The organism is Fibrobacter sp. UWB4 (genome assembly GCF_002210345.1).
Lineage (GTDB): Bacteria > Fibrobacterota > Fibrobacteria > Fibrobacterales > Fibrobacteraceae > Fibrobacter.
In genome coordinates this window covers 1-57,671 of sequence record NZ_MWQI01000003.1, presented here as the reverse complement: position 1 = coordinate 57,671, position 57,671 = coordinate 1, and the positions used below count along the sequence as shown (strand labels likewise).

Annotated in this window: 50 protein-coding genes (1 of these 50 running past the window's edge); 16 read left to right on the top strand and 34 right to left on the bottom strand. The window is 47.7% G+C overall.

The window, feature by feature from the left end:
* The 14 genes from B7990_RS07005 to B7990_RS06940 all read left to right on the top strand — a co-directional run.
* On the top strand, positions 1-2,115 hold the 3' portion of the coding sequence (locus B7990_RS07005; RefSeq protein WP_088640300.1) for a TIGR02171 family protein. It extends 564 nt beyond the left edge of the window; 2,115 of the gene's 2,679 nt are visible here — the last part of the coding sequence; its start codon lies off the left edge, out of view; the stop codon is at positions 2,113-2,115.
* Between the two features lie 60 nt (positions 2,116-2,175).
* Positions 2,176-3,354, top strand: a complete 1,179-nt coding sequence (locus B7990_RS07000; protein ID WP_088640299.1) for a CotH kinase family protein — start codon at positions 2,176-2,178, stop codon at positions 3,352-3,354.
* A gap of 49 nt (positions 3,355-3,403) precedes the next feature.
* Complete coding sequence (locus B7990_RS06995; protein WP_176407253.1) at positions 3,404-4,132, top strand: IspD/TarI family cytidylyltransferase; 729 nt, start codon at positions 3,404-3,406, stop codon at positions 4,130-4,132.
* A gap of 98 nt (positions 4,133-4,230) precedes the next feature.
* A complete protein-coding gene (locus tag B7990_RS06990) occupies positions 4,231-5,673 on the top strand; it encodes a lipopolysaccharide biosynthesis protein (protein WP_088640297.1) in 1,443 nt (480 codons plus the stop codon).
* 6 nt (positions 5,674-5,679) lie between these two features.
* A complete protein-coding gene (locus B7990_RS06985; protein ID WP_088640296.1) occupies positions 5,680-6,792 on the top strand; it encodes a DegT/DnrJ/EryC1/StrS aminotransferase family protein in 1,113 nt (370 codons plus the stop codon).
* A gap of 14 nt (positions 6,793-6,806) precedes the next feature.
* Positions 6,807-8,072, top strand: coding sequence for an acetyl-CoA carboxylase biotin carboxylase subunit family protein (locus tag B7990_RS06980; protein ID WP_088640295.1), 1,266 nt, complete (start codon positions 6,807-6,809; stop codon positions 8,070-8,072).
* Between the two features lie 5 nt (positions 8,073-8,077).
* Positions 8,078-8,848 (top strand): SDR family NAD(P)-dependent oxidoreductase, encoded by a 771-nt coding sequence (locus B7990_RS06975; RefSeq protein ID WP_088640294.1) that lies wholly within the window; start codon positions 8,078-8,080, stop codon positions 8,846-8,848.
* A gap of 4 nt (positions 8,849-8,852) precedes the next feature.
* Complete coding sequence (locus tag B7990_RS06970) at positions 8,853-9,995, top strand: glycosyltransferase family 2 protein (protein ID WP_088640293.1); 1,143 nt, start codon at positions 8,853-8,855, stop codon at positions 9,993-9,995.
* A gap of 132 nt (positions 9,996-10,127) precedes the next feature.
* Positions 10,128-11,186 carry a histidinol-phosphate transaminase gene (locus B7990_RS06965; RefSeq protein ID WP_088640292.1) on the top strand — a complete coding sequence of 353 codons (1,059 nt, stop codon included), beginning with the start codon at positions 10,128-10,130 and terminating at the stop codon, positions 11,184-11,186.
* Between the two features lie 10 nt (positions 11,187-11,196).
* Entirely contained in the window at positions 11,197-11,913 is a 717-nt protein-coding gene (locus B7990_RS06960; protein ID WP_088640291.1) for a 2-C-methyl-D-erythritol 4-phosphate cytidylyltransferase, read from the top strand.
* A gap of 14 nt (positions 11,914-11,927) precedes the next feature.
* Positions 11,928-12,362: a ribose 5-phosphate isomerase B gene (rpiB, locus tag B7990_RS06955; protein ID WP_088640290.1), complete on the top strand. Its 435-nt coding sequence runs from the start codon at positions 11,928-11,930 to the stop codon at positions 12,360-12,362.
* A gap of 3 nt (positions 12,363-12,365) precedes the next feature.
* On the top strand, positions 12,366-13,181 hold the full coding sequence (locus B7990_RS06950; RefSeq protein ID WP_088640289.1) for an SMP-30/gluconolactonase/LRE family protein: 816 nt from the start codon (positions 12,366-12,368) through the stop codon (positions 13,179-13,181).
* A 36-nt stretch (positions 13,182-13,217) separates the two neighbouring features.
* Positions 13,218-14,141: a phosphorylcholine transferase LicD gene (locus B7990_RS06945; RefSeq protein ID WP_088640288.1), complete on the top strand. Its 924-nt coding sequence runs from the start codon at positions 13,218-13,220 to the stop codon at positions 14,139-14,141.
* Between the two features lie 19 nt (positions 14,142-14,160).
* Positions 14,161-15,933 (top strand): glycosyltransferase family 2 protein, encoded by a 1,773-nt coding sequence (locus tag B7990_RS06940; protein ID WP_088640287.1) that lies wholly within the window; start codon positions 14,161-14,163, stop codon positions 15,931-15,933.
* A 39-nt stretch (positions 15,934-15,972) separates the two neighbouring features.
* Here B7990_RS06940 and B7990_RS06935 read toward each other — a convergent pair whose 3' ends face one another.
* The 18 genes from B7990_RS06935 to B7990_RS06850 form a co-directional block, all read right to left on the bottom strand.
* On the bottom strand, positions 15,973-16,800 hold the full coding sequence (locus tag B7990_RS06935) for a glycosyltransferase family 2 protein (RefSeq protein ID WP_088640286.1): 828 nt from the start codon (positions 16,798-16,800) through the stop codon (positions 15,973-15,975).
* Positions 16,797-17,996 carry a CDP-glycerol glycerophosphotransferase family protein gene (locus B7990_RS06930; protein WP_088640285.1) on the bottom strand — a complete coding sequence of 400 codons (1,200 nt, stop codon included), beginning with the start codon at positions 17,994-17,996 and terminating at the stop codon, positions 16,797-16,799. The genes B7990_RS06935 and B7990_RS06930 overlap by 4 nt, the downstream gene beginning before the upstream one ends.
* An 11-nt stretch (positions 17,997-18,007) precedes the next feature.
* Positions 18,008-18,829, bottom strand: coding sequence for a glycosyltransferase family 32 protein (locus B7990_RS06925; protein ID WP_088640284.1), 822 nt, complete (start codon positions 18,827-18,829; stop codon positions 18,008-18,010).
* Positions 18,830-19,747 carry a glycosyltransferase gene (locus tag B7990_RS06920; RefSeq protein ID WP_088640283.1) on the bottom strand — a complete coding sequence of 306 codons (918 nt, stop codon included), beginning with the start codon at positions 19,745-19,747 and terminating at the stop codon, positions 18,830-18,832.
* Positions 19,744-21,039: an O-antigen ligase family protein gene (locus B7990_RS06915; protein WP_141099232.1), complete on the bottom strand. Its 1,296-nt coding sequence runs from the start codon at positions 21,037-21,039 to the stop codon at positions 19,744-19,746. Before B7990_RS06915 ends, B7990_RS06920 begins: the two co-directional genes overlap by 4 nt.
* 19 nt (positions 21,040-21,058) lie before the next feature.
* A complete protein-coding gene (locus tag B7990_RS06910; RefSeq protein WP_088640281.1) occupies positions 21,059-21,805 on the bottom strand; it encodes a WecB/TagA/CpsF family glycosyltransferase in 747 nt (248 codons plus the stop codon).
* Positions 21,806-21,817: 12 nt separating this feature from the next.
* The gene (locus B7990_RS06905) at positions 21,818-23,188 is read right to left on the bottom strand and encodes a nucleotide sugar dehydrogenase (RefSeq protein ID WP_088640280.1); all 1,371 of its coding nucleotides are present in this window, start codon (positions 23,186-23,188) and stop codon (positions 21,818-21,820) included.
* A 90-nt stretch (positions 23,189-23,278) separates the two neighbouring features.
* Positions 23,279-26,044: a CotH kinase family protein gene (locus tag B7990_RS06900; RefSeq protein ID WP_254917375.1), complete on the bottom strand. Its 2,766-nt coding sequence runs from the start codon at positions 26,042-26,044 to the stop codon at positions 23,279-23,281.
* Positions 26,045-26,194: 150 nt separating this feature from the next.
* Positions 26,195-27,031, bottom strand: coding sequence for an EamA family transporter (locus B7990_RS06895; protein ID WP_088640278.1), 837 nt, complete (start codon positions 27,029-27,031; stop codon positions 26,195-26,197).
* A gap of 39 nt (positions 27,032-27,070) precedes the next feature.
* A complete protein-coding gene (locus tag B7990_RS06890; protein ID WP_088640277.1) occupies positions 27,071-27,424 on the bottom strand; it encodes a four helix bundle protein in 354 nt (117 codons plus the stop codon).
* Positions 27,425-27,463: 39 nt separating this feature from the next.
* The gene (locus tag B7990_RS06885) at positions 27,464-29,743 is read right to left on the bottom strand and encodes a lytic transglycosylase domain-containing protein (RefSeq protein ID WP_088640276.1); all 2,280 of its coding nucleotides are present in this window, start codon (positions 29,741-29,743) and stop codon (positions 27,464-27,466) included.
* A gap of 17 nt (positions 29,744-29,760) precedes the next feature.
* Positions 29,761-31,599 carry a phosphoenolpyruvate--protein phosphotransferase gene (ptsP, locus tag B7990_RS06880; RefSeq protein WP_088640275.1) on the bottom strand — a complete coding sequence of 613 codons (1,839 nt, stop codon included), beginning with the start codon at positions 31,597-31,599 and terminating at the stop codon, positions 29,761-29,763.
* A complete protein-coding gene (locus B7990_RS06875) occupies positions 31,571-31,843 on the bottom strand; it encodes an HPr family phosphocarrier protein (RefSeq protein ID WP_072829670.1) in 273 nt (90 codons plus the stop codon). Before B7990_RS06875 ends, ptsP begins: the two co-directional genes overlap by 29 nt.
* Before the next feature lie 7 nt (positions 31,844-31,850).
* Complete coding sequence (locus tag B7990_RS06870; protein ID WP_088640274.1) at positions 31,851-32,771, bottom strand: MlaD family protein; 921 nt, start codon at positions 32,769-32,771, stop codon at positions 31,851-31,853.
* Positions 32,772-33,001: 230 nt separating this feature from the next.
* Complete coding sequence (locus B7990_RS06865; RefSeq protein WP_088640273.1) at positions 33,002-33,658, bottom strand: RNA methyltransferase; 657 nt, start codon at positions 33,656-33,658, stop codon at positions 33,002-33,004.
* A gap of 3 nt (positions 33,659-33,661) precedes the next feature.
* Positions 33,662-34,735 carry a hypothetical protein gene (locus B7990_RS06860; RefSeq protein WP_088640272.1) on the bottom strand — a complete coding sequence of 358 codons (1,074 nt, stop codon included), beginning with the start codon at positions 34,733-34,735 and terminating at the stop codon, positions 33,662-33,664.
* 20 nt (positions 34,736-34,755) lie between these two features.
* The gene (locus B7990_RS06855; RefSeq protein ID WP_088640271.1) at positions 34,756-36,276 is read right to left on the bottom strand and encodes a pitrilysin family protein; all 1,521 of its coding nucleotides are present in this window, start codon (positions 36,274-36,276) and stop codon (positions 34,756-34,758) included.
* Positions 36,277-36,635: 359 nt separating this feature from the next.
* On the bottom strand, positions 36,636-37,664 hold the full coding sequence (locus B7990_RS06850) for a VWA domain-containing protein (protein WP_088640270.1): 1,029 nt from the start codon (positions 37,662-37,664) through the stop codon (positions 36,636-36,638).
* A gap of 260 nt (positions 37,665-37,924) precedes the next feature.
* Between B7990_RS06850 and B7990_RS06845 the strand changes: the two genes are divergently transcribed.
* The gene (locus tag B7990_RS06845; RefSeq protein ID WP_088640269.1) at positions 37,925-39,097 is read left to right on the top strand and encodes a GGDEF domain-containing protein; all 1,173 of its coding nucleotides are present in this window, start codon (positions 37,925-37,927) and stop codon (positions 39,095-39,097) included.
* Positions 39,098-39,196: 99 nt separating this feature from the next.
* Here the strand turns inward: B7990_RS06845 and B7990_RS06840 are convergent, their stop codons facing one another.
* The 4 genes from B7990_RS06840 to B7990_RS06825 all read right to left on the bottom strand — a co-directional run bounded on the left by B7990_RS06840 (position 39,197) and on the right by B7990_RS06825 (position 42,131).
* Positions 39,197-40,300 (bottom strand): VWA domain-containing protein, encoded by a 1,104-nt coding sequence (locus B7990_RS06840; RefSeq protein ID WP_088640268.1) that lies wholly within the window; start codon positions 40,298-40,300, stop codon positions 39,197-39,199.
* Between the two features lie 181 nt (positions 40,301-40,481).
* The gene (locus tag B7990_RS06835) at positions 40,482-40,802 is read right to left on the bottom strand and encodes an AzlD domain-containing protein (RefSeq protein WP_088640267.1); all 321 of its coding nucleotides are present in this window, start codon (positions 40,800-40,802) and stop codon (positions 40,482-40,484) included.
* A complete protein-coding gene (locus B7990_RS06830) occupies positions 40,799-41,509 on the bottom strand; it encodes an AzlC family ABC transporter permease (protein WP_088640266.1) in 711 nt (236 codons plus the stop codon). Before B7990_RS06830 ends, B7990_RS06835 begins: the two co-directional genes overlap by 4 nt.
* 178 nt (positions 41,510-41,687) lie before the next feature.
* Entirely contained in the window at positions 41,688-42,131 is a 444-nt protein-coding gene (locus tag B7990_RS06825) for a hypothetical protein (protein WP_088640265.1), read from the bottom strand.
* A 96-nt stretch (positions 42,132-42,227) separates the two neighbouring features.
* Here B7990_RS06825 and mltG point away from each other — a divergent pair, with 96 nt between their 5' ends.
* On the top strand, positions 42,228-43,241 hold the full coding sequence (gene mltG, locus B7990_RS06820; RefSeq protein ID WP_254917374.1) for an endolytic transglycosylase MltG: 1,014 nt from the start codon (positions 42,228-42,230) through the stop codon (positions 43,239-43,241).
* A gap of 136 nt (positions 43,242-43,377) precedes the next feature.
* On the opposite strand, the gene B7990_RS06815 is transcribed toward mltG, so the two are convergent.
* The 12 genes from B7990_RS06815 to B7990_RS06755 all read right to left on the bottom strand — a co-directional run.
* A complete protein-coding gene (locus B7990_RS06815; RefSeq protein WP_088640263.1) occupies positions 43,378-45,648 on the bottom strand; it encodes a patatin-like phospholipase family protein in 2,271 nt (756 codons plus the stop codon).
* Positions 45,620-46,627, bottom strand: a complete 1,008-nt coding sequence (locus B7990_RS06810) for an ATPase, T2SS/T4P/T4SS family (protein ID WP_088640262.1) — start codon at positions 46,625-46,627, stop codon at positions 45,620-45,622. Before B7990_RS06810 ends, B7990_RS06815 begins: the two co-directional genes overlap by 29 nt.
* Positions 46,628-46,638: 11 nt before the next feature.
* On the bottom strand, positions 46,639-48,288 hold the full coding sequence (locus B7990_RS06805; protein WP_088640261.1) for a type IV pilus twitching motility protein PilT: 1,650 nt from the start codon (positions 48,286-48,288) through the stop codon (positions 46,639-46,641).
* Positions 48,285-49,088 carry an ABC transporter permease gene (locus tag B7990_RS06800; protein ID WP_088640260.1) on the bottom strand — a complete coding sequence of 268 codons (804 nt, stop codon included), beginning with the start codon at positions 49,086-49,088 and terminating at the stop codon, positions 48,285-48,287. Before B7990_RS06800 ends, B7990_RS06805 begins: the two co-directional genes overlap by 4 nt.
* The gene (locus B7990_RS06795; protein ID WP_088640491.1) at positions 49,075-49,986 is read right to left on the bottom strand and encodes an ABC transporter ATP-binding protein; all 912 of its coding nucleotides are present in this window, start codon (positions 49,984-49,986) and stop codon (positions 49,075-49,077) included. The genes B7990_RS06800 and B7990_RS06795 overlap by 14 nt, the downstream gene beginning before the upstream one ends.
* A gap of 20 nt (positions 49,987-50,006) precedes the next feature.
* Positions 50,007-50,327 carry a hypothetical protein gene (locus B7990_RS06790; RefSeq protein WP_088640259.1) on the bottom strand — a complete coding sequence of 107 codons (321 nt, stop codon included), beginning with the start codon at positions 50,325-50,327 and terminating at the stop codon, positions 50,007-50,009.
* A gap of 184 nt (positions 50,328-50,511) precedes the next feature.
* Positions 50,512-51,036: an FISUMP domain-containing protein gene (locus B7990_RS06785; protein ID WP_088640258.1), complete on the bottom strand. Its 525-nt coding sequence runs from the start codon at positions 51,034-51,036 to the stop codon at positions 50,512-50,514.
* 209 nt (positions 51,037-51,245) lie between these two features.
* The gene (locus tag B7990_RS06780) at positions 51,246-52,001 is read right to left on the bottom strand and encodes a geranylgeranylglyceryl/heptaprenylglyceryl phosphate synthase (protein ID WP_088640257.1); all 756 of its coding nucleotides are present in this window, start codon (positions 51,999-52,001) and stop codon (positions 51,246-51,248) included.
* Positions 52,002-52,249: 248 nt separating this feature from the next.
* Complete coding sequence (locus tag B7990_RS06775) at positions 52,250-54,052, bottom strand: FISUMP domain-containing protein (protein ID WP_088640256.1); 1,803 nt, start codon at positions 54,050-54,052, stop codon at positions 52,250-52,252.
* Between the two features lie 9 nt (positions 54,053-54,061).
* Positions 54,062-54,892: a TIGR02147 family protein gene (locus B7990_RS06770; protein WP_088640255.1), complete on the bottom strand. Its 831-nt coding sequence runs from the start codon at positions 54,890-54,892 to the stop codon at positions 54,062-54,064.
* 346 nt (positions 54,893-55,238) lie between these two features.
* Complete coding sequence (locus tag B7990_RS06760; protein ID WP_088640253.1) at positions 55,239-57,158, bottom strand: FISUMP domain-containing protein; 1,920 nt, start codon at positions 57,156-57,158, stop codon at positions 55,239-55,241.
* 9 nt (positions 57,159-57,167) lie between these two features.
* Positions 57,168-57,671: DUF4423 domain-containing protein (locus B7990_RS06755; protein ID WP_141099231.1), on the bottom strand; the 504-nt coding region annotated here is incomplete at its 5' end.

Here is a 57,671-nt window from a genome sequence, read left to right as displayed (position 1 = left end):
TGGACAAACGACTATCTTGGAAAACTCAAGGACACAACCATTGTCAACTTTGCGGGAGCAAAAAACTCTAACGATCTTGGGGAACGAGTCGTTAAAGGATACAATTCCGATTCTGGCAAATTAAACTTGTATTCACGAGGCGATGTCTACACGGTGACATCGGCCTCACATGCAGACTACATCGGATTCAGGCTGGCACTCGGAGCAATCCCTGAAGCCACCTGGCTAGACAACCAGGGACGCGTTCTGGAATCTCCTGTATTGCTTCTCGCCAAGACAGGAGATTTATGGGATTACACAAAGACAACCGGCATGAAGCTTGTATTCCGCAACGACATAACAGGCAATCTCGCCTACATCGACTATGCGAAAGACGAAAGCAGCATCATTGAGATCGTCGATACAATATCCGCTTACCACCCCGACATTTCACCCGACGGTAAAAAAGTCGCCTTCTGCACCGGGCTTGAGGGGCTTACAAATCAATCCAGTCTTTACGTACGAAATCTGGATTCCGCAGGATCCAAGCTAATCAAGCTGGATGTCAAAAGCGCTGCCATTCCGCGCTGGGATGTTTTGAAAAACGGCGATACCGTAATTACATATGTTTCAAATCCAGGGAACAACAAGGACAACGACGCATTCCAAAGCTACAGCACTTGGCAAGTCCCTTTTGCAAACGGAAAATTTGGGACACCTAAAAAACTATTCAACGGAGCCTATCACGGAGGCATCAGCGAAGACGAAAATTTGTCCGTAACAGGAGCAAAACTATTGCGAGCAAGAGTCAAGGGCAAGGATACCATTTGGTATAACAAAGAACAAGCCTGCAATGCATCCCTTGCAAAAGACAGCAGTAAACGGACCGCATTCCTGGACTTCGCGGGCAAAACAGGCAAGGACTTCATCGGGAAAGATTACGCCACGCACCAATACATTCTCATTGCCGATAGCACGGGAAAGCTCAAACAGTACATACAAGCGCCAACAGGCTACACGTTCGATCACAGCGAATGGGCTGTTGGAGAAACAAACGACAACATGGTCGCCACGCTTGTCAATTCCAGCGGGGCACACAAAAGAATTTCTCTGATGAATCTTGCCAAAAACAAGAACATCGATCTTGCAGAAGGCGAAGAACTATGGCATCCCTGTTTCTGGATCAAGAAAAAGACAGCCAGAGACGACAACGATTTCGTATTCGATCCCGATAGTGCTGGGATGTATTACAACACATCGGGAGCCTGCCCCAACGCAATTGTATTCAGATATAAAATGGAATTATTATGGCAATTCAAGGATTCTTCGAACACCGTAATTATAGGTTCTTCGCGTTCTTACTTCGGAATAAATCCTCTTCTGTTCAATAAAGAAATTACCGCCGTCAATCTGTCGGTGTCTTCATCAAGCATCATTGGCAACAGCACTCTTTTTTACGACTACATTCTGCCCCATTACAAAAAATTAAAACTCCTCATTACTTCTGTAGACCTAGACCGCGGGCACTACCCAGGAACAACAAAAGATAATATTTTCTATGATTCATACAAATCCTATCCAGGCTACGTTTACGATAAAAATCACGACTTCTGGGTGGGCAAAGAAACAGACAGACTATACAAAGCTACATTCAATTCTCCAGGAGCTCCGAAATACGCATCCGCATTACGTCCTAACCGAGGATTTTATCCGCAAAGTTCCAATCAGTGGGGTTCTCCCATTTTTGTTATGGACTCCAATTGGATCAACTGGGAAAGCAGCAGAACAGTATTTGAGGGAAAAATCGAAACCTTCGAGAAGCTGTTGCAAAAATGCAACGAGGAAAAGATTACCGTAATAGGCGTGATCACGCCGCAAAATCCGGCCTACAAGGAAACAGGAGCATTCGGACGTCACGGACTCCTAAGAAGCGCCGTTCCAAAATACATGAAGATTCTGGACGATTTCATGGAGAAATACCCGAATTTCATCCTGGTCGATGAAAATAAAATGGGAGATCACGACTATACAGACGAGATGGCCATGGATGCCGACCATCTATCCGAACTAGGAGCCGCCAAACTTACCCATCGCCTGGATTCCCTGATCCAGACACTCGACATCAACTGGAAATAAAAAGCAAATTCTAAATTTCTCGAAGTGGTACGATTATCAATATTCCTTTTCATCTGCGGCATGCTATGCTCCTGCGTTTGGAGCGACATAGACAGCAATCCTAGCTATCTACCGCTAGATGATTCGGAATATCCATACGTGGACTTGCCGCGTCTAGTCATTGAAACGGAAAACTTCGCCCAAATCAGAAACAAGGAAACCAAGATTCCGGCCAAGCTTCAAATCTACGGCAAAAACAGCCCAGAGAGCGATGTGCTGGATTTGACGGTCAAGGGTCGCGGAAGTTCCAGTTTTACGATGGCAAAATACGGGATCAAGCTCAAGTTCAAGAAAAAGCAGGCCCTCTTTGGAATGCCCCAAGACAAGGAATGGGACCTGATCGCAAACCAGCGCGACAAAAGCATGCTGAGAAACTACATCACCTACCAGCTCGCACAAATTCTGGGAGACGACTATTCCCCTCGAAGCCAGTTTGTCGAAGTGTTTTTCAACAGAGAATATATCGGAGTCTACCAGCTTGTAGAACACCAGAAAGTTTCCAAGGACCGCATTGACCTCACAGAAAGCGACTCGAGTTTTTTCTTTGAAAAGACTAGGGACCTTGACGATGACGAGGTCTTCTTCAAGAGCTATCTCAACAATTCATTCATCATACGCTATCCTAAAGACGCAAACGCAAATATCACCGATTTTCTAAAAAATCACGTAGACGACTTTGAACAAAATCTAGAAAAAGGCGATATCGACCTAAAACAATGGATTGATATCGATGACTTTGTCCGCTACTATTGGATTCAGGAATTCTCTAAGAACATAGACGGAGCCTTCGGCCGCAGCATATTCATCACGTGGCAAGACGGAGAGCCTTTCCAGATGGGACCCGTCTGGGATTTCGACCTCGCCTACGGCATAGGCAATAAGCAAAAGACAAGTCCATACAGCTGGTACGTCCGTTATCAGGGATGGTACAAATACCTGTTTAAAAACAAGACTTTCACGGAACATGTCCGCAAATACTGGAAATCACATCGGGCATTTTTCGAAAATTTACCGGATTCCATCCAGTCGTCATCAAAGATTTTGCAAAAGGCTTCAAAAAACGAATTTAAGCGCTGGCCTGTTCTCGAAAACGATGACCACTGGCCATTTGTCGATTCATACAAGAGCTACAGCGATGCCGTAGACAGCCTGAAGAAATGGACCAAGCAGCGTATACAATGGATTGACGAGCATCTTTAAATCAAATCCTAATAATTATCTATCTTTTAGGACATTAAAGAAGGATCATATTATGAATATTGGCGTCATTTTCGCAGGCGGCGTTGGATCTCGTATGCACAGCAGAGACTTGCCGAAGCAGTTTTTAAAAATTCACGACAAGCCCATTATTATCCATACCCTGAGTCATTTTGAAAACTGCGCCGACATAGACGCCGTTGTCGTCGTTTGCGTGAAAGAATGGATAGACTTTTTGAACAGCCTCATAGAAAAACACCATCTAAAAAAGATAAGGGCAGTCATTGAAGGCGGAAAAACCGGCCAGCTATCCATCTATAACGGGCTTTGTGCCGCAAAGGAAATTGCAAAAGAGGAACCATCCATCGTCTTGATCCACGATGGCGTACGACCGCTAATAAACCCGCAGCTGCTTTCGCAGAACATCCAGAACGTGAAGCAGTTCGGGTCATCCATAACGGGCGCGATTGTAAAAGAAACCATTGTCGAGATTGACGACAATGGGGGCGTTGTCCTGGTTCCCGACAGGGCTCATTCCCGAGTCGCAAAGGCTCCTCAAAGTTTTTGGCTCAAGGACATTCTTGACGCACATCAGAGGGCACTTTCCGAGAACATCCATGACTTCATTGATTCCTGCACCATCATGAAGCATTATGGTTACAGTCTCCATATGACTGACGGTCCATACGAAAACATCAAGATAACAACGCCCGATGATTTCTACACCATGAGAGCAATCCTGCAAGTCAAAGAGGACGCCCAGATTTACGGATTGGAGTAAACAGCAATTCTGAAAGCAAGCGAGATGTTTTCAAAAACGATATGAAGCATGAATGCTCAAAGTTGACGAAAGCGTATAATTCTATATTTTAAACGATTATGTCTTTGAAACAAAAAACCTTCAAAGGCGTCATTTGGAGTGCTGTAGAAAGATTCTCTACCCAGGGAGTCCAATTCCTGTTCGGTATTCTCTTAGCTAGACTTTTGACGCCGAACGACTATGGCACGATCGCCATGCTCGCCATCTTTATGGCGGTGAGCCAAACATTTATTGACAGTGGTTTTGGAAACGCTCTCGTCCGAAAACCGGACCGCAGTGAGGCCGACAAGGCTACGGTATTCTTTTTCAATATCTTTATGGCGATTGTCTGCTATGCAATCATCTTCTTGGGCGCACCTTTTGTAGCCAAGTTCTACGAAATGCCCCAGCTTGTGGACATCCTTAGAGTCCTCGCCATAAACCTTATCATTCAGGCATTTGGTTCCATCCAACATTTAAACCTAACCATTGACCTGAATTTCAAAACACTGGCAAAAGTTTCTTTTATCGGAGCCATTGTTGGTGGGGCTGTAGGTCTTCTATGCGCTTACAACGGACTTGGCGTTTGGTCGCTTGTCGTTCAACAAATGACCACAACATCCACCAGAGTACTTCTGTTTTGGATTCTAGTCCACTGGCGCCCCAAATGTTTTTTCAGCAAGGCATCTTTCAAGAACATGTTTGGTTTTGGTTCCAAGCTATTGATTTCCGGTCTGCTGAACACCGTATACGACAATGCCTACGATTTGATTATCGGTAAAGTTTTTTCTGCAGCAACTCTCGGAAATTTTAGCAGAGCTTCCCATTTAGCAAACTTTCCTTCCAGCAACATCACCGGAATTTTCCAGAGAGTTACCTACCCTGTTCTAAGCAAGATCCAAAACGACCCAGAAAAGCTGAGACTCGGTTACTTGAAATTTTTGAACATGGCTACATTGATTATATTCCCGCTAATGATCGGTCTTGCTGCGATTGCAAAACCATTTGTACTTTTGGTACTTACCGAAAAATGGTTTAACGTCATCCTGATTTTGCAAATCATCTGCATCGCCCAAATGTGGTATCCCGTACACGCCATCAATCTGAACATTCTACAGGTGCTTGGACGTTCCGACTTGTTCCTGAAATTGGAAATTATCAAAAAAATCGCAGGCATTACCATTCTAGTCGTGACGATTCCCCATGGAATTATTGCCCTATGTTACGGCCAGTGGGTCAGCACATGCTTTAGCCTTGTAGTAAACACCTACTACTCTGGGAAACTACTAAACGCCGGACTTTTGACGCAGCTTAAGATGTACATTCCCACCCTTCTAAATTCTTTGGTCATGGGTGCAATCTGCATCGGCGTAACCAAGCTTCTTCCTGAACAGGAACATGCCTTGCAACTAGCCCTCGGAATTGTCACAGGAGTCATTTACTACATTGCAAGCAATTGTATATTTAACAGGGCAACAGTCAAAGAACTGCTAGATCTCGTGAGCAAAAAAAATAAGTCGTAGATTATCATGAGCGAAAACAAATTGATCACAGTCACGTCTCCCCTTCTCCCGAAACTGGAAGATTTTATCCCGATGCTCCAGGATATTTGGGACAGAAAATGGTTAACGAACAACGGTCATTACCACAAGGAACTCGAAAAAGCCCTAGCAGACTATCTGGGTGTCCAGTACATCAGCCTGTTTACCAATGGAACGCTCCCACTGATCACGGCCCTGCAGGCATTGCGCATCTCGGGTGAAGTAATCACTACACCTTACAGTTTTGTGGCAACCACCCATTCTATCTGGTGGAACGGCCTAAAGCCAGTATTCGTCGATGTAGAGGAAGAAACCGGCAACATCGATCCCGAAAAAATCGAAGCAGCCATCACGCCGCACACTACAGCAATCATGCCTGTACATGTTTATGGTACGCCCTGCAACATGAAGCGCATCCAGGAAATCGCCGACATCTACGGCCTCAAGGTCATCTACGATGCAGCACACGCCTTCGGAGTCAAAAAGAACGGCGAATCCGTCTTGAAGGCCGGCGACATGAGCACACTCAGTTTCCACGCGACCAAGGTGTACAACACAGTCGAGGGCGGAGCGCTCGTTTGCCATGACGAAGCAACCAAGAAGCGCATCGATTATCTCAAGAACTTTGGTTTCGCAGGAGAAACAACAGTTGTCGCCCCCGGAATCAATAGCAAAATGGACGAAATTCGCGCCGCCTACGGGCTACTGAACCTGAAACAAGTAGATGACGCTATCGCAAAACGCAAGGCCACCGCCGAGAAATACAGGGCTGCGTTAAAAGATGTTCCGGGCATCCGTTTCCTGAACGATATCGAAGGTGTACACCACAACTACGCCTACTTCCCGATTTTCATCAGCGCCGAATACGGCATCAGCCGTGACGCCCTTTATGAGAAACTGAAGGAACACAACATTTACGGACGCCGCTACTTCTACCCGCTCATCAGCACGTTCAGCGCTTACAAGGGTCTCGATTCAGCCAATCCGGCAAACCTGCCTGTGGCCCATAAACTCGCCGACCAGGTGCTTTGCCTGCCCATGTTTGCAGGTCTCACAGACGAAGATATAGACAGAACAATCAAAGTTATTGCCACTAGGTAAAAAGGTACACGAGCATGTTCAAGGGCAAAAAACTTCTTATTCTTGGAGCAAATCCGGAAACAGCGAACATCGTTAAAGTGGCACAGGAAATGGGCGTCACAACCATCGTTACCGATTATGATCCGCAAGCTCCTGCCAAGAAAGTATCCGACATCAGCTACAACATCGACGCCATGGACGTCGATGCCCTTTACGATATGGCAATCCGCGAGAAAGTGGACGGGATCCTTGTCGGAGTTGCAGACCCTCTAATTGCACCTTACCAGAAGCTTTGCGCCCGCCTTGGAGTCCCTTGCTACGGCAACGAAGAAACGGTAAAGGCATTTACAAACAAGCGCCACTTCAAGGAAACCTGCAAGAAATTCGGAATCGAAGGCATTCCCGAATACGCAATCGACAACAAGGATGATATCAAGTTCCCCGTCATCGTCAAGCCTGCCGATAGCAATTCCGGCAAAGGCATCACGCTTTGCCGCAGCCGTGAAGAATTGGACAGTTCTATTGAACGTGCCCAAAAGGAATCCCGGACACAGACCGTCCTGATTGAACGTTACATGGAATGCGATGACCTGAGCATCTACTACACCATTGTCGATGGCCAAGTATACCTGTCGAGTCTGTCGGACCGTTACACATTGCGCACCAATACTAGCGCAACCCCCATTTGTGTAGGCGACGTCTTTGTTTCCAAGTACTACGACGAATTTGTAAAGAACGAGCATCCTAAATATGTGAAGATGTTCAACGAACTGGGTTTGAAAAACGGAGTGCTTTATGTTTCCGCCTTCTGCGAAGACGGCCACTTCTACGTTTACGACCCCGGTTTTCGTCTGCAGGGCGGCGGATTCCACTTGATTCTCAAGTACATGAACGGTTTTGACCAACGCCAAATGCTAGTGAACTTCGCCCTTACCGGTTCCATGGACTACGCAAAAACCACCGGTGGGAACTTTGGCGAAAAGAACGATGCAAACATGCACGGCAAAAGCGCCGCAGTCGTATGGTTCCTATTGAAGAACGGAAAAATAGCCAACATCAAGGGACTGGAGTTTGTCAAGAGCCACCCCTCCGTTGATTTTGTCATTGACCGTTTTAACGTTGGCGACGAAGTTACCCCGAATATGTTGGGTACAGAACGCCAGGTATTCCTGCGAATTTTCATGCACTGCAAAAGTAAAGATGAACTTACTGCCATTCTCCAGGATTTTCAGGACCGTTTGGCTGTAACCAACGAAAACGGCGAAAGCTTAATTCTACCATCCCTTTTAAGCGTCATGTAGGAGAAATGATGAACGTTTCACTGGACAAAAAAGTCATTGTCATTTCAGGCGGTACAAAGGGCGTCGGTAAGCAACTCGCCCTGCAATGCGCAGCTGACGGCGCGTACGTCATCATTTCCGGTCGTGACGAAGCTAGCGCCACAGGCATTGTGAGCGCAGCTAAAAACGCCCCAGGCTCCATTGAATTCAAAAAAACGGACTTGCACAGCGTCGATTCTATTCGCAACCTTTTCGCCTATGTCGCCGAGAAATACAACAAGCTCGATGGCTTTGTAAACTATGCCGGTATCACACCCGCAGCAAGCCTCACAGAATGTTCCGAAGCCCTTTTTGACGACGTCTTTGACATCGATATCAAGGCGGCCTTTTTCTGCTGCCAGGAAGCTGTAAAGCTCATGCAGAAATCAGGCGGTGGTTCCATTATCTTAGTCGGTTCCACACACCATACCAGAGGCAACAAGGATCGTACGGCTTACGCCTGCGCCAAGGGAGCACTCTATACGCTTTCCAACCACATCGGCAAGCACTATGCCGAAGACAAGATTCGCTGCAATTATCTCGTCATGGGCTGGACGCCCACAGATGGCGAACTCGCTTTACGGAAGTCCCAAGGCATGTCTGAACAGGAACTCCGCAAAGAAGCGGCAAAGGCAATTCCCATGGGCAGAATGACAGAGACATCCGACATTGTTCCCGCCATGGTCTATTTGCTTAGCGACATATCCTCCATGGTAACGGCCACCGAATTCAAAGTCAACGGCGGAGAACTGATCTAACCTCATGGCTACCGTAAGCATAATCGTTCCCATCTATAATGTCGAAGCGGAATTACGCAAATGCGTTTCCAGTATTTTAGCACAAACCTACAAAGACATCGAGGTCATTCTTGTCGATGACGGCTCCCCCGACAACAGTGGCGCCATCTGCGACGAATTCGCGAGCAAGGACAACCGCATCGTGGTCATCCACAAAGAAAATGGAGGCCTAGTCAATGCACGCAAAAGCGGTCTTGAAAGATCAACGGGTCGATTCATTTCTTACGTCGATGGCGACGACTGGATTGAAGAGGACTTTATCCAAAATCTCGTAGACTGCCAGCAAAAATACAACGTCGATATTGTCGCTGCCGGTTTTGCCAAAGACATCGGGGACGATTCCGAAAGATTTACGAATGTCATTTCTTCTGGTTTTTACGACAAGACAAGAATGATTGCCGAAGTCTATCCAAGAATGATTTGCGCTGGCCCCTACTTCTATTTCGGCGTCTGCTCCTACGTTTGGAACAAACTATTCAAGAAAGAATTGCTTTACGATTGCCAAATGGCGGTAGATTCACGCATTTCCATCGGCGAAGACACATGCGTGGTATTCCCAGTACTACTCAAAGCGAACACGCTCTACATCAGCGAGAACAACAGTTACCACTATTACCAAAAAGCATATTCCATGTTGAAGAGCGTAGGCTCTTTGGAAAAGGAAAAAGAGAAGGTCACCTGGCTCAACAATTATCTTAACAAAGCCATGAAGGACCATCTCGACAAATACCATTTAGGCAAACAAATTGAACGCTACATAGACGGCCTTAAAATCATCCGTTATGGAGAAAAGGAAACCTCCCCAAGAAACCACCTATTTGATGCGGCCCCCACAGACCGAGTCGCCATCTTCAGCGGTGGAATCGTGGGTCAGAACATCTATTCCATTTTTGCTTCCAAAAAGATAGGCACCATCACCGGCTGGTTCGACAGAGATGCCGAAATCTATCGTGCTCAGGGTTTGAAAGTACAGAATATTGAAGATATTCCCAAAACCGAATTCGACATCATCGTCATTGCGAACCTTGACGAAACAAGCATCAACAAGAATTTAGCAGTCCTTAACAAATACGGTATTGACCCTAAAAAAGTAGTCTCTTTGTTATAGCTTTACAGATATAACATCAAAACCGCTGAACAGAACCATTTTCAAGAGCTCTTGTTTTTTCATCAGCTGTAAAAATCTATATTTTAAGAAAACAGTTGCGCACCACATTTAACAAAACACAATATTGGCATTATGTACTACGTTAACCCGATTATCAAGAGTTTCTTCCGCACCAACCAGCCTGAAGGCCGCGGTAAATATGTAAGGCTCGATCAGAACGAAAATCCGGATGGAATCCCGCAATGGCTCTTCGACAAGGCTATGGCTAAAGTTACGCCGGAATACCTTTCCATCTACCCCGAAGAATCCAAGCTGACTGAAGAATATGCGAAGGTCATCGGCCTCACCGCCGACAATATCGCCCTCACCGACGGAAGCGTCGTCGCCATGGGCTATGTCATCAAGGTGTTTGGCGAACCGGGCAAGGATTTGATCTGCGTTACGCCGACATTCGGCATGTACAAGGTCTACGCCGACATGCAAGGGATGAACACCAAGTTCGTCCACTACGAAAGCGATTACACATTCGACATCGAAAAGCTTCTCGCCGAGATCAACGAAAATACAAGCCTTGTTTCTATCGTCAATCCGAACATGCCTATAGGCAACGCCTACACTCTCGATGAAATCCGCAAGGTTCTGGACAAGGCAAAAGCAAACAATGCACTTGTCATTATCGATGAAGCCTACTATTTGTTCCACAAGGAAACCGCTCTCGACCTGTTGAAGGAATACGACAACATGGTCATTCTGCGCACGTTCTCGAAGATGCTTTCCATGCCGGGCCTGCGCATCGGCGTTGTCATTTCCAATCCTGAAAATGTCCAGTACATTCGCAACTACAAGCCGCACTACACCGTCAATGCGGTTGCACTCGCCGTCGCCGAAGAAATGGTTGCAAACTACGACCGAGTCGTCAAGGAACTCACCGAAAAGTTCGAAGCCGGCAAGAAGTGCCTGCTCGAAGCCCTCGACAAGACCGGATACTCCTACATCCCGACGGAAGGCTGCTTCATCTGCATCACCCCGAAGCACAAGACCGCGGAATACATCACGGACGAGCTCAAGAACCGCGGCATCCTTATCTTCTGCGGCAAGGGCGACTCCGCAGGGTTCCTGCGCGTTACCATCTGGGACAAGAAGTACATGGAAATGTTCATGAAAGAACTCGTCGACATCGACGTAGCATAGGAGCAGATTAATGAAGCACATTGCGATCATCCTTGCCGGCGGAGTCGGAAAGCGAATGGGCGGTTCCATGCCCAAGCAGTTTCTCTCCTTGAACGATAAGCCAGTCATTGTCTACACTCTCGAAAATTTCCAGAGAAACGAGAATATCGACAGCATCGTCGTTGTATGCGTAGAAGACTGGATCGACCACTTGAAAGAAATTCTCGACGAATACAAAATCACGAAGGTGAAGTGGGTTGTCGCTGGCGGCGACACCTCGCATGATTCCACGAGAAACGGAATCTTCTTCCTTCGCGACAAGCTTGAGGACGGAGACCAGGTCATTATTCACGATGCCGCCCGTCCGATCCTTCCGCAAGCAGCCATCAACGAAATGCTCCGCATTTCCCACGAAAAAGGGAACGCCTCTCTCGCCATTCCCTGCCACGAGACGGTGCTTTTCACGAACGACGGCAAGAGCGGTGACAAGGAACTTGACCGCAGCTCAATCATGCGTGTGCAAACCCCGCAGGCCTATAATTACAAGTTCATCCGCGAACTTTATGAACAGGCCGAAAAGGACAACAAGCACGATTTCATTTACGCAGATCTCGTTGCCATCTACTACGGCAAGCGCATCTATTTTTCGAAAGGCTTTACAAACAACATCAAGATTACAAGAAAAGAAGACATTCCTCTTTGCAAGTCCTTGATGCTGTTCAGCGAAGACGATCTGTTCAACTCGTAATTCCAGGAGTAAAAATGTTCAAGACTATTGCCATCGGCTGTGACCACGCTGCTGTAGAATACAAAGAAAAGCTAAGGGCATATCTGCAAGAACAAGGTTATACTGTACTGAACATGGGTACAGATTCTACAGATGCTTGCGACTACCCTATTTATGCAAACAAGGTCTGTGACAAGGTTACCTCCAAGGAAGCCGATTGCGGAATCCTCATCTGCGGCACAGGCATCGGCATGAGCATGGCGGCAAACAAGCACAAAGGCATCCGAGCCGCCGTCTGTGGCGACCTCAAGTCGAGCGAATTTACGAGACTCCACAACGATGCAAACGTGCTCTGCATGGGTGCCCGCATTATTTCCTATGAACTTTGTGAACAGATCACGAAAAAGTTCCTTGAAACGGACTTCATGGGTGGTAAGCACAAGGTCCGTATCGACATGTTCGAAGACTAAACCATGGCACAGGTCAACTCTCCAAAGCTTGTCTTTTTTGCACAATCAACCTTACTCGAAGGCCCCACCTTCAGCAAAGACTTGAATACCGTTTTATGCGTTTCAATTGAACAGGAACGCATATTTCTCATTAATCCAAGCGAACAAACCGTAAAGACATTCAAGACCCGCGGACAAGTTGGCTTTGCCGTTTTCGAAGACGATAGGCACATTATCTACGCCGCCTACGAGGGCGTATTCCGTCTGGACATATTGACCGGCGAAGAGACATTCCTCTACCATCTGATAAACGATCCGCAAATCCGCTACAACGACGGGAAGTGGGATCCGAAAGGCCGACTCCTTTTAGGGACAACGGGCTACAAGTGCTTCAAGGAAAATCAATGCGCCCTATATAGCCATGACGGGAAATCCGCCAAAGTCTTAGTCAGCGGCACAAGCATTTCCAACGGCATCGGATTTTATAAGAACTACCTGTTCTTCATCGACACACCGACACGTAAAGTAGGCCGGTACCTTTACAACGAAAACGGAGACGTAACCTTCGACAAGTACATCGTAACTATCGAAGGATCGGGCGTCCCTGACGGCATGGACATCGACGACCAAGGTAACCTCTACATTGCCATTTGGGGCGGTTCGCGCATAGAGAAGTACAACCAGAACGGGCAAAAAATCGGAACGCTTGCAATCCCAGCCCTCAACGTCACCTCCGTATGTATCGCGGGCAACAAGCTCTACATCACGACAGCCATGCACGACGACGGAACATCAAGCGAACCGATGGCCGGCGGACTTTTTGTCGCTGACAAGTTCTAGCGACGTTTTTAAAAGCATTTACAACCGAAACTTCAAATGACTGAAATCGAAAGAATCAAACAAGAAGGTTGGCTCCCGGAAAATTTCTGGGCTGAGGAAATTCGAGACGAGTATTTTGTATCTGCCGAAATGAAAAAAGTATGGGCCATCGAAATGGACCTATACAGGGAAGTGACCCGGATTCTCAACAAGCACAACCTGCGCTACTTCACCGATGGCGGAACAACACTAGGAGGCGTCCGCCACAAAGGATTCATTCCCTGGGATGATGATCTCGACATTTGCGTTCCTCGCGAAGATTACGAAAAATTGCACCAGCTGGCAAGCGAATTCAAGGATCCTTATTTCTTGCAATCTACGGTTACGGATCCCGAATACGGATATTCTTTCATGCGTTTGCGCAACTCAAACACAGCGGTTGTCGTAAAACCATTCACCCATGCTATGTTCAATCAGGGGATCTATATTGACATCTTCCCGCTGGACAACGCCACCATGGAAGACATCGCCCCCCGCATGCAAAAAATTGAAAAATTGATTCACAAGAATTCCGCTTACATGCGCAAGAACTTTCCCCAAAAAAGCGAGAACGACTTACAAAAGATCAAAGAGTTCCTTGATCCGAACATGAAACCCATTGACGTGTGGAACGAAATCAACAAAGAAGCCACAGCAGACAACGGCATTGAAACCGGCTACTGGTCCACAATTGTCACCACGATATTCGCACCCTCCAAGAACATATTCCCCAAAAGCATTTTTGATTCCTACAAGGACATTCCCTTCGAGTCCATTTCCATCCGCGTACCCGCAGGTTTCCATGAACTGATGACCATCTATTACGGCAACTACATGGAATTCCCGCCTGTGGAAAAACGCGGAAACTGGCATTCATTGGAATTCTATCCGGAAATTCCCTACAAGCAATTGTACAAAGAAATGTTTAGTATAGAGTATTAATAACACATTCCAAAAAATCATGCTAAACAAGTCCCAAGAAGAAATTACAGCCAACTGGAAAAGCATGGATACCGAGCATCCCTTGGTATCTATAAAATGCTTGGCATTCAATCAAGAAGAATATATTGCACAGACCATGGACAGTTTCCTAATGCAGGAAACCAATTTCCCATTTGAAATCATTGTTCATGACGATGCATCTACAGACAAAACCGCGGCCATTCTTCGGGAATACGAAAAGAAATACCCCCTTATCGTCAAGCCGATTTACCAAACGGAAAACCAATACTCAAAACATGACGGATCCCTCACCCGCGCCTCTAACGCACCCTTGAAAGGAAAATATGTAGCGGAATGCGAAGGCGACGACTATTGGACCGATCCTAACAAATTACAAAGACAAGTTGATTTTCTGGAATCTCACCCCGATTATTCTTTATCTGCAGAAAACGGAAACATTTTATTTACCGAAACTGGCGTCATTCAGCCTTTTTCAAATGAACCTGAGCGAGATTTTTCTTTGGACGATCTTCTTATCAGGCGACGTTTCCCAACAGCTTCTGTTCTATTTAGCCGCACCCATCTGCTAGAATTCCTCGATCAGGATGCACCAAGATTTGACACCAGTCAGTGGGCATTCCTATCTACAAAGGGAAAAATTCACTACAATCCCGTCATTTCTTCGGTCTATCGCCGCGGCTCCGGCGTGACCGAAAACAACAAAATCAGATGGAGTTACCTAAGCGAAGAATTCAACAACGAAATAAACAAATTTTACAAGCCATCCAGAAGAGTCCGTAAAGTACGCGACAAAATTCTATTTCACGACTTTCAACAAGGGCGAATTGCAGCAAGAAAAAAGGGCGACAAAGCTAACGAACGAAAATTATTTTTAAAAACGGTCACCCGTTTCCCATTACTATTCATTAAGAACTGGATTCACCAGAAAAAAAAGCACCTATACATAGAAAGTATCAAGCCCAAAATTATCACATGGGCAACAAGACACCTCTTTTTCAGAAAAAAGAAGTCTAGCAACACAGACAAATCCATCATTGTCTCCTTGACCAGCTATCCAGCAAGATTCAAAACTCTTGATATTTGCATCAAAAGCTTATTGAATCAGAAATTGCCAGCATCTAAAATCATTTTATATCTATCCAAAGACATCCAAATTGATTCTCTTCCAAAGTCACTGTTAAAACTGCAAAGATATGGTCTGGAGATCAGAAACAACTGTGAAGATCTTAAGCCCCACAAGAAATACTTTTACGCCATTCAAGAATTCAAGGATTCCATTGTCGTTACCGCTGACGACGACGTCATTTATCCGAAAGACTGGCTCGACTCGTTATACAAAAGCTATTTGCAACACCCCAATTGCATTTCAGCAAGACGAGTGCACCGAATTACGAGAGACATAAACAACAAAGCTGTTTCTTACCAACACTGGGAATTAGAATGCAAAAGCATTCTTCAGCCTTCCATGAACCTCGTCGCTATTGGTGTCGGAGGCGTTCTATATCCACCGCATATATTTGACAGCAGTATTCAATATTTCAACGTAACTGATATAAAAGAGATTTGCCTAAACGCAGATGACATCTGGTTAAAATATCTAGAAGCCATCCAAGGAACTCCTGTTGTATGGGTTCCAAACAAGCAATGTCATCCGATAACCATTTTTGACAATCAGATAAAAGAGTCTGCACTCTTTAAAACAAATTTAAAAGAAAACCAAAACGACCAATATATACAAGCATGCGCCGCACACTTTAAAATCAATCTATAGCGCAATCCAATTTCACACAGACTCTTTAATCAGACAACATCACAGCACAAACCACTTGATAAAGCGGGCAAGCGTCTTTGGCGATTTGCTGAATTTAAAAGAAAACAAGGCAAGTCGCCAACGCTTCGCAAAATCAGAAACAGATTTCGCGTTTAGCTGAACATCTCTGGCAATGCGTTCACGCGATGAGCCGTACACCCTGAAGAAATCAGGGTGTTTTTTTAGTATAAGATTCCAGGCCGTCAGTACAGACGACGGCTTGACCGAAATGGAATCCTTTTGCAAGCAATAATCCACCAGAGGTTCTTCAATGCAATAAATGGAAAAACTTTTTTGTGCACGCACCAGCATCTCGAACTCTTGAAAACGAGGCATTTCGGAATCAAAGCGTTCCTGCTTGAATACTTCGCTTTTGCCGACCAGAGTCTGCGTCCCTATGGACATCGGCACTTCATCTTTCGGCAAGAACCCTTCGTGAAAGTAGTCCGAGACCAGCCCCACCTTTTCTCCACCGACCATTCTGTTCATCCGGCAGAAAACAACGTCGGCACCCGTATTCTGGAGCGTCGCCAGCTGCTTTTCAAGCTTATCCTGATGCCAGATGTCATCGCTGTCCTGGAAAGCGATATAGTCGCCCCGGGCATGTGCGATGCCGTTATTCCGTGCAGCACAGGCGCCCGCATTTTCTTGGCGCACATAAACAATCCGGCTATCGCTAAAGCTCCCTACAACCTCGGCAGTATTGTCAGACGACCCGTCATCGACAATGATGAGTTCAATATCCTTGTAAGTTTGACCAAGGATGCTTTCGATGGCCCTAGGCAAGATATGCGCCCTGTTATAGGACGGAAGAACAACCGAAATCATTCCACCTCCACTTTATAGCGGTCACAGATTGCACGATACATATTTTCGCTATAGCACGTCCCTGTAATTGACGGGTCCTCGAACAAGTCGTTCAGCAGATTCGTCGGCGTCATGTTTCCCGATTCAATCAATCCAATGAGTTCGTCTACAGACTTCGCGCGATCCTTTACAACGCGGCCGTACGCATCGTTCAACGAGGAATACGACAGGTAATCTTCTTCGTCAGGCACAAAGAACACAACGGGACGCTTTAACAAGGCGTAATCGACGCTGCAGCTGGAATAATCCGTCACGAGGCAGTCGGCGGCCATAAGCAAATGCTGGACCGATTTCACGTTTTTGTCACCAAGGACACGGAAATTCGGATTAGAGGAATCCATCTTGAACGAAGTCAGCGGATGAAGCTTCACCAGGAAAAGGATGTTATGCGTTTCCAAAAAGTCTTTGAACTTTTTGCTTGCCGCCAATTCATCAAGGATATCCTTAACCATATCACGGTGGGTATTCGGGCTTACGCGGTATGTAGGCATGTAAAGGACGACCTTTGAAAAAGTGTCAACATCGACATCCGACAGCAAATCCCGCTTCTGCACATTAGAAAAGAACAAATCGTTACGCGGCTGCCCCGTTATGACAATAGATTCGCGCTTCACGCCAAACTGCTCCATCGTGCGCTCCGCCGTATATTCCGAAGTCGCAAGAGACAAATCGCGATAGACCCAGTTAAAAAACAAGTCTACCGTCTTTTTCATTATGAGCTTTTTGCCATGATAATTTTCATTGTAGATCTTTTTGAATCCACCTACACCATGCCATAGCGAAACGACCTTGGCCCCACCCACCAAAGGGATCCTTCCAAAATCTTCAAGGCCATTCGTCATGATAGCGACACCGCACCGCAGCGCCACGGCAATTCCCCGAAAAGAGGTACTGAGGTATACTTCGTAGCCGAGGGCGCGAACCTGTTTTACAACCGCAGGATTACGCGAAAGCCAAACACAGCGCACCCCCGGATGATTCTTGTTCACATATTCAAAAAGGAACTTCGCATTGTCATCGTACTTGCTCCCCATCCAGCAGCCAAAAACCCAAATTTTCTTGTTCCGAAAAGGGAGCAGCTTTAAAAGGTGAAAAATAATCCCCACCAAAGGAAGCGAGAACTTGCGCCATTCAAAAATTTTAGACAGGCTCTTCATATCGCGACAAATCAACGGCCCAATTTTATCCGTCCGACACGCTTGTTATTCTTTATCTTGGAGGCGTGCCTAGAAATCAAGACGACCATCCACATCGGGAGCAACAGGTAAATCCATTTTTTGACAAAGCCAAAAGAAAGGATGTCCCTGCGGCAGAACTTTTTCCAGAAATAGGAGCCCACCACCTTTTCAAGGACCGGGTTTTCGGATCCGGCATCACGCCAACTTCCCAATCCGTTATGCACGCAGACATTGTTGCCGTCATAGGTGTTGATGGTAAAATATGAATCCGGATAGATTTTCATATCCGCAAATACCAGAGGTTTGCCATCAAAATGGACCAAGGTCCCCTTATAGCCATACATGTCCATGAACACCTTGGTAATAATGCACGGCATTGCATTCAAGTCGCATTTCCCATTCGGCAAAATAAAATGCCTGTCATGGTAGTATTCGAGGCACTTCTTTATAAAAGGGTGCCCCGGTTCAGCACCAATGGCGTGAGCCGCAATCTGGTCGGTAAATTCCGTACCGATAAACAGTTTGTTTTCGAGGAACTTGTCAAAATTACCGTTGACCGTAACATCGGCATCCAGGTATATTCCTCCAAACTTGTCAAGCACCCACAAGCGGAAATAGTCCGTCACAAACGCCCATTTCTTTCGGGAATAGGCTTCACGGGCATACAAGAAATCCTGGTAGGGAAAGTTACTCGCGTTCCATTCTACAATTTCATAACCTTCCAAATGTTCACGCCAAGACTGCAAACAGCGCAACACCGTTTCGTCTTTCTTTTCGGACATCCAAAGGTAATGTATCTTCTTAGGAATCATCTACACGCTCCACAGAGATCTAAAAAATTTTCGAGTATTCCTGAATATGTATGGGGAAATCCACTGCACAACAATCAGCATTTTCAAAAGCACCGCCACAACTGAAGACAAGTTCTTTTTCGTATAGCGGACTTTTGAAATTTCCGACTGTATTATCGAAAAAGAACCATAACGATCAACATCATCCAGCTTTCCGCGACCGCCGCGGACAAGATGCACCACAGAAGGACCTTCAATGATTCTACGTTTCAGGCCGATATTTTTCATGTGCCATTGCATATTCGTTTCTTCGTAATACAAAAAGAAATCTTCATCAAATCGCGCATGAGGAGAATTCTTTACAAACAGGGCGGCGCCATTTACGAAATCGACATCGCCGACAATCTTTCCGTAAACAGGCACGGGACGAAGTCTTGAAATATCCATACGCAAAAATTTCATCACATTCTTTACGTAAAACGCAAGCAAGTGATGCAACCCAGCCTTGAGCAACTGAAACTTCTGCGGAAACCCGCCATACGACAAAGTCAGCTTCCCGTCGGCATCTAGCAAGTTGCAACCCAGTGCGCCCAGGCTTTCGCCATCATGAGCTTTCCAGTAATCGTAAAATTCCTTGATGGCGTTATTGAGCAAAAGCGTATCGCTATTCAAGTAAAAGACAAATTCACCCCGGGCAACATCCAGCCCACGGTTGTTCGCCGTGCCAAAGCCCAAATTGGCCTTATTCTCGACAAGCACAACTTGCGGAAACTCTCTACGGACCATTTCAACAGAACCATCAGCAGATCCGTTATCCGAAACAATCACTTCAAAAGACACGTCTCTTGTTTTTTCGTAAACGGAGCGCAGGCAGTCCCGCAACAAGTCACAAGTATTAAAGCTAACGATAACGACAGAAACACAAACAGAGGAACTCATTCGTCTTCCTCCACGGCATCCTCGTCATCCTGTCTTCGTAATTTTTCAAAATACGTTTCGTATTCAGCTTGCAGTTCTTCCCTACGGTCAAACTTGCTTTGAATATGCCCGATACAGAACCAGTAAAGGAACGGCTGCAAAGTTCCCAATTCCCAAACGGCGGCGCCAATCATGGCCACCAAGCAAAAGCAAAGTGTGCAAAATTCAAAAAAGGCATATTTAAAAATCTTCAGTCCGCAAGAAAGCGTATAAAGACAAATGCCCAGAAGAAGAACAAGACCGAAAATACCGAGTTCTGCGGCAACGCGAATATAATCGCTATCAGGGATTCCCATATAGCCTTCTTCCACAGCGCCATGCCCATAGCGCCCAAGCCCACTGCCAAAGAACGAAATATCCTTAAAGAACGTGTCGAATAGCGCAAAACGGTCCCCCACAAGGCTACCTTCGTAGTTCACCGAGCGGTTCAATATGTATTCAATAAAATCGACATCGAGATAGTTCATCACAATAAAGAAAATTCCAATTCCAAAAACAATAGTTCCACCCCAGAGCATATAGAGCAAATTACGGGCCGGCAACTTTTTCATTGTCGCATAGAACGTCAACGCCACAAGGAACAGCACTCCAAATGCAATCGACACACGCTGCTGCGCAAAAAACAGGCAGAAAAAGCTCAGCGCAAAGCATGCCAAATCAAATTTCCGATAGCAATTGTCTACAACAATTTTCTTGGCGGCATACATAAACAAGAACAATGACGAATAGCCAATAAAGTAAGAATGCGGCCAGAACGAGGACATTCTGGTAAACTCATACAGCAGCTTTCCAGAGAGGTCGTTTACATTCGAATCAAAATTATTCCAAATAACATCAGCCTTATAGCTCACATAAAAATAAGGCTGGAAAAAATAAAAGTAGACACCGCACAGCATCGCGAAAAACAGCGGCTGCCGGAAATTTTCGAAAAATGCATCCGTCTTAAAATGCTTGCTTCTTGCAATAAAATAAAAAAGCAATGGAATAATCTGAGCCCTTATTCCCAGATAGTACAACCTGAACGAGTAGGCATATTCAACAAAGAAATAGCTGACAAGACTGTAAAGCAGATAGACAAAGACGACGCCGTCGAACCATTTCCACCGAATCGAGGAATAGCTGACCAGGACGGTGCCAACGACAACAAGAATTAAAACAAAAGAAACATCTCTAAAGCCAAACATTAAACTTGCGGCTATCGCAACTAAATACCAGTAATAGTATTTGACAATGTTGACTAAAAATTTTTCCAAAAGTTCAATTCCCGAGAAATTACTTTTGCTTTCGATACTTCCACAGCAACTTCAAAAAGCGCCAATCCCTCAGCACATATCTCTTGAACATGCGCCCCGGTTCTTGCCACATACGGAAGAACCATTCGAGACCATAATCAGACATCCACTTGGGGGCACGCTTCTTCAGGCCTGCCGCAAAATCAAGGCTCGCGCCGACACCAATGCATACAGGAACATTCAGCACGTCCTTATACTTGCTGATAAACACTTCCTGCTTCGGGCAGCCAAAAGCAACAACCAGAATATCCGGTTTTGCAGCCTTGATCTGTTCCAAAACCTTTTCGATTTTCTGAGGATCCGTTTCAAAATCAAAATCTGGCGACAGGCAGCCCACGACCTGCAAGCCTTCATACTGCTGTCGCATGTTCTCGGCAGCTTTCTCCGCAACGCCAGGAGCAGCCCCCAAAAAGAATACTTTATACCCTCTTTGAGCAGAAAGTTCGCACAGCTTAGGCAAAAAATCAGATCCCGATATTTTTTCCTTAATCACGCCACCATAATACTTGGAGAGCCACACTATAGGCATACCATCTGCAAGGACCAGGTCCGCCTTGCTATAGGCATCGCGCAGCTCCTGACTCGATTCCAGAAGAACAAGATGATCGACGTTTGGCGTTACAATAAAAGAGTTATTCCTTTTCTTTACCAATTCATCAGCGACAGCGATAGCCTCATCCATAAAAAGGCTATCAATCATCACATTCAAAAAACGGACTTTCGACATTACAAAATACCCTTACTCCGCTTTACCCTTACCGATGCAGGTCACTTCAAACCCAATCCTGCGAAGAGCATCGGCATCCAAAATATTACGGCCATCAAATACAAATGCAGGCTTCGTCATCACGCTGTAAATGCGATTCCAGTCGAGTTCCGCAAAGCATTTCCACTCCGTACAGACAACAACAGCATGAGCGCCTTCAACAGCCTTATAAGGATCTTCTTCGAACTTCACCTTTTCAAGAACGTCCTTCAGGTCACGCTTGGCATCAGGAATCGCCTTCGGATCGGTCACGACAGGCTCGGCATGTTCAGCAAGCAAGTCGCGCACCACGAGGTTCGCCGGACTTTCGCGGGTATCGCCCGTATTTGCCTTGAATGCAAAACCGAACACGGCAATTTTCTTGCCCGCAATCGTATTGAACATGGTTTCAAGCATGCGGTCCACCACACGGTGCGTCTGCCATTCATTGATCTTCACGACGCTTTCCCAGTAGGCAGCCACCTCCGGCAGTCCATAGTAGCCGCAAAGGTAGACGAGGTTCAAGATATCCTTCTTGAAACAGCTACCGCCAAAACCGATGGAAGCCTTGAGGAACTTGGAACCGATGCGGCGGTCCTTTCCCATAACATAAGCCACTTCATCGATATCGGCGCCCGTGCGTTCACAAAGCGCGCTAATGGAGTTGATGGAACTGATTCTCTGTGCAAGGAAGGCATTCGCCGTAAGTTTCGTGAGTTCGGAACTCCAGAGGTTCGTCGTGAGGATGCGGTCACGCGGCACCCAATGGGCATAGATGTCCACAAGCTTCTTACATGCAGCAAGTCCCGATTCCGTCTGGTGGCTACCAATGAGCACACGGTCCGGCTCAAACAAGTCGTTAATCGCCGTACCTTCAGCAAGGAACTCGGGATTAGAAAGCACTTCGAAATGGAGTCCCTTGTCATTAGAATTCAGGATACGTTCCATTGCAGCCGCAGTGCGGACCGGGAGCGTAGACTTTTCGACGATGATCTTCCCTTCGTCTGCAATTTCCAGAATGTTGCGAGCCGTTTTTTCCCAGTACTGCAAGTCGGAAGCCTTTCCTGCGCCATGCCCAAAAGTTTTCGTCGGGGTATTCACCGATACAAAAATAATGTCCGCTTCCTTGATCGCCGCCGGGATATCCGTACTAAAAAACAGATTACGGCCACGTGCGCGCTTAACAACATCATCCAAACCAGGTTCAAAAATCGGAAGGTTTTCGCTATTCCAGGCATCAATACGCGACTGGTTAATATCGACAACAGTAACCTTGACATCAGGGCACTTGTCGGCAATAACGGTCATTGTAGGCCCGCCGACATAGCCTGCACCAATGCACACAATTTTAGTTTCCAGACTCATGATTATAAAAGATAGCAATTACAGTGTATACAATTATTCCAAGTACTCAAAATATGCGTTTTTTATAAGTCTTCAAAAATCTTTTCAGGCCTATTTAAACAGCGCCTCGACTTCGTTTACGTATTGCGGCCGTATTATACGCAATGGCGCAGTTTCGCCGTCGCTCCACCCTACAAAAGTACTTCCAGAAAGGGGTTCCGCATAGAGCGTCACCGGATAATCTTCGAAGAAATTCACAGCCATTTTCTCTTCATTGACGGGGAGATTATGCACAAGGATCCTGCCTGGACCGTCTACAGACAAAGTCACAGAAGCCTTTTTCCCAAGCGAAAAGAATTCCTGCATTTCGTCAAATACAATGCCAGGGCGCTCCTTAGCAAAGTCCTTGATGACGTTCAGCTGTTTTGTCATCTTCGAGGCGCTCAGCTTCCAGCGTTTCTGGTCACGGGGAATCTCCGACTGGATCTCGGCCATCATTCCCTCGATACGGGCAAGCACCCGCGAGCTTTCAAAATTCATTTGCAAAAGCACCGCCATCCGATTGACAAACGCAGCCTTGAAACTTTCATTTTCAAGCAACCGGCGCAAAAGCAACGTATGTTCAGGGCCGTTCGGCCAGGAATCGCCATCTTCCGCAGTCGCATATTCAAAAATGTTATTCGAACACGAATTACTTCCGCTATCAAAACCGAAATCCATATCGTAAAGGACCCATTTCCATTTCACGGACGTCCTTTTACCGCGCCACTTCTTGAGGTTATTCGCAGGCCAGTCACGATTATCGGCAAACAGCTCCGTATGCACATAGTTAAGGAAATTATCAATATCAATTTGCGATGCGACATAAGCATAATTTTCATCGACATCGAGAGTGTTCGATTCAAGCCAATCCATAAGGGCCGTGTAATCAATTGACGAACCGGCCAAAACAGAATTTTCCGCATCTAGCAAATCAATTTCATCTTCATCCATCCCATAATGCGTTTCGAAATAATACTCGTTAGAACGCTCACGGATATCGTGTATGCCATAGCACTCGCCATTGTAATACACAACCGCAGGCCTTCCACGCTGATAGTCAACGCCAAGCCCTTCACTTATAGAACTTGCAAGCCTATCCCGGATGTAGTCCTTTCCAAAATTATTGCCATTGTTGCGCAAGATAAAGCCCTTAAACTTGTCCAGATCCGGATAATCCGGGAACAACCTGTAATTAAGGCGCTTATCGCCATATTTTTCACGGAAAGTTACCGCAACAGACTTTTTATTTTGGGTACGGCTGTAATTTCCAAATATCTTGAGCCCGGCCGATTTTGCAAACGCCGGCGAACTCGTTCCCGGCTCCATCAACTCCACCGTCACGGGGATTTCCTTATCAAGCCAGTAATTTGCCCCATAATAGGGGATAACACCGTCCGCAAAATTTCCCCTCTCATAAATTCCAGAATCTGGATCAAAAAGGGAATTAGGATCTGTAGTCAAAAATACGGCAGGGATCGACGGCGCATTTTCAAAGACATAGGTACGGACAAGTTCTTCACCGCGAAAAGCCCCCGCAGAAAAAGAAGCGCAACGGATTGTCATCGTAGAATCGACCTTTATCGATGATGTCAAAGGACTCTCTTCTGTAGGAGCAAGGCCCCCAACAGCACAGCGGACCGGAACATCCTGCGTGAAATTCACCGTAAACGCGTCTGTATAAAAACCTGAAGGAGGGAATTCCACCAAGGAATCTATCGAAGGCGAACGAGCCGGGACAACAGCACCAGCAGAAGCCCCATAGGGAGACGGCTCACCATAGCCGAAGCCCAAAGCCCCCGCGTCGTCCAAGGATCCTAGCGACCATGATTTTTCAGGAGGCAATTTCGGGTATGCGACAGAATCCAGAATTTCTTGATTTTCATTGACGAGATAAAGGCTGCCACCTTTTTTACCAAGCTTAAAATTCGCATGCGGCTCATGCCCACGATTCCTGGCAATGAACGAGAAGGTCTTCATCACGACCTCCTTCTTTTCACGTTTTTCCGGGCTGAAGCGAGTGCCGTAAATATGCGCCAAATCAGGAAATGTCAGATTCTGAGGCAAGATCAAGCGATATACCGTCGAAGAATCGCCCGTTCCAGTCAAGACAAATTCATAACCTTTCCAGTCATCCACATCAGGCTGCGCAAGGCGCATCGACACCTTGCGATCTTTCGTAACAAAAGCATGCAAAAGAATTTCGTTTGCGGCAGAAATATCCACATCATCCGACTTATCCGAAGACCCTGTCCCGACAAACGCAGATATCGATGACCATCCTAGATCGTCATTTTCCCCAAGCCGCATTTTCGTGCCGAACATGGACTTGCCATTTTCCTTAAAGCAAAACTTTTTCTTGCCGTCAAGCGGATCCGCATAACTTTCTCCGGGAACGTCTTCATTTTGCGCATCTGTCCAAACCCAGCAACCGGGGCCAACCATATTCACTGAATCATGCGGAGGCTGAAAGTCTCGCAAATCCTTTCCAGACATGAACACAAGCATAAAATCATTCGGTGCAATTTTTACATTCCCAAATTTCCATTTAACAGGTTCATCGAGATTATCCGTCAGATATGTTCCCGCCAAATCAACCGTATCAGAGGACTGGTTAAAAAGCTCAACCCAGCCAGCGTCGGAACCTTCATGGTCTTTATACACCAGATTTACAGAATTGATCTCGGAGAAAACCACCGAAGAATTCCCTACATACGGGAGTTTTGAAATCGGTTGCGGTTCGTTCGGAATATCTTTTGAACCCGCGACAACAGGATTCGAATCCGAGCACGACGCCACAATAAGCGCTATGCAAAAAGCGACAAAACGATAATCCATCCACACCATAGGCGTGAATATATATTCTTAAATGAATGCGCGAATGTCGCACCGCGTCATAAAAGATTTAAGTAAGAAATGACACGTTATGTCAGTTGATTGTAAGTAGAACTTAGTCAAAAAGGATCATTTGACAGATTAAAAATCAACTCAGGATTTTTTCCTACGCGGTCTGCGAATAATAAAGAGGCAGGCGCCAATCAGCACGAGCGATACAGAAACCACCTTGCCCATCGGGAACGCTTCGTAGAAAACGAGCGCACCTGCAAGCGTCGGAACCGCAGCACCGACAGCAGCGCTAAACGGGATAATGAACAGCGCACGCCCGCGCGAGAACGATACCTGCGAATACAAAAAAGCGATACCGTAAGTAGCAATATAGCCAAGCGTCCTGAAATCCACAAGCAGGTTCGCCACCGACGAAAATTCGATATTGTCGAGGTCAAAATCCATCGCGAGGCTCTTGTAAAAAGCCGCCGAGAGTCCAAAGCCAACTCCCATGATGAGCGAGTCCACCATTTCGCGGTCTTTCACCCAGAGGTGCGCAATCAGCGTTGCAAAGCTAAGCCCGCCCGCATACAGCCAGAGCGTTCCGACATTCTGCACCGCAGTCGATTCACCGAGATTTTCAACAGAGTAAAGGAGGCCTGCCACGACAAAGCAAATCGCGACCACAATGCGCTTGGTCAAAACTTCCTTCAAGATACAGAACCCCATAAGCGCCGTCAGTACCGGATTCAGGACCATCATCGGCTGCACTTGCGAAAGATCGTACTGCGCCATAGCGATGTAATAGCCAAGCGTTGCAAGCCCGGAACAAGCAATTCCAAGCCACCAAAATTTATTCGTAACAATGCCCTTGAAAAATTCCCAAGGATTCGATGTGCCGCCCGTGCGCTTGCCAACAGTGGACACCCCAGATTTCTCCAGGATGTTTCCACAAGCAAATAAAAACGCAGGACCAATGGTAAGAAGAAGAAAGAGCATAGTAAGTTACTAGTTACTAGTTTATAGTTACTAGAAAATTCATCCCTTTTGCATAAGAGAACGAATCATTCGGCTAATTTCATCTAAAAGAATTAATGGCATTTTTAATTTTATTTCATCAATATATCCGATTTCTTTGCATAATAATAACTGAGTCTCTAATTCTGCTGCAGACCCCTTAGCGATTCTCAGAAAATTCATCATTTGACTTTTAGATTCACGTCCACAGCCTTCTGCAATATTAGATGGTATTGATACAACAGCTCTTCTGATTTGATCTGACAAAGCAAAAAGCTCTTCTTTGGGAAGTAACTTTACTATAGCATAAACTTCCTTAGCCAAATCCATCGCTTTACGCCAAACAATTAAATTTTGATAATTCGAAACAGCCATAATCAAAAAATCTAGTAACTAGTAACTCATAACTAGTAACTACTTATCTCGATATATTTCCTGATAGATCCAGTAATTTCCCATGACGCGCTTGACGTAGTCGCGGGTTTCCCAGTAGCTGATGTCTTCGACACGCAAATCCCACGGGAGGCCTTCGCTTTCGGACTGCCAGCGCCTTGTCGGCTTCGGGCCCGCATTGTAGTTGCAAAGCACGTACATGTAGTCGTTTTTGTATTCGTCCTTGAGGTCCACAAGGTAGCGGATACCCAGGCGGATGTTCATGTAGGCATTGTACAGGCGCTTCGGATTAAAGTCCGAGATTTCCTCCTTGTCGGCAAGCATCTTGCCCGTCGCAGGCATAATCTGCAAAAGGCCGCAGGCGCCCGCAGGCGATGTAATCTGGAAATCGAAAATGGATTCCTGGCGCATCACGCTATAGACAAAGAACGGGTCAATGCTCGTGCCCGAATAGTAAACCACAGGGTCAGCATACGGTACCGGGAAGAGGTAATGAAGCACGTCAAGCGGAGGAGACATAAACAAGCGCCTATCCATCTTCGCCTGGAACTGGCGCGCAAGCCTGTAACCGGCAGCCGTTTCGCCCATTTCGTAGAACAGCTTCCCGTATTCATACAGGAAATCCATGCGCTTGAAGTTTTTCTTCTTGATCTCTTCATAGAGTCTGAAGGCTTCCTCTTCAAATCCGTAGAGGAAAAGCTTCTTGATACGTTCGTAGCGTTCCTTGCTGTACGAGGCGTCCGGCTTTCCGAGCTTGTTTACGGAGCGGATCCAGTCGATTGTCGCCGCATGGGACATCGGCACTCCATGAGCGTAAGGAATCTTTTCCGACGGCAGCAGGCGATTATCCAAGAGCTTCGTGCGGCTGCGGTGGGCATAGTACGAAAGCGGGAAATCCTTGATGCAGTCGAGGTAGGCTGCACGGGCAAGCGAATCCTCGCCCATCTTCATGTACGTATCGCCAAGGAACATCCTGGATGCACTGCCGCTCCAAAGGAACGGATCCTTCATCGCATCGCGGAAATAGGCCGAAGCTTCCACCCACATGCCACGCTTAAAGTAGCAGTAGCCAATGCGGAATCTCGCCCACTGGCGCCTCAGATTGCTCTTGAAACGCTTGTGGATGAGCTTCTTGTAGCATTCTATCGCCTTGTCATACATCAGCTTCTGTTCAAATTCAAAGCCACGCAACCAGAGGTTGTTCGCATTCTCGTTGCTGAACTGGCTCACATCCTGCAAAAGCGAATCATAGCTGTGGATTTCTTCGTCAAAAAGCCCCGCAGCTTCCTTGCGGTAAAGCTTGAGAATCGCCTGGATCCAGGACGGGCGCGGGTCCACATTTTCGATCAGGAAGCGGTACTGTTCAATAGCATCTGCATTACGGTTCAGCGAGCGGAGTGCAGCCGCACGTTTTTCCCACAGCGTAATGCGGGTGTTCAAATCCAGAGTGCTCTTTTTCAAGCGGGCATAGGCCGGATCGTCAAGCACCACGGCCGAGGCTGGATTTTTCTGGACCTGCTGGGCATCCAGAATCTGGATGGAATCAAGCAACTCCAGACAGCTTTTCATTTCGTCCTTCGTGCAGGCCATCTTCGCATACGCGACCTTTTCCGCAAGCGATTCCGGGGCGCCAAGCACTTCTCTCAAGCGGCGCACAGAAGCATAAGCAGAATCCTTGTACGATGTACGGCTCGTCAAAAGCTTCATGTACATGCGCTTCGCCTGCTTCAGCTGGTATGAATCTTCCAAATAACGGGCATAGCGGTACTTGAGCGGATCCACATCATCGCCATCCGGATTTCCATTGAGGTAGACCATCAACGAATCCGCACGGGCCACATCGTTCAGCGAATAATCAGCCATTGTCGCTTCAATTCTCAAGCGGTCAGCGGCATCGCGCCAGGCCCTATCGTTTTCCAGACTCTTTTCAAGGCGCAGCGTCTCGCGCATTTTGGCAAACTTTTCCTGTTTAAAGTTCGCCTTCGCCATGCGCAGCACTACAGTCCCCATCAATTCAGGCTCACGGTGGCGCAAGGAATTATAGGCCACATAAGCGCTATCCCACTGTCCACTGTAATAGAAATAGGCCGCACGGGCAAAATCGCGGTGGTTCTGCGAAATTGAAATATCGTTCATTGTTTTTTTTGCACGGGCCGCACGGATAACCGCATCCTGGAACTGGTCCGGAGCAATCATTTCCTGTTCCGCAAAAGGCGACTTGTACGTAGAATATACGGAGCCATCCACCTGCGCATACAAAGCAGCAGTGCAAACAAATAACAACGAATAAAATAATTTCATCAGCAAACCAAAATGTTTTATTTTTCAACCTGTCCCACAAAACCAGATATACCGAGTTCCATGATCGTTTGTGCATACTTTTTATGCAAAAACTCATTTACGCTCTCGGCATCATCCATTTGCAGGACCGTCAACGCCGTTTCACGAACATCTTCAAAGTTGATGGAACGAATAATCTTCTTCGTGGTCATGACGCTCCACGGAGTCATCGAAAGTTCATCGACACCAAGCCCGACAAGCAAAAGTACACTCATCGGGTCTGTACACATTTCACCGCAGACTGCAACCGGAATTCCTTCGCGATGCGCAGCCACCACAGTCTGGTAAATCATGCTCAGCACAGACGGATGATGCGGCTGGAACATATTCGTAATAAGTTCGTTCGTACGGTCAACAGCAAGCGTGAACTGGATCAAGTCATTTGTACCCAAGCTAAAGAAGTCCACTTCCTTAGCAAGCTTGTCCACAATCATCACAGCCGCAGGGACTTCGATCATCGAACCAATTTTCACGACAGGGAGTTTATGGCCTTCATCCTCAAGCTGTTTACGAGCCTTGGCAATGCACGCCTTTGCGCGTCTAAGTTCCGTCATGCTCGAAATCATCGGCAAAAGGATACGCAAGTTGCCTTTAGTATTGGCAAGCAAAAGAGCGCGCAGCTGCGTAATGAAGATGTCTTCACGGTCAAGGCACACGCGAATCGAACGCCAACCCATAAACGGGTTTGATTCGTTCACCGCAGAAACTCCCGAAACAAGCTTGTCGCCACCCGCATCAAGCGTACGAATCACGACCGGATACGGATCCATTTTTTCAAGAATATGCCTGTAAGCGCTTTCCTGTTCCTTTTCAGTCGGAGTATCCTTTTTAAAGAACAGGAATTCCGAACGGTAAAGGCCAATACCCGTAGCGCCAAAGTCCGTTACCTTATCTGCTTCCGTCGGAATTTCGATATTCGCATGCAACACAATGTACTTGCCATCGCGAGTCATCGGTTCCAGCTGGCGCATCGTAAAAAGTTCACGGCGCTGGCGTTCGAACATTTCCTGGCGTTCATGGAACTTGCGGATATCCTCTTCGTTCGGGTTGATGATAACTTTACCATCAGCACCATCGACGATAATCGTATCGCCGCTTTTCACAAGGGCTGCAACGTTCCTAAGGCCGGACACAGCAGGAATCTGAAGCGCTCTAGACAAGATCGCAACATGGCTCGTGCGGCCACCCGTATCCATCACGATGGCGTTAACTTGTCCAGGCTTGAGAGTCATCAGGAAGCTTGGAACAAACTCATGAGCCACAAGGACAATGCCTTCTTCGTCAGACACGTCCTCCAATACAGGTCCGGAGTCGTCCATTGCAGACATCAGGCGGTTATACAGGTCCCTAAGGTCTGCCGCCTTATCGCGCATAGCGGGCGAGTCAATTTTTTCAAACTTTTCGATGTATGCGTTAAACACGACATGCACCGCCCACTTCGCATTCTTGTGCTTTTTTCTGATCTTGTCGAGGACGCCGTTAACAAGTCCCGGATCCTGCAAAATCATCAAGTGGGTCGCAAAGATCAGGCTGTCCTTGATGCCTGCTCTAGTCTCTGAAATTTCCTTAATCTGAGCAATTTCTTTGGAGGTCTTACTGATCGCCTTCAAAAACATTTGTTCTTCCGCAGCAAGACGGCTCTCCGGAAGCGTTTCATCTACTACAGAAAATTCACGGTTTGCAACAGGGAACACCGTCCCCATAGCAAAGCCTGGGGAAGACGGCACACCGACAAGTTCGGTCCTCGGAGATTTCCGGGAAGACTCATCGGGAGCTTTTGCCACAAAATCAGCAGGGTTCTTCGTTGAAGTGGTCATCAAAAAGCTTTTCCAACTGCTGAACGACTAACTCTTCATCCTCGCCATCGATTTCGAATTTCACTTCGGAACCAGCCGGGATAGCAAGCATCATCACATTAAGGATGCTCTTCGCATTGGCCTTGGACCCATCAAATACAATGGACACGTCGCTTTTGGCCTGACCCGTGATATCAACAATCATACCGGCCGGACGAGCATGGATGCCCAGTTTGTTGGAAACAGTAAATAACTTTGTAATCATCAATTCCTCAGAAAAAATCCACATTTATATCAAGGCCATCCTGGAGGATGATCTTGAACAGACTGTCCGCAGAATGTACCGTCTTGACAAGATCGTCGTGCAGCTGTCTATCATTCAGCAAGATACCAACGGTATTGTCCTTCGAATCCATCTTAGCCTGCACTTTCGCGATCAGACCATCCAAGTGCCTGGTGACACCTTCCAGTTCAGAGATAAGCTGGTTGGCATTTCCCATAACCTTGTCCGTCCCGGCAAAGAGGCCGTTGATCGGTTCCTTGACGCCATCAACAAGTTCGTTCACCTTGACGGTCACCTTGTTCAAGTTCGCAAGGCTCTTCTTGAGCTGCGGATCAGTCGTTACCACAAGCGACATCAGGCGATCTTCAAGATTTTCGGCCTTCACGAGGAGCGTCTTGAAGCGGTCCTGAAAATCCGGGTTGGCAATCGTCCCGTTCAAGGCAGTCTTTACCGCTTCCAGAAGCACCTTCGTCGAATCACAAACTTCACCGGCAAGGCCAAGCGCTTCGGCAATGCCCGCATCGAACTGGCCCGTGATTGTATCGCCCGGCACATAGTATTCTTCAGAATCGCCGAGAATCATGCCAATCTGGCGTTCGCCCATGATGCCGATATTCTGAACACGAATTTCTGAATCCTTCGGGATTTTCACGTTCGATTTAAGGCGAACCGTCACAACAACGCGGTGCCCCGCAAGTTCGATGGATTCAACGCGACCAAGTTTAACACCATTGATCTTGACAGGGTCATCCAAGACAAGCGTACTCACCTGCGTAAAGCGCAAATGGTACACATCAAAAGTTTCACGCAGATCCTTCTCGTTCAAGAAAATCATGCCAAATATCAAAATGAAAATGGCCAAAAGAACGACAAGTCCGACAGAGAAATATAAAGCGGTATTCTTTTTCATCCTAAAAACAATCTAGCATATTTTGCGATTGGCATTGGAGGCGTATAAAAAAATAAGGGAAGAATCAAGTTACTAGTTCCGAGTTACTAGTTACTGAGGTTGCTTCGCAACAGTTGTGAGTTCCAAGTTACTAGTTACTAGAGAATTTCATATCAAGAATTCTAGTAACTACTAACTATTAACTAGTAACTGTGCCGAAGGCACTTAGTAACTAACGAGCGGTAAAGCCGCTACCCTTCAACCCTCACGATGGGGCTGTTCGTCTCGATGCCGTTCACATGGCGGTCCAGCCAGTCGAGCAACAAGGCGTCCCTTTCCGCCTGCGGGAGCGCAAACTTTTCACGGCCCTCTTTCTGCATGAACACGTCAAGATAAGTCATCAACACGCCACCAGCAACAGAGACGTTCATCGATTCCGTAATGCCGTACTGCGGGAGCTTAAATTCATAGTCCGCATGGGCAAGCGTATCCGGGTGGTTTCCATGGAACTCGCTGCCCAGGTAGAAAGCCATCGGCTGGCTCAAATCCAGGTCAAGCACGGAGTTCGTCGTATTCGTGCTAGCAACAGCAATCTTGTAACCCTTTTCGCGAAGCTTTTCCATGCAGAGCATGCGCTTCTTGTACAGATAAAGGCTCATCCACTTGTAGGAACCCTTCAATATAGACTTGTTCACGCTGTAGGCATTGTCTTCTTCAATGATGTGAACATCCTGGAGACCAAATACTTCGGCGGTGCGAATCACGGCAGAAATATTGTGCGGGTCAAACAAATCTTCAAGCACCATGCAGAAATGACGCGTACGGCGATTCACAACAGAAGTCAGGAGTTCGCGGCGGCGTTCCGTAACACGAGCAAGTAAAGTTTCCAAATCCTTAGGTTCACTCATTTTCTAGTCCTTTTTTATAAAAGTATTTGCCTTGATTTCAGCGGGTTCTTCCTTAGGTTCCGCAGGCTTGGCCGGCTGAGGCTTCGGGGTGCTGAGTTCCATCCGGGAACGTTCGAGACGTTCAGCATCGCCCAGTTTCCAGGAGCCGCCGGACACGACCTTGTCAAACTCTGCTATATGGCGCTGATTTTCAGGCGTTTTCAATTTTTCATTTGTCTTAAGCGGTTTTCTGTTTCCGTTGTAGAACATCGATGCAGCCTTCTTGATATCGTTCACGACATCATCGATCTTCGAGTTCACAACGCTCTTGAAGACGCGCATCTGCATGATGGAATTCAGCACAGAATTGCCCGGGAACACAACCGCAGTAAGTTTGTACTTAAGTTTCCGGGGCGCAACCAGGTCCATATCCAGATAGGCAATGGCCGTACCCTTCAAGGACCACTTCAAAATCTCAGCATAGCCATATCCAAAGAACATGTTGCGAAGCATCGTCTTTGCGCCAGCGCTATCCTGCAAAGCCCAGTAGAAATCGCCAGAAAGCCCATGACCGTTACCGCCCGAGAAATAGCGACGATTCATGCTATTGTACTCCAGCGTATATTCAGACTCCAGATATGCGTTAATCAAGTCTGCCGTAAACGGCATGTTATCGAACAAGAACGTAATTTCGTTGACTTCGAGCGGAAGCGTTCCTTCGCTTTCGTAGATAGCCCTATACTGGCGCCCCAGACGCATAAAGACTTCCGTCATCATGGGTGCCTTGATATCCGTCGAGAAGCCGCGCTTTACAATCTCCTTGTACGGAGCGCAGAATTCATTATTGTACTCGATCTTTTGCCAAGGCTTCAGTTCGGCTTCGGTGCAAGCTTCGTACTTGATGCCAAGACACTTGTTCATTCCTGCACAGAACGAGCGCATGTCGTCATCTTTGTTGTGCATTTTCACCAGAAGCTGCCGACGAGAGACCTCCGATACAGGAACGCTTTTGGCCGCATACGACAGAGAAGAGCCCAGTACGAGCACAACAGCAACGCACACGCCCATAAATGAAACCAGCAAACTCTTACTCTGCATAAAGGCCTCCCTCTTAAAGGTTACCTGAACTCAAGACTGTCCAGGGGAACTACTGTAAACGGTTTCAGCGAATCGAACATGGCTACAGGGCCAACAATCGAAATCGTCATTTTCTCCTTATCAAAATACTTAGCGATCATCGCCTTGACCTGTTCTGCCGTCACCGCATTGATTTCTGTCACATAATCTATATAATGATTATCCGTTTTGCCAAGAAGTTCGCCCTTCGCAAAGATAGATGCCGTCGATGCAGGAGAATCAAACAGGCTCGGCAAGCTCTCCACCAGGGATTTTTTCGCCTGCACGAGTTCTTCGGGAGTCGGGCCTTCCTTCGCAAGCTTCTCCACTTCCTCAAAAATGAGCTTCATGGCAAAATCTACCGTTTCGACCTTCGTCTGAAGCGCAATCGTCGTCATCGCCGTATCGCGGTAGTCGTTACCCACGGTGCTATAGACACTATAGGCAAGGCCTTCATCGCTACGGACACGGTTCATGAGCCTGGAACTAAAGCTGCCACCGCCGAGAATAAAGCTAGCCACCGCTGTCGGATAATAATCCGGATGCGGACGTTTCACAAACGGCTGGTTCATCGTAATGTTTGCCTGCGTGATATCCTTATCGACCACATAGACGCCAGGCTTCCTGGCAAAAGCAAGCGGTTCTGGCTTCGGACGTTCCGCCTTCGGCTTTTCAACATTCCAGTCCGCAAAGAACTGCTTGAGCACGGTCACCGCAGAATCCCGGTCCACATCGCCAGCGAGAGCAAAGACAATACGCTTGGAAGAGAACACGCCCTTGGCAAGGCGTTTCACGTCAGCGGCAGTCACCGCCTTGTACTCGGCGGAATTGGCATCCCAGAGTCTCGGGTTCGGCGCATAGTTCACCTTGGACTTAAGGGCAGACAGCACCTTCGCAGGCGTTTCATAACGGCGCTCGTATGCAGTCACAAAATTCGCCTTGACGATTTCAAGCTGAGTCTTGTCGAATGAAGGATCCGTAAGCACCTTCTTCGAAAGTTCAAGCATCGAAGGGAAATCCTTCGAAAGGCAATTGATGTCGAAAGCCGAAAGATAGGTGCCAACGCTCGTCGAAATCGATGCACTGACAAATTCCAGGGAATCCTCAAGTACATGCGGCGTAATGCCACCGCCTGCACCACGACGGATCATGGAACCGACCATTTCAAAAGCAGCCTCGTCCTTCAAGACCTGCGGCAAATTGCTTTCTTCAAAATAGACCGTAAAATCCACAAGCGGAAGCGAGTTGTCGCTCACAATGTAACCGGTAATGCCATCGGCGATTTCTACCCGAAAATCTTTCGGATACGGAGCAACATACTTGTATTCCGGGAATCCAATCTTGCTATAGTGTTCCGGCAAGTCGCTCACGGCAACAAAAGCCGAACTAGAACTTTCCGTAGCGGATGCATACATATCCGGAACATGTTTAACATGAGATGCTTTTTTAGGCATCATGGAACATGACGTCAAAGCCACCAAAGCCGCAAAGGCCGCAGCAGGGATCAAATAATTCGTTTTCATCAAGTAGAAAATAGCAAACTAATTAGGAACATTCCAAAATAGACCAATCAATTTAAGGTTTATCGTACCCCATTCTGCAAATAGACATATATTAATAATTGAGCCTTCCTAGTGGCCACAACACGCGTAGTAAGCCAACCTCCGGCTTCCGCACAGTTCTCCAGTCGAGACACAGCCCCACCAGGAAGGCTTCTTCAATCCCTCCTATGAAAAAGACCCGACGCGAGCGCGCCGGGCCTTTTTTCATTTCCACTCTATGTCATTCCCGCCTTGAGCGGGAATCTCCTTCTTAAAATTGAAAATGCCCGCAATTCATGCGGGCAAGACATATCTAATGACTAATAACCATTGATCAGCAACTAGCTAAAACGTCCATTGAGCTGCTTGCGGCGGCGTCCGCGTTCCGAGATAACAGCCTCGATCAGGAAAAGGAGAGCGGCAAGCCCGAGGAAAATCTGGTAGCGGTCCTGGTAATTTTCCATACGGTCACTGCTCTGGTCCTTCTTTTCAAGTGTCGAAATTTCGGTCAGGACCTTTTGCAACTGGAACTCGCCAGGGCTTGCGTAAAAATAAAGTGCGCCCGTCACATTTGCAATTTCCTGTAGCGTCCCTTCTTCAAGGCGGGTTGTCACGATGTTCCCTTGCATGTCCTTCTTGTAGACGCTACCGCCGTTCTTATCCTTGAGCGGTATAGGCACTCCTTCGCGAGACCCAATGCCAATCGTATAAATCTTGATGCCGAGTTCAGCCGCTTCCTTCGCCGCATTGACCGCAGCAGCCTCAAGCTCTTCGCCATCGCTCATGAGAATCATCACGGAATGCTGGCTTACGCCGCCGGAATTTTTGAACAAAGTCATACCCTTGCGGATGGCGCTTTCCAGGTTTGTACCCGGCATGAGCCACCCCGGAGTGAGTTCGCGGAGCACCATCTGCACGGTCCCGTAATCAAGAGTAAGGGGCACCATCACCTGGGCTTCACCGCTAAACGCCACAAGGCCCACTCGGTCTCCCGTCAGCGATTCAAGGAATGCCGAAATCTCGTGACGGCTACGCACCAGGCGGTTCGGTTTCACATCCTCAGCAAGCATCGACAAGGAAACATCCTGCAAAAGCACGAGATCCTGGCCACGGCGCTCCACATGTTCCATTTTACGGCCCCACTGCGGACGGGCGAGCGCCACAAACAAAAATGCAATGGCAAGGAGCAGCAACAAGACCTTAGTCAGGCGCCTCCACGGCGAGACACTCGTAGAAAGTTTAGAAAGCATCGAAAGCGAAACAAAGCGGGCCGCAAGCTTCTTGCGACGATGATACGCATAGACAAACAAAAGCGCAAACAGAGGCAGAGTAAAAAGGCCCCACAAAAAATTCGGTTCGGCAAATCTCATTATCTACTCCAGTAAAACATCTTGCATCAGCAAGCACCAAGAATATACAAAAGTGCAAAGGAAAAAGTTAGCTGTTGGTTATTAGTAGTTAGTCATTAGTCTTTAGTTATTAGCCTTTAGTCAGGTGCCTACGACGCGATTCTAAGAACTATTGACCATAGACCAACAACCATTGACTAAGTTCAAAATTCTTTTCATAAGCTCATCATACGAAAAGCTTTCAAATAGTTATATTTCAAGTTAAGGTTTAGGTTGCGAGAATGTCCTACATAGGTTTAATAGAAATTAACGTCATCTGTATAGTAGTACTTCTTATTACACTACTACAGTTCAAGGATAGTATCCTCAGGCACCTCGAAGAACGCATTCTCGGCTTTACCATCATCGACACCATCATTTACATCGTGCTGAGTACAGTCACGAAAATGCTGTATTCGGTCCACGTGCAAAGCGATCTTTATTCAAGCAACCAGAAAATCTGCGTTATTTACGCCGTCATGTATGCATTAAGCTTGAGTTCGTCGCTCCTACTTGCCCAGCTGTGGTTTTCCTTTATATTCCTCCGCATACGCAAGAGCATCTATTCTTACAAGCACTTGTTTCCGCTGTTCTCGACACCTAGCATCATCGGTATATTCATCTGCATCGGCATCAGCATTTACGGATTTACAAACGACTGCCATACGACGTCGCTCCAGTTCAAAAGGCTTATGCCGTTCCTTATCGGGCTGAACTTCATCTACATTATCGCGACCATGGTTCTTGGCATCCAGCATGCCATCGTGCAAAAAAATTCAACCAACCGAAAAGAAGCGTTCTATCTCTCATTTATAGCCCTTGTACCGAGCAGCGCATGCATCCTTCAGTGCTTCATCCCGGACATCCCGCTCACCGACCCGATTTTCGCGCTTACGCTCCTGCACGTCTATGTCACACTGTTGAAGTACAGAATCACATCGGACCCGCTGACTAACGTAAACAACAAGATCCGACTGATAGACTATCTCCAGTACATCACGCAACATCAGGATCCAAGCAAGCGACTGTTCTTCCTGGTTATGGAAGTAGACTACTTTAAGGCTATCGTACGCAACTTTGGTTACGAAATGTCCGACCGCGTGATCGCGGACCTGGCTTCATTTTTCAAGCGACAGTGCCGAGGGCAAAACGCATTCCTGGCCAGAACGGGTGAAAACCAGTTTGTGATCGTCATGGAACGCGATGAAGTTTCTGAAATTGAATCGTTCTGCCAAAAGCTTGTACGCGATTGCGACCGCGACAGCATGCAGTCTGACATCATGACAGCCTGGAAAATTTCTTTCAGCCTCCACTACGCTGAAATTTCGAACATTTCCACAAGCAACATTTCCCAGTTCTTCGCGGAAGCCAAAAAGAACTGCTACAAGCCCGAAACCCCGGCACCGAAAGAGTAAATTAGACGAGAGACGAAAGGCGAAAGAAAAATACAACACAGCTTCGCCACTACCCACTCTCGTCTGTAGGACCTCAGGTCCGTTCTCTCGTCTATATAATCACGGGATTCTCACGAATCTGGTGTTCGCGAGGATGAGTTCCAGCAAAATGAGGAGTGCACCGACCAGGAGCCACGGGTAGAACTTTTCGGCATAGCGGGCATAAGCGATCGTCTCGATTTCCGTCTTTTCGAGTTCATCGATTTCAGAATAAATCTTTTCAAGTTCGGCCTTGTTTTCGGCACGGTAGAAACGCCCACCCGTCTTTGACGCAATCGCCTTGAGAACGCCTTCGTCAATGCCTTCCTCAGGCGTGATGTCGCGTTCGCCCCAGGAGATTTCTCCCGTCCACGGGTTCTGCTGGAACGAAAGAATCTTGCCAGACTTTTTGCCGACGCCGACTGTATAAACCTTTACACCCAGGGACTTTGCCACTTCGGCGGCGCGCACCGGCGGGACGACACTCGCGTTATCGCGACCATCAGTCAAAAGAATCACCACGCGAGACTTGGCGTCGGACATCTTGAGCCTTGCAAGGGCGTTCATAAGCCCATCGCCAATAGCGGTCCTGTTATTCACAAGCGTATCGCGAGCGAGGTCGTCACTAGCCTTCAGGATTTCGAGCAGGGAACCGTAATCCATCGTGAGCGGACACTGCGTAAACGAGCGGGCACCAAAAGCCGAAAGACCAATGCGGTCGCTATGGCGCTTGCCAATGAATTCGGCAATCACGTCCTGCGCGTAGCCCAGGCGGCTGAACTTCCAGTATTCGCCGCGTTTCAAGAATTTTTCAGCATTCATCGTACCAAGCTTTGCCTGTTCGGTGCGGGTAAGCATGTCAAGCGTACCCATCGATCCCGAAACGTCAAGCGCAAGCATGATATCAACGCCATCGGTCGAAGTGTATTCGACTTCCATCGCATTCTGCGGGCGGGCAAGCGCCACAACAAAGCAAACAAGGGCCGCCAAACGAAGAGCCGGGACGATATGCCTAAACTTTACACGACGGCTCGGCACAGCCTTCTTTGCAAGCGCGAGCGCCGGGAACTTGATCGTGCTCTTGCGACGCTGCTGACGGTAAACATAAAGCGCAATCAACAGCGGAACGAACAACAACAGCCAAAAGGCTTCGGGATTTTGAAAATGAAGGGTTCCAATATCCATTTCAGCTCCAAAATAACGAAAAACGGTAAATTACACGCAAGAATATACAATTTAGCGAATGCAGAAAACCGCATTTCAATAAAAAATAAATGTTAAAAGGCTTGAACTTAGTTACTAGTTAATAGTTAGTAGTTACTAGAGATTGCGATATAAACATTTCTAGTAACTCTTAACTTCAAACTCACAGAAGCATGAGTCCGTCAACGCCAAGAACGGTAAGGCACGAAACCGCAGCAACGGTCACGAGGCCACCGCCGAGGAGCGAAGCGACCACGGCAGCAAAAAGCGCGCAGGCGCCCGTCAAACGACTATCCGTCGCAAAGAAGATGGCAGGCACGGTCATCGCACTGAGCACAGTGTATGGCACGTAAGCGAGGAACGAACTCCAGAACACGCTCTTGAGCTTCTTGCGCAGCAAAATGAACGGCACAGCACGCAAGAAGAGCGTCACGCCAGCCATTACGAGCAAGTAAATCAGGTAAGTCTGCATGTCGATATTCATTTGGCCTCCTCGTCATCATCATTGACGTTTGCCATCGGGAAGAACCACGCCGCAACAAAGGACGCCACAAGCGCACAAATGATAATCGCAAAACCGACAGACACGCCGCTCAGCGGCGGGAAGAACTTGAACGCACAGCTAAGCGCAACAGCAATCACGACAGCGAAAACCGTCGGGCCATGCACCTTCATCTGCGGCACCACAATCGCAACAAACATGCCATAAAGCGCAACGCCAAGGGCGTTTGTCACTATTGCCGGGAGAATTTCACCGCAGATCGCGCCGACCATCGTCCCAAGCGACCAGCCAATGTAAGGGAGCGTCGAAAGCCCAAGGAAGTATATCGGCGTCACGCGCTTCTGCGACATCGCCACCGCAAAAATCTCGTCCGTGATGCCCGTCGCAAGCAAAAGGCGCTTCACCGTACCAAAATCGGGCGAAACCTTCTGGGACAGGGAAATTGCCATCAGCGAATAGCGGAGGTTAATAAAGAACGTCGCAAGCGCCATCTCGATAAACGTGCCGGCGGCATCTGCCATGATCTGGAGTCCTGCAAACTGACCTGCCGAGGTCAAGTTCGTCATGGATATAAGCGTCACAAGCGGCCACGAAAAGATCTTCGAGCCTGCAATACCAAAAGAGAACGAGACGGCAAAGTAGCCAAGCCCAATCGGGGAACCGTCTTTTAAACCCTTCAAATAACTCATGGGCGCAAAGATAGTATTTTTAGGCGGCTCGCGGGGAATTTATGCAAATATTTAAATACATGCAAAAATTGTAGGGAGTACGAAGTTACACAAGACACCAAGCAAAAGGCGCAGTTTACCACATAAAAAAAGCCCGCAGCGTTAAGCCACGGGTCAAACATTCTGAAATGTTCAACAACTAGTTTTCGCCGTTGCGCATTTCCATCGTTTCACGGTCCATCGTGTGCTGCAAGTATTCCTTGAAGTCACGGTCGATGTTCACACCGTCAAAGTCGATGTCGTCGTTTTCCAACACGAACACGGCGCTCGGGTTATCGAGCCAGCCCACAATGTCCACGTCTTCCAACTTCATGGACTTGTCGCCAGCCTTCTGGGCAACGTATTCAACCTTGGACTTCGGAACCCAGCCCTGACCGCAGCTACCCTTCACGAGGACTTCGGTATCAGCTTCCTTCAAGACCGTCAGTTCGTCGTTAAAGCCAGCCGTGCAGACAACGGAGCCACCATCTTTTTCTTTGGTGAGTTCCACATCGCCCAGCTTGGACTTAACCTTCTTGGCTGCAAAAGAAGAAGCAACCAGCAAAGCGAAGGCGACAAACATAATTTTTTTCATCATTTTCATAGCGAATCCTCAAAACAAGGGAAATATTCAACAATGCTATACGAATATACCTTTTATTTTGCCAATCCGTTGCATTTTCTTTTAAATTTTTACGCAATGAAGAAGATTTTTTCAATTACCGCCATCATCCTCGTTCTAACTGCTGTTTTTGCGTATTTCCACGTAAATCAACGGTTGAGCGCCGTTTCACTCAACGAAAATACCGTCATTTTGGAGATTCCAAAAGGCAGTTCCCCTACAAAAGTTTTACAAATTTTACAAGCGAAAGGGATCTGGAAAGACGATTTTGCATTCACTTTATGGTGCAAATTGAATAAGCCAGCCCTCAAAGCGGGTTTTTACGAGGTCCCCGCCCACCAGACACTCGATGAACTTGCCGAACTGTTCGAAAGCGGAAAGAATGCAGTCCGAAAGGTGACCATCCCCGAAGGTCGAGCCTCCTGGGAAATCCCGGCCTACCTCCAGAAGAGCTTCCCGGACCTCGACACGGCCCGTTGGAACAAACTAGTCCAGGACCCGAAGTTCGCCCGATCGCTCGGCATCGAAGGGAACTCGCTCGAAGGCTATCTGCTGCCAGACACCTACCCCTTCGCCATCAACTCCGACGAAGAATCCATACTGCGACAGATGGTCGCCGCAAACTTCAAGGTGCGCGACGAGATGAAAGCACGTAAAAGCCCCATGTGGGATAAACTCAAAAACTGGCACCGGGTGTTGACACTTGCAAGCGTAGTCGAAGAAGAAACTGGCATTCCAGACGAGCGACCGCTGATTGCTGGCGTATTCCACAACAGACTGGACATCGGTATGCCGCTCGGGGCAGACCCGACGGTGCGGTTCATCTTCAAGAACTTGACAGGCCCTATCTACAAGAGCCAGTTGAATAGCGACAGTCCGTACAACACCCGCAAGTTCCCGGGACTCATGCCTGGACCTATTTCAAATCCAGGCCGCAAGGCGATAGAAGCAACGCTTTTCCCGGCGAAGACGGAAGCCCTTTACTTTGTTGCAAAAGACGACGGTTCGCACACGCATTTCTTCAGCACGAATCTCGCCGACCACAACAAGTACAAGGATGTCGCCGCCAAGAACCGCGGCGAGAAGAAATAAGTTTAACCTCAAGAATTGACTGGATGGGGCAAGCCCCAACTCCTTGGCTCGGTCATGCCCATGCAAGCATGGTCGCGACACTCGCCTTTTGAGTTGTCTTCGCTGCGCTCAGGATGACGCAGCCTACATTAGTACATTAGAACAGATTATAATCACCGATACGGATAAAGTATCTGTAATTCTTAAAATCCTTCACATCGCCAAAGGTCTCCGTATCGACAATGCGATTCAGTCCAGCGTAAATCGTAAACGACCGATATTGATAGCGGAGAGCAGGCTCAAACACAAACTTGTTTGAATTCAACCGTGCGGTTGACTTGTCCTCGAAATCGTGTATATACGCAAACGAAAGCCAGGCGCCAAATCCATGGCGATGAACGCCGCCGTTCACGCGAATCATCGCATACCCATGCGTCGAAAGCTCCGGGTCAAGCCAATCTTCAGACCATGGCGTTGGCGTCACATGCAAGCGATAGCGGTCTTCCATCGCTGTATTTCCAAAGTTTTCAGGGAACTTAAAACGCCCCCCATCTCGGAACGCATCCAGCCCAACAGCGGCCCCAACAGTCACCGAGGAATGTGGCGTCGGCGCATAGGAAAAGCGCCCATCCAAAGCGTACGTTCCATAGATTGGCCCTCTCTGATGGAAGCCGTAGCCAATCAAGTTTAAGCCCAGATACGCATTCGCAGCGAATCCCTTTGACGCAAACCAGTCGTCATCTTCACCGTTCAACAAAGAATAGCGAACGCTCTGCGTTACAGGACTCGTCTCGTAGTTGGAACTCGAATTCTGAAAATCATCGTCATCGTCAAAAAAGTCCATTTCAGGCAACGCAAGCGGAGACAGTTCAAACTCGCGGCTTCCAAACAAGAACTTCAGCTCGATAGACTGCATTTTATCAAAGGCATACCTTGCCGACAAAAAGAGATCGTTGCGCTTTTCGTATTCAAAACGGTTTTCTTCGTAAACATTATCGTTTTCAAAAGCCTTTAGAATACGAAGCTTCATCAAGTCATAGCCAAAGCGGAATTTCCAGCGATAGCTGATCAAGTTCGAAAGTTCAAGGCGCGGCCTAAAGCCATAAGACGAAGTCCCATAAAAGCCAGCAAGCTTCAAATTTATTTCCATCTGGTTTACGTAATTTAGGGTCACCTCGCCATAGGCGTTCGCCCCATTAACATTGGAGCCAAAACCGCCTGCGGCCACATCCAGCGTCGGATGGACCCCTACATCAATCAAAAGACATCCATCAGGCTGCATGCTGAACGAGATGGTATCATAAGGAGCCTTAGACGCGATAGAATAGGCAAAATTGACCGGGGCTGTAAAGCCGGTATCCTTGGGATTCCAGTAAGACAGGACCGATGAATGATGTTCTGCAGAAAGGCTATCAAACATCGGATTAAATTCAAACCACGCTTCGGATTTTTGCTTATCGCCATATTCCCTGCGACCATCGACAGTAGGAATAATATCGCGCAGGCTACGTTCCACCGCCGAAAAGCCCGCCTGGATCATGGACTTGCGAGACGTATCGCGAATAGAATGAGACCTTATAAAGATGCCCTGATCCACAAGCATCGACAAAACATTTTTCTTGATGGTACGCGTTTCCGCATTTCCATCAACATCAAATCGGACAGGATCGGCAACGACAATCAGCGAAGCCTCTTGCTGATTTTTTGTCTGCGGGAGAGCCAAATACGGACAGAGTTCTCCAGATTTTTCATGCCCAGAAAGCGGTAGCGAACTTACAATATCTGCATACGAAGGATTTCCCACAACGCTATCGCACGTGAGAAGCGTAAAGGGAATACGGTAAGTCCCATGCTGGCGGTAAAGGGATTCTTCAAAACGGAGGCGAGAAAGCGAGCGTTCAATGGAAGCGGTATCAGGGACAAGCGCATGCATGCTCCGATAAACACGCCCAGCCGTATCGGCATAGAACGAAAATCTCTGACGGAGCGAAGGAACTCCATCCAGCGAAACCGGGAGCTTAAACGCGTCATGTTCCGTCTTTGCATGGATCGCATTGACCCCTAAATAATCAGCAATGTACGAATCGAGCATCAAGCGCTGGATATCGTCTATCGAGACGCCAAGCGACCACAAAGCCCCCATCCAGGCGCCCCACGATGTAGCCACGATGGAATCGACAGGGATCTTGTATTCTTCCAATGCATACAGGACACCCAGATGAAACCACGGGGAGCGCTCGCCACCGCCCAGGTAAAGCACAGTCTTAGTCTTCTTGGCCTGGAGTGAATCAGGCACCAGCTGCATGGCGCTCAAAAGCGTTTCATCAGCAGAATGCTCCGCCTGCACAGGCGCCACATAAACGGAGGCAACAAACGCCACCGTCACAAGAAGTGATTTTTTAAGCCAGCCGAGCGGGATTGGAAACATACCTACCTGCCTCTTCGGCAGTCACATAGCCAGAGCGAACAAATTCAGCTAGGCAATCGTCCATCAAAAGCATTCCTTCGGATGCGGAGGAGGCCATAACGGATGGAAGCTTGAATTGTTCACCACTGCGAATGTGAGCAGCCACGTTTTGCGTGTTAAAAAGGATTTCCCAGGCCGAAACGGCGCCACCGTTTTCAGCGGCCGAGGGCAAAAGTCTCTGCACGACAACAGCCTTGAGAGCTGCAGCAAGCATTGTACGGACAAGGTCTCGATTTTCAGGAGTAGCAGCAGAAAGGAGAGCGTCAATAACGCCAACGGTGTTACCTGCCGTCACGTTCATGACCACCAAGGCGCCCGATTCTGCGGCACGTAAAATGGAAATCAACGACGAGCCGTCAAAATCGCCAAGCCAGAAAAGATCTGTTCCGCTGCGAAGGCCCTGCTCCAGCTTTTCGGAGGTCGAACCGACCGTGTTCACGAGCTTTAAGCTTTCGCCCGTTTTCACAGGCAGCTCACGACCTTCGTCCAGATCGCAGAACCGCAAAATGCTAGAACTGCACAAAGCCGAGACATAAGACACCGCAGAGACCGTTTTCCCGGAGCACGCTGGCCCTGCAAAAATCACGAGACCGGAACTGAGACCAAGCAAGCTATCGAGGGCAGTAGGTGCGCCAAGCGCCGTAAATTCCGGACATTCGGCCATAAGCGGGCGAAATATTGCCGCATTGCCATGCGCTTCGCGGAAGTACTTCACGCGCCACCTGGTGTTCACCCAAGGACCTCCGACAAACGTTCCCGATTCGCCATCAAGCGCGCCTAAAAATTCAAGCAGAGAACCAAACGGGAGTGATGAAGATTCCGGAACTGCACAGACGCGGCCTGCAAAGCGGACCGCCGAAGGAGCGCCCTCGGTCACAATCAATTCGCTCGCCCCGATGTTCAAGGCGTATTCCAAAAGAGATTCAATTTCTGATGCCATGATGAACCTCGCTAAACCTTGCGGTAAGACGCAAAACGGCGGCTGTCGTTTGCACGTTTCCAGGCTTCGACGCCTTCGATGTAACCGGATTCTACGCACATTTGCAATGAATCATCGAGCGTAATACCTTGATCTTTCTGGTTGCTGATTGCAGAGAGGATCTGCGATACATCGCACTTGCGGATCATGCCCGCAATTGTCGATGTCACCTTCATCGCCTCGGTTGCAAGCACAAGGCCCTGATTTTGCACAGCCGGAATCAGGTGCTGCACGATGACGCCCTTGAGCTGATCGGCAAGCGAGCATGCAAAAGCGCTGCGGTTCTCGCTCGGCACGGACATGAGGAGGCGCGAAAGAAGCGCGTTGATGTTGTTGCCGCTCGCGACAGCGAACACGAGAGCGCCCGCGTTCGAAGCCTGCATGAGCAGGGAAAGCTCTTCCATCGTTTCGAGATGGTCAAAGAGAATCACGTCGGCTCCGGTGCGGATGGCAAGCTCGATGCCAGCGGCACCGGAGCGCACATGCAAGCCCACTTCGCGCTGGGCAATGGAGCCGTTCGGATTCTGGAGTAAGCGTTCAATCGGCTTTTCGACCGTCTGGATGAACATCTGGCGATTCGCGGCAATGCACTCGGCAAAGGCGGTCATCGTCGTGGAGCGGCCGCTCGACGACGGACCCGCAATGAGCACAAGCCCGCTATTGAGCGTCGCAAACTGCATGCTGAATTCGGGCAAGTAAAGATTCTCGAGCGCGACTGATTCCATCGGAATGACGCGAATGGAAATGCTCGGCGTGACATCGTTCCAAGTCACAGAAATGCGGGCACGGCCAACACCGGGGAGCGCAAAAGTCTTGCGGAAATTGCGGCCAACCACAATCTTGTAGCCGTCCGCGAAACCTTCGGCAGCTTCGCTCAGGCGGTCCATCAAGTGCGTCTTTTCGAGCACCTTTTCGGACGCGATAAAAAGCATACCCGACTGACGCATGGTAATCTGGCGGTCGGCGTAAAGGTAAACGTCCGTGACGTTAAACTTGCGGGCATAGGCGATGATTTTTGCAAGCGGCGTAAGCGGGTGCAAAACATCGGGAGCTTCGACGGCTTTGCCTTCGCCGGTAGCAACGGCGAACTGCGCCGGAAGTTCTTCGGTCGCCGTTTCTTCGTCGGGAGTTTCGCTTTCGACCGGAACCTGCACACTCGCCATGCTCGTCGTTTCGAGACCTTCGACCTTTTCGATGACGACCGTCGAAGAAGAGGCTTCGCCGTAAAGGCTGCTGTTGCCTTCAATCTTTATAGCGGGTTCTTCCGCCGGCTTGGGAGCAGGCGCGGTAGAAACAGCGGGAGCGGCAGGAGCGGGCTGTGCGGGAACCGCAGGGTGCACCGGGGATGATGCGGGATGCGCGGGAGCTGCGGCAGACGGAGACACCGCGGGCCTTTCAACAGTTTTTTCAACAGTCTTTTCAGCAGGCTTCGCGTTTTTCGCTTCGAGGTTCTTCACAAAGGCAAGAACCTTATCGTACATGGACTGTTTCAAGATTCCCGCACGAACAAGAACCTGACCGATATCCATCGAGTCGGAGATTTCGCCCCAGTGGGCCTTGACCTGGTCCTCGGACACAACCTTGTTGTGCACAAGGACCTTTGCCATGTACTGATTTCTCATAGGAAATCCCTCCGGCTAAACCACCAACTTGCGATGGCCAAGAACACGCCGATGTAACCGAGTGCATAGACGCTGTTCCAGAACACATACATGTCCGGGAGCGCAACCCCATGTACCACATAGTTCGTCACGTTAAAGCGATAAAGTCCAGGGAACACGGCGTGAATCACGACCGCCGCCTTCTCAAGAATTGCAGAAGAGGCGCCTTGCAGTTCGCCCATGCGGCTTGCAAACTTGACCTGTTCCATAAGCTGGTCGCTCAAATGGCCCGCAAAATAAACGCCAAGCGTAAAGAGCGCCGAAAGCACCGTGCTACTGAAGCTGCTGAACAGGAGTGCGACCGCAATCACGACCGCCATCTCGCAGAAGATGAGGTAAATTGCCGTCAAGAGGCTCACCGTCGGACTAGAACTTGTAATCCAGAGAATCGCATAATAGATTCCCGTGAGGAGCACGAGATGCACCGCGACAACCGCCAAAAGCCCAAAGTACTTGCCCACGATGAACGCGGCACGGCTGATTGGTTTTGACAAAAGCGTAAGCACCGTGCGCCGCTGGATTTCCTTTTGCACAAGGCTAATGCCCACAAAGATGGAAATCAGAAGGCCCGAAAGGCTCATCACGGAAAGCGTCGTGGACTTGATCACATAGGCACGGTCAAACACCGACCACTCGCCAAGCACAATGCTAAAAAGCGTAAGTGCAATCGCCAAAAAGCCAATGTTATAAAGAATCTTGTCGCGAATGGATTCGCGGAACGTATTGAGGGCAATAATGCCGATATGCTTAAGCGTCTGCACGGGCAATTTCCTCCGTCAAAATATCTTCGAGACTTGGACGCTTGTGGTCCATCTTTTCTACGGCAATCCCGTTCGAGAGGCAGAAGCCGAGCAAACGGTCACGGGCGACATCGTCGGCGCAGATGTATTCTTGCGGGTGGCCCGTTGCAGAAACGCCTCGCGGCAGGTCGGCACCGAGAATCGCTTCGCGCGTACGGATATGGTATTCGACACCGCAGGATTCCGTGATATCATCGACAGTCCCTTCGCGGACGATCTTGCCATCGACAATCATTGCCACGCGGTGGCTGATGCTTTCCACGTCGCTCAGCAAATGGCTCGAATAGAAAATCGTCACGCCATCGCGGTTGAGCTGCTGGATAGCTTCGCGCACGTCGCGGCGACCCATCGGGTCAAGGCCGCTCATCGGCTCGTCGAGAATCAAAAGCTTCGGCTTTCCAAGAATCGCCTGCGCAATGCCCACGCGCTGCATCATGCCCTTGGAATACGAACGCAAGCGGCGGTCGATCCAGTCCTTGTTCGCATGCAAAAGTTCAAGTGCCCAGCCAATGCGGGATTCGAGTTCGGCCCCCTTGAGGCCCACGAGCTTCCCGTAAAAACGCAAAAGTTCACGGCCCGAGAGGTAATCGTAAAAATACGGCTGTTCCGGAGAATAACCGATATACTCACGGCTCTTCACATCGCGCGGGCTGATGCCGTTTACAAGCACCTTGCCCGAATCAAAATTCAAAAGTCCCGTCAGGACCTTGATCGTGGTGGACTTGCCAGCCCCGTTAGGTCCAATAAATCCATACACCTTGCCCGCTTCGACATTGAAGCTCACGTCCTTGAGCGCAAGCTTAGGCTTCATCGTAAAGCCACTGCGATACGTCTTGTGCAGGTGCTCAATTTCAATCATCAAATCACTCATACACGCAATCACTTGTTAGAATTTTCGTCGGAATCGCTCGCAGCACCTTCACGAGATGCGTCATCATCAGAATCGTCAAGGCCTGCCGCCTTGTAGGATTCCTCGATTTCACGACGGCGACGGTCAGCCTTCTCTTTCTTGTTGATGAAAAAGTAAATGACAGCACCGACCAAATACACAATAATGCCCGAATAGAAAATCGGGTTGATAGACCTGCCCTCAAGACCAGGGAAAACATTCAAAATAATCTCGTGGCCAAAGAGCGAAAGCAGAACCAAGATAAAACCGAGCGCCCTCAGCACATGAGTGACAATCACAATTTTTTGCATCGTAAACCTCTAAACGATGCCGTACAACCCGCACGGCATTCACATTTTGAATATATGTATTTATAGATGAAAAAGGCTAGCGAAATCGCGAATATCGTGCGATTTTAAGCGAAATACATGCAAAAAAGGCCTTGCAGCGGGATGCCACAGGGCCTTCTTGTTATGATTGAGCTAAGAGGTTTGTCTATTTTGCCTTGACGCAGCGGACGGAGGCGGCGATGGTCTTGTTGTAATGTTCGTACGTTACTTTGTCCTGTACACGAACCATCACAGCGCGAGAATCGTCGAAAGCATCGGCGGTCCAGAAACTTGCGCTCACGTTTTCATCGACGTACTTGCCATCGTAATAGCGGAAGCCATCCTTGCCAATGTTGAGAACCTTGAGGTCGGCATTTTCGAAGTCGGCCTGTTTCGGGAGTTCCCAACCTGTGGGGCATGCGTCCTTGGCGGATTTCCAGTCATAGAGGCGACCATACTTTTTGCAGTTGTCGAGGTTATCGCCGTAGCAGTAGCTGGAATCGAAATTCACGAGATTGGCGTTTTCGGCCATCCACACGCGGCCACCCGTTTCGACGGTGGAGTAGGTTTGGCCTTGGCATTTGAGCGTCTTGGCGGATTCATCGTAATGGCAGTTTTCGACTTTTTCGCATGCAGTAAATGCAATCGCGGTTACAAAAAGAGCCAATACGGCAACGAACTTGAACTTCATATGTTCAATCTCCTTAAGATTGTTTTGGGCACCTCCATTTCTAGAGGCTGCCATTAATGAATTTTTCAAGAGCTCTTTTTTTCGGGCACAAATGTAGATGGAATTAGCCGTTTTGACTAATACTTTCTTTCGATTAGATTCATAATTAAAAATTATGAATTAGCTTTTTTCTATAAGGAGATTCCCACTCGGTGGCGGGAATGACAATGCTAGCCTTTCACGTGGATAGCGGCAGCGAATTCCTTGAGAAGTGCCGGATCGTTGACCTTTTCCCAGAGGGTGCCAGTGACGATGATTTGGGCGCCGGCGGCAACGCGGACGGCGGCAGTCTGCGGGTCCTTGATGCCACCACCTGTGATGATGGTCATCTCAGTAGCCTTGCGAGTGTAGGCGATATGCTCGACCGGCACAGGTTCTTCGGCTCCGCTGCCAGCCTCGAGATAAACATAACGCATACCCATGAGTTCTGCGGCAATGGAGTTCACCATGCTGAGCTTCGGCTTGTTTGCAGGAACTGGCATCGTATTGCTGATGTATTCGACCGTCGTGCGCTTGCCGCTGTTGATGAGCTGGTACGCCGTCGGGATCGCTTCCATGTTGAGGGCGCGCACGAGAGCGCCACCGCGCACCTGTTCGTCGATGAGGTAGTTCGGATTGCGACCGCTCACGAGCGTCATGAAGAGCATGGCGTCAAAGCCAGGAACGACCTGCGAAGCTCCACCCGGGAAAAGAATCACCGGCAAATCGACCGTAGCCTTGAGGGCAGCGACCTGCTTCGGGAGCGTGAAATTGCCGAGGTAGGAACCGCCGACCAAAAGCAAGTCCGCACCATTTTCCGCAGCCATCGAGCCGGCCTTGACAAAGGCGGCCTCGTCCGAAGTATCCGGATCCAAAAGCACAGCAAACAATGCCCCACGCTTCTCGATTTCTGCATTCAAACGGAGTTCGGTCTTACCAGGTTTCATAACAATTCCTTTTTACGCACAATGCGCTAGATAGAGTAAAGATACAATATTTCCACAAGGAGATTCTTGGTCAAGCCAAAGTAACATCGCAAATCAAGATTTCACTGGATCCTTCGCATTCGCTCAGGATGACAAGACTTTCCCTCAGGATGACTAGGCGCACGAGTATGACAAAGAAAAAGAAGGCGGGCCGCAGCCCGTCTTCCCTTTTCCTCCTAACAAATAATTTTTATGCGGTTTTAAACAGTTTAGTTCTTGATGCAGCGGACTGCGGCAGAAGTTTTCGGCGCATAAGGGCTAAAATCATATTCCCCGCCTTCAACTCTCTTCACAAAGCCATGCTTGTCCGACAACCCTAAACCAAAGCCATACGGCCTCCAATTGAAAACTTCCAATTTATACAAAGGCACATCCGTTAAAATAAACTCATTGGTGTACATAAAGGTTTCTAAATACACAAAACGAAAATCATCTGCAATGCTAGCCTTGACCCAACCTTTCAAATCAAATCCCGTAGCAGTCGCATCATAGAGCGCAGGCAGAACTTCATTTTGTTCAACACCATACTGCGCACCCATATTTTGCAACATCGTTTTCCAATCTTCAAACGTCGGGATTCTCCATCCATCCGGGCAAACGCCCTGATACGCATTATGATTAGACGGCGTGATATAATCCGTATAATTCCACGTCCAGGATTTTTCAGAATACCCTTCAGACGATCCCGGCCCTGCAAAATATGTCGTATCTCCCAAAGAATCGACCGAATACATTTTTATATCATCAGCCCCAATATTCATCGCGGCACTCCATTGATACTCACGCCCATATATACTGCAATTCGCATCATCAAATTCTTCTCGATAACAATATACGTTTCCAGATAAATTCGCTCTCAACGAACTGTCAACACTCAAAGATGTCGTATCCACGAAATCCAGATTTTCCGCCATCCACGTTTGCGTAACATCGCCCCAATTATACGTCACCGTCTTATAAGTTTTTCCGTCTCGCGCATCTGTCATAGAACCCATGGTATGTTCGATTGTCTTAAATCCCAAGGTCCACTTTCCGGAGTGGCAAACCACAGCAATATCATCATCATCGATAGGCCCCTTTACCACACCGGTTTCATTTTCACGAGCATCCGTGCACCGATCAAGACCTTTCGATCGCGCCAAATAGCCAATCTTATAGTCTATCATTTTTTTCGAATTCAAATAATACTGTTCCCGGGTTTCACCTTGACCAACAAACAACTTCGGCGGTATCGCATAAACAATCATAGGGGAGGTTGTTAAAAAATCCCTATACACATCAAGCAAATCCATTCGAACAAGCTCATTCACAAAAGCCAATTCCGAATTTTCGCCCATCAAATTTTCAAAGGAACCTAGATTCTCATATATCCCAAAATTTTCAAGGATTTCACGTTCAGCTAAATCGCTTGCTTCAGCAAAAGACCTCCCTTCAGCAAAATACTTTTGCAACAACGGGATTTTCAATGTCGTCAAAGTGCTAACACTTACCTTTTTCACATTCCGCAAATTCACAACAGCCTGCTGCACCTGCAAATAAAAAGGAACGTCCACAGTATCCATTGCACTTTCAAGCAAAGTCGAATTATTCTCGTAAAATACACCACGTTCCCGGCAACCTTCCGTATAGCAAGAATCCAAAGTTTCGATCAGTACATACGGACTGTTCAAAGCCAGCGATTCAAACGCAAAACGACCGCTATCGTTATCCACGGCACCCGCAAAAGAACGGCCCGTTTTTTCAAGTGTCAACGAATCCAGCTCATAAACGGTCACTTTCGCGCCTTTCGCCGCAAACACGGAACCTTCATATTCCGAAGGATTGATTTCCGAATTTGCCGAATCAGCGACCTTCATCAACTTTGGGTAAATATTGCCAATCTGCCCAACAAAAGCATACATGCCCTGATCCTGTTCGGCACCGCCCATCGCGCCAAGCGAACCATTTTCGTCTGTGCAAGCCGCATAAAGGAGCGCCATCAGCGCAGCCAAAGTAATTTTATTGAAATTCATAGTTTCCTCCTAGCCTTTATTAACACTCTTTTTTGTCATCGGGAAGAGCTGCACGTTCAAACGATAGACCTCGTCTGTTGCAGATTCGCTCGTTGCAATCGCAATGACGCGCTTTTGAAAATCGGCAATTTCCTGCACGATTTTTTTATACGCTTCGCGGGTGATGCCAAGCGTAAGCCCCGAGAAATGTCGTTCATCCTGCGGGACATTTTCAATCGCGCCAAGCGCGATCTCGCCCATTTGGCGCTGCAGCCCGCGAAGCGCGAGCGGAGCAAAATTCATCGGCCCGCTCGTCACGATTTTATCCGTCTGGGTGTAATTCCCGTCCTTGTCCTTCTGGAGCAAATTCGCTTTGACCAAAAAATTCAGCGTTTCAGAGACTTCGGCCGCCGAAACTTCGGGGCGGCAAGCATGCGCCATCGCCAAAGGCTTTGCTCCAGGCATTGCCGGGGCAAGTTCACGGAGCACCGGATTTTTCCAGTCTTCAAAAAAGCGGAACGACTCGCCTTCAACAACCCTCACTTTGTGGATGTCGGCAATCGCAAGCATTCTATTGAAAATAGATTTCTTCTCTTCGTCCGTTTTCGCATGACCAAACTTGACCATTTCGACAAAATAATCTTGTTCATAACCAACAAGACCCATTGCATTCGCGACCTGGCGCGCCGTCTCTTCGCCCAGATTCGAGCGGCCTTCGCTCACGTATTTCAGGAACACAGGCGACGAAAACCCGGCCGCCCGCGTAAAAGTCTGCCAAGTAAACGCAGATTTTGCCTTTTTCTCGGCATAGTAATCCGCAATATACTGGTGATAATTCGTGTACTTAAGTACATCCTTCATTTGTTCCTCCTAACACAAACAGCCTCTTGATTTTAAAGTCCGAGCCGTTTACAAGATGAAATATAAAACAAAAAATTTAAAAAGTCAATAGTTTAAGGATAAATATTTTATGTTTTTATTTAAATTTAAGCATTTTTGTTATTTTTATAAAAATTTTATCATTTTCTATAATACAAATAAAGTAGTTTATAGTTACTAGTTTTAGTTATTAGCAAATAGGTATAGAGATGGCGGATCAAGTCCGCCATGACACCATCTTCGACCAAAGCAAAAAAAAGAAGGCGGGCCGAAGCCCGTCTCCTGTCCCACATTTCCTCCTTACACTCATGTTTTTTGGGGATCAAATTCAATTTTTGATGCAGCGAACAAACATTTCATTATTTAGCACAAAGAACGGGAGTGCATTCCTAGGAGCATCTGTAAAATTCATATACATATCTATAGAAACGTTCTCACTTCCAACAAAAGCCGTAAAGGAGATACGGCCTACATCATTCTCGCTAGGAACCAAAGCATACCTGACGTCGCTCATCGGCGCAGTATATCCAAAACCGCTTCCATAGACATCGGTAAACGAGGCTCCTCGTGCGGCAACATTTTGCCCCAAGATTTCCCAATCTTCCTTATTGGGGATTCTCCATCCTTCCGGGCACACACCGCGATAAGCAACAGGCTTTGTTCGGAAAACAGATTCCGACAAATCCAAGTGACAACCATCATACTTTCTATAACAATAACTGTAAACGTTATCTGCGGTATCATTAGCCACACATTTGCCATCCGGTGATTTTACATAGCAATAAGCATACTTTACACTATCACTTGCGCCTTCAAGATAACCTTTCTTCAAACACATATCCTCTACAGCCACGGTTTCCCATTTATCCTTATAAGTACTGTCGGCATCATTCCATATAAATTCATGAATACGAGACGTCATTTTTATAGAAGACCAATCCAAATCCATCGCAGTTCGCCACGTATAATAACGGCCATAATCACAAGAAGAATCACCATCCCAGCACGTTTTACTAGATGTCGCATCTGTATAGTTCAGATTTTCGGCCATCCACGTCTGCGTAATATCGCCCCAATTATACGTGACAGTCTTATATGTTTTGCCATCGCGCGCGTCCGTCATCACTCCGCTAGAGTATTCTAACTTTTTACGCCCCGGTTTCCACTTACCGGAACGGCAAACAACCGACATATACTCATGCCCTAGTATTTTATAGACTTCATTTTCACGAGATTCTGTGCATCGACCAACACCAATTTCTTGTAAATAATAGCCTATTCCATAATCAAGCATCTTTATCTTATTCAAATAAACCTGCTCCATGTCACTCCCAAAAGCATTGGCTGCGGCAAAAGTTATGTAATAATAACGATCAAAAGGTATCGGAAAATTATAAACGAAAGCATCACCAAGAGTTATAATTCGAACAATCATCCGCAAAACATAAGACAATTCACCATTTACATTTTCAGCATTTTCAAATTCTCCCAAATCTTCATAAATGCCAAAGTTTTCCAAGATTTCTTGTTCCGCCTTTTTACCCGCCGCAGCAAAAGACATCCCTTCGGCAAAGTATTTCTTCAACAACGGGATTTTCAGATAACTTAATGTGTTAATGCTTATTTTCGAAGAACCTGATTCTTGGTAATTCCGTACATCAACTATAGCGCCTAAAGAAACCGGATATTTGGTAGAATCCAAAACGCCACAATCGGTAGGCCAAATTCCTCCCCAAGAGGAATCAATCACGGATTCGCATGGAACTTCAACATACGTTTGATAAGACGAAGAGCCCCACACACCACGTTCTTGACAATCAAACGCAATGCAAGAATCCCGTATTTCAATCAATACATACGGGCTACCCAAAAAAATATTTTCAAACGCAAAACGACCTTCACCATTGTCGATGGTATCCAAAAAAACACGACCATTCGGTTCAAGAGTTAGGGGATTCAATTCGTAAACAGCGACGACAGTTCCTTCAGGTACCTCCAAACGTCCATCATTAATTCCAGAAACTGAGTCAAGCCCATCCAATCCCATCACTTTAGGATACACATCGCCAGCTCGCCCCGCCAAAGCATACACGCCCTGTTCTTCGGCGGCACCACCATGAGCATCGTTTATCGGAGAAATGTCTTCGGAACAGCCCGAATACATCACGAGAAGAGCAAGTGCCATCGTCAAGCAGAACGCTGCCCCGATAAAATCAAACACAAATGTGTTTCGCTTTGAATTTTTCATGGTTTCCTCCTAGTCCTTTTTATTTAAACTTTTTTTCGTCATCGGGAAGAACTGCACGTTCAAGCGATAGACTTCGTCCGTTGCAGAATCGCGCGTTGCAATCGCGATAATGTCCTTGCGGAACTCGGCAATCCGCTGCACGATTTGCTCATACGCTTCGCGGGTAATGCCAATCGTAAGGCCCGAAAAATGGCGTTCATCTTGTGGCACATTCTCGATAGCATCAAGCGCGAACTCGCCCATTTGGCGGTGTAATCCGCGGACTGCGAGCGGCGTAACATCCATCGGGCCAGTTGTCACGACCTCATCCGTTTGTGCGTAATGGCCGTCTTTATCCTTTTTGAGCAAATCCGCCTTGACTAAAAAGTTCAACGACTCGCTGACTTCGGCCGCCGAAACTTCGGGGCGGCAAGCATGCGCCATCGCCAAAGGCTTTGCTCCAGGCATTGCCGGGGCAAGTTCACGGAGCACCGGATTTTTCCAGTCTTCAAAAAAGCGGAACGACTCGCCTTC

Bases quoted from the DNA above. Each gene is read 5' to 3' on its own strand.
- B7990_RS07000 (WP_088640299.1), top strand. From the start codon at position 2,176: ATGCTATGCTCCTGCGTTTGGAGCGACATAGACAGCAATCCTAGCTAT.
- B7990_RS06990 (WP_088640297.1), top strand. From the start codon at position 4,231: ATGTCTTTGAAACAAAAAACCTTCAAAGGCGTCATTTGGAGTGCTGTA.
- B7990_RS06985 (WP_088640296.1), top strand. From the start codon at position 5,680: ATGAGCGAAAACAAATTGATCACAGTCACGTCTCCCCTTCTCCCGAAA.
- B7990_RS06980 (WP_088640295.1), top strand. From the start codon at position 6,807: ATGTTCAAGGGCAAAAAACTTCTTATTCTTGGAGCAAATCCGGAAACA.
- B7990_RS06975 (WP_088640294.1), top strand. From the start codon at position 8,078: ATGATGAACGTTTCACTGGACAAAAAAGTCATTGTCATTTCAGGCGGT.
- B7990_RS06970 (WP_088640293.1), top strand. From the start codon at position 8,853: ATGGCTACCGTAAGCATAATCGTTCCCATCTATAATGTCGAAGCGGAA.
- B7990_RS06965 (WP_088640292.1), top strand. From the start codon at position 10,128: ATGTACTACGTTAACCCGATTATCAAGAGTTTCTTCCGCACCAACCAG.
- B7990_RS06960 (WP_088640291.1), top strand. From the start codon at position 11,197: ATGAAGCACATTGCGATCATCCTTGCCGGCGGAGTCGGAAAGCGAATG.
- rpiB (WP_088640290.1), top strand. From the start codon at position 11,928: ATGTTCAAGACTATTGCCATCGGCTGTGACCACGCTGCTGTAGAATAC.
- B7990_RS06950 (WP_088640289.1), top strand. From the start codon at position 12,366: ATGGCACAGGTCAACTCTCCAAAGCTTGTCTTTTTTGCACAATCAACC.
- B7990_RS06945 (WP_088640288.1), top strand. From the start codon at position 13,218: ATGACTGAAATCGAAAGAATCAAACAAGAAGGTTGGCTCCCGGAAAAT.
- B7990_RS06940 (WP_088640287.1), top strand. From the start codon at position 14,161: ATGCTAAACAAGTCCCAAGAAGAAATTACAGCCAACTGGAAAAGCATG.
- B7990_RS06935 (WP_088640286.1), bottom strand. From the start codon at position 16,800: ATGATTTCGGTTGTTCTTCCGTCCTATAACAGGGCGCATATCTTGCCT.
- B7990_RS06930 (WP_088640285.1), bottom strand. From the start codon at position 17,996: ATGAAGAGCCTGTCTAAAATTTTTGAATGGCGCAAGTTCTCGCTTCCT.
- B7990_RS06925 (WP_088640284.1), bottom strand. From the start codon at position 18,829: ATGATTCCTAAGAAGATACATTACCTTTGGATGTCCGAAAAGAAAGAC.
- B7990_RS06920 (WP_088640283.1), bottom strand. From the start codon at position 19,747: ATGAGTTCCTCTGTTTGTGTTTCTGTCGTTATCGTTAGCTTTAATACT.
- B7990_RS06910 (WP_088640281.1), bottom strand. From the start codon at position 21,805: ATGTCGAAAGTCCGTTTTTTGAATGTGATGATTGATAGCCTTTTTATG.
- B7990_RS06905 (WP_088640280.1), bottom strand. From the start codon at position 23,188: ATGAGTCTGGAAACTAAAATTGTGTGCATTGGTGCAGGCTATGTCGGC.
- B7990_RS06900 (WP_254917375.1), bottom strand. From the start codon at position 26,044: ATGGATTATCGTTTTGTCGCTTTTTGCATAGCGCTTATTGTGGCGTCG.
- B7990_RS06895 (WP_088640278.1), bottom strand. From the start codon at position 27,031: ATGCTCTTTCTTCTTCTTACCATTGGTCCTGCGTTTTTATTTGCTTGT.
- B7990_RS06890 (WP_088640277.1), bottom strand. From the start codon at position 27,424: ATGGCTGTTTCGAATTATCAAAATTTAATTGTTTGGCGTAAAGCGATG.
- B7990_RS06885 (WP_088640276.1), bottom strand. From the start codon at position 29,743: ATGAAATTATTTTATTCGTTGTTATTTGTTTGCACTGCTGCTTTGTAT.
- ptsP (WP_088640275.1), bottom strand. From the start codon at position 31,599: ATGACCACTTCAACGAAGAACCCTGCTGATTTTGTGGCAAAAGCTCCC.
- B7990_RS06875 (WP_072829670.1), bottom strand. From the start codon at position 31,843: ATGATTACAAAGTTATTTACTGTTTCCAACAAACTGGGCATCCATGCT.
- B7990_RS06870 (WP_088640274.1), bottom strand. From the start codon at position 32,771: ATGAAAAAGAATACCGCTTTATATTTCTCTGTCGGACTTGTCGTTCTT.
- B7990_RS06865 (WP_088640273.1), bottom strand. From the start codon at position 33,658: ATGAGTGAACCTAAGGATTTGGAAACTTTACTTGCTCGTGTTACGGAA.
- B7990_RS06860 (WP_088640272.1), bottom strand. From the start codon at position 34,735: ATGCAGAGTAAGAGTTTGCTGGTTTCATTTATGGGCGTGTGCGTTGCT.
- B7990_RS06855 (WP_088640271.1), bottom strand. From the start codon at position 36,276: ATGAAAACGAATTATTTGATCCCTGCTGCGGCCTTTGCGGCTTTGGTG.
- B7990_RS06850 (WP_088640270.1), bottom strand. From the start codon at position 37,664: ATGAGATTTGCCGAACCGAATTTTTTGTGGGGCCTTTTTACTCTGCCT.
- B7990_RS06845 (WP_088640269.1), top strand. From the start codon at position 37,925: ATGTCCTACATAGGTTTAATAGAAATTAACGTCATCTGTATAGTAGTA.
- B7990_RS06840 (WP_088640268.1), bottom strand. From the start codon at position 40,300: ATGGATATTGGAACCCTTCATTTTCAAAATCCCGAAGCCTTTTGGCTG.
- B7990_RS06835 (WP_088640267.1), bottom strand. From the start codon at position 40,802: ATGAATATCGACATGCAGACTTACCTGATTTACTTGCTCGTAATGGCT.
- B7990_RS06830 (WP_088640266.1), bottom strand. From the start codon at position 41,509: ATGAGTTATTTGAAGGGTTTAAAAGACGGTTCCCCGATTGGGCTTGGC.
- B7990_RS06825 (WP_088640265.1), bottom strand. From the start codon at position 42,131: ATGAAAATGATGAAAAAAATTATGTTTGTCGCCTTCGCTTTGCTGGTT.
- mltG (WP_254917374.1), top strand. From the start codon at position 42,228: ATGAAGAAGATTTTTTCAATTACCGCCATCATCCTCGTTCTAACTGCT.
- B7990_RS06815 (WP_088640263.1), bottom strand. From the start codon at position 45,648: ATGTTTCCAATCCCGCTCGGCTGGCTTAAAAAATCACTTCTTGTGACG.
- B7990_RS06810 (WP_088640262.1), bottom strand. From the start codon at position 46,627: ATGGCATCAGAAATTGAATCTCTTTTGGAATACGCCTTGAACATCGGG.
- B7990_RS06805 (WP_088640261.1), bottom strand. From the start codon at position 48,288: ATGAGAAATCAGTACATGGCAAAGGTCCTTGTGCACAACAAGGTTGTG.
- B7990_RS06795 (WP_088640491.1), bottom strand. From the start codon at position 49,986: ATGATTGAAATTGAGCACCTGCACAAGACGTATCGCAGTGGCTTTACG.
- B7990_RS06790 (WP_088640259.1), bottom strand. From the start codon at position 50,327: ATGCAAAAAATTGTGATTGTCACTCATGTGCTGAGGGCGCTCGGTTTT.
- B7990_RS06785 (WP_088640258.1), bottom strand. From the start codon at position 51,036: ATGAAGTTCAAGTTCGTTGCCGTATTGGCTCTTTTTGTAACCGCGATT.
- B7990_RS06780 (WP_088640257.1), bottom strand. From the start codon at position 52,001: ATGAAACCTGGTAAGACCGAACTCCGTTTGAATGCAGAAATCGAGAAG.
- B7990_RS06775 (WP_088640256.1), bottom strand. From the start codon at position 54,052: ATGAATTTCAATAAAATTACTTTGGCTGCGCTGATGGCGCTCCTTTAT.
- B7990_RS06770 (WP_088640255.1), bottom strand. From the start codon at position 54,892: ATGAAGGATGTACTTAAGTACACGAATTATCACCAGTATATTGCGGAT.
- B7990_RS06760 (WP_088640253.1), bottom strand. From the start codon at position 57,158: ATGAAAAATTCAAAGCGAAACACATTTGTGTTTGATTTTATCGGGGCA.